Origin of the sequence: Streptacidiphilus jeojiensis, from assembly GCF_042510965.1 — a bacterium.
Classification (GTDB): Bacteria; Actinomycetota; Actinomycetes; order Streptomycetales; family Streptomycetaceae; genus Streptacidiphilus; species Streptacidiphilus jeojiensis.
In genome coordinates this window covers 110,133-166,904 of the sequence record NZ_JBEUKS010000004.1, presented here as the reverse complement: position 1 = coordinate 166,904, position 56,772 = coordinate 110,133, and the positions used below count along the sequence as shown (strand labels likewise).

50 protein-coding genes (2 of these 50 running past the window's edge) are annotated in these 56,772 nt (G+C 70.2%); 22 read left to right on the top strand and 28 right to left on the bottom strand.

Translation table 11 applies throughout. The features are described from left to right. The 3 genes from ABUW04_RS13090 to ABUW04_RS13080 all read left to right on the top strand — a co-directional run. Positions 1-1,157, top strand: the 3' portion of a protein-coding gene (locus ABUW04_RS13090) for a GmrSD restriction endonuclease domain-containing protein (protein WP_380564668.1). The gene continues 409 nt to the left of window position 1, outside the view; only the last 1,157 of its 1,566 coding nucleotides appear in the window; the start codon falls outside the window, past its left edge; its stop codon occupies positions 1,155-1,157. Positions 1,158-1,692: 535 nt separating this feature from the next. Next, on the top strand, positions 1,693-2,013 hold the full coding sequence (locus ABUW04_RS13085) for a hypothetical protein (protein WP_380564667.1): 321 nt from the start codon (positions 1,693-1,695) through the stop codon (positions 2,011-2,013). Further along, the gene (locus tag ABUW04_RS13080) at positions 2,013-2,678 is read left to right on the top strand and encodes a nucleotidyl transferase AbiEii/AbiGii toxin family protein (RefSeq protein ID WP_380564666.1); all 666 of its coding nucleotides are present in this window, start codon (positions 2,013-2,015) and stop codon (positions 2,676-2,678) included. The genes ABUW04_RS13085 and ABUW04_RS13080 overlap by 1 nt, the downstream gene beginning before the upstream one ends. Before the next feature lie 97 nt (positions 2,679-2,775). Here the strand turns inward: ABUW04_RS13080 and ABUW04_RS13075 are convergent, their stop codons facing one another. The 4 genes from ABUW04_RS13075 to ABUW04_RS13060 form a co-directional block, all read right to left on the bottom strand. Then, on the bottom strand, positions 2,776-3,717 hold the full coding sequence (locus tag ABUW04_RS13075) for an ADP-ribosylglycohydrolase family protein (protein ID WP_380564665.1): 942 nt from the start codon (positions 3,715-3,717) through the stop codon (positions 2,776-2,778). A 61-nt stretch (positions 3,718-3,778) separates the two neighbouring features. Continuing rightward, positions 3,779-4,309 carry a hypothetical protein gene (locus ABUW04_RS13070; protein ID WP_380564664.1) on the bottom strand — a complete coding sequence of 177 codons (531 nt, stop codon included), beginning with the start codon at positions 4,307-4,309 and terminating at the stop codon, positions 3,779-3,781. A gap of 25 nt (positions 4,310-4,334) precedes the next feature. Continuing rightward, positions 4,335-5,090: a DUF6928 family protein gene (locus ABUW04_RS13065; protein WP_380564663.1), complete on the bottom strand. Its 756-nt coding sequence runs from the start codon at positions 5,088-5,090 to the stop codon at positions 4,335-4,337. 351 nt (positions 5,091-5,441) lie between these two features. After that, a complete protein-coding gene (locus tag ABUW04_RS13060) occupies positions 5,442-5,879 on the bottom strand; it encodes a hypothetical protein (RefSeq protein WP_380564662.1) in 438 nt (145 codons plus the stop codon). A gap of 122 nt (positions 5,880-6,001) precedes the next feature. On the opposite strand from ABUW04_RS13060, the gene ABUW04_RS13055 reads away from it, so the two are divergent. Further along, positions 6,002-6,271: a DUF6966 domain-containing protein gene (locus ABUW04_RS13055; protein WP_157624183.1), complete on the top strand. Its 270-nt coding sequence runs from the start codon at positions 6,002-6,004 to the stop codon at positions 6,269-6,271. A 1,009-nt stretch (positions 6,272-7,280) separates the two neighbouring features. Next, positions 7,281-7,793, top strand: coding sequence for an AAA family ATPase (locus ABUW04_RS13050; RefSeq protein WP_380565025.1), 513 nt, complete (start codon positions 7,281-7,283; stop codon positions 7,791-7,793). A gap of 42 nt (positions 7,794-7,835) precedes the next feature. On the opposite strand, the gene ABUW04_RS13045 is transcribed toward ABUW04_RS13050, so the two are convergent. After that, entirely contained in the window at positions 7,836-8,228 is a 393-nt protein-coding gene (locus ABUW04_RS13045) for a nuclear transport factor 2 family protein (RefSeq protein ID WP_380564661.1), read from the bottom strand. 88 nt (positions 8,229-8,316) lie between these two features. On the opposite strand from ABUW04_RS13045, the gene ABUW04_RS13040 reads away from it, so the two are divergent. Further along, the gene (locus ABUW04_RS13040) at positions 8,317-8,760 is read left to right on the top strand and encodes a MarR family winged helix-turn-helix transcriptional regulator (RefSeq protein ID WP_380564660.1); all 444 of its coding nucleotides are present in this window, start codon (positions 8,317-8,319) and stop codon (positions 8,758-8,760) included. 60 nt (positions 8,761-8,820) lie between these two features. Here ABUW04_RS13040 and ABUW04_RS13035 read toward each other — a convergent pair whose 3' ends face one another. Next, complete coding sequence (locus ABUW04_RS13035; RefSeq protein WP_380564659.1) at positions 8,821-9,669, bottom strand: SAM-dependent methyltransferase; 849 nt, start codon at positions 9,667-9,669, stop codon at positions 8,821-8,823. A gap of 225 nt (positions 9,670-9,894) precedes the next feature. Here ABUW04_RS13035 and ABUW04_RS13030 point away from each other — a divergent pair, with 225 nt between their 5' ends. Beyond that, positions 9,895-10,380 (top strand): pyridoxamine 5'-phosphate oxidase family protein, encoded by a 486-nt coding sequence (locus ABUW04_RS13030; protein WP_030267079.1) that lies wholly within the window; start codon positions 9,895-9,897, stop codon positions 10,378-10,380. Between the two features lie 56 nt (positions 10,381-10,436). Here the strand turns inward: ABUW04_RS13030 and ABUW04_RS13025 are convergent, their stop codons facing one another. The 3 genes from ABUW04_RS13025 to ABUW04_RS13015 all read right to left on the bottom strand — a co-directional run bounded on the left by ABUW04_RS13025 (position 10,437) and on the right by ABUW04_RS13015 (position 14,489). Then, complete coding sequence (locus ABUW04_RS13025) at positions 10,437-11,996, bottom strand: MFS transporter (protein WP_380564658.1); 1,560 nt, start codon at positions 11,994-11,996, stop codon at positions 10,437-10,439. Beyond that, positions 11,993-12,712, bottom strand: a complete 720-nt coding sequence (locus tag ABUW04_RS13020) for an LppX_LprAFG lipoprotein (protein ID WP_084715534.1) — start codon at positions 12,710-12,712, stop codon at positions 11,993-11,995. Before ABUW04_RS13020 ends, ABUW04_RS13025 begins: the two co-directional genes overlap by 4 nt. A gap of 145 nt (positions 12,713-12,857) precedes the next feature. After that, the gene (locus tag ABUW04_RS13015; RefSeq protein WP_380564657.1) at positions 12,858-14,489 is read right to left on the bottom strand and encodes a hypothetical protein; all 1,632 of its coding nucleotides are present in this window, start codon (positions 14,487-14,489) and stop codon (positions 12,858-12,860) included. Positions 14,490-14,901: 412 nt separating this feature from the next. Here ABUW04_RS13015 and ABUW04_RS13010 point away from each other — a divergent pair, with 412 nt between their 5' ends. Together ABUW04_RS13010 and ABUW04_RS13005 are read left to right on the top strand one after the other, a co-directional pair. Then, positions 14,902-16,335 (top strand): hypothetical protein, encoded by a 1,434-nt coding sequence (locus tag ABUW04_RS13010; protein ID WP_380564656.1) that lies wholly within the window; start codon positions 14,902-14,904, stop codon positions 16,333-16,335. Positions 16,336-16,481: 146 nt separating this feature from the next. Continuing rightward, positions 16,482-19,280 carry a right-handed parallel beta-helix repeat-containing protein gene (locus ABUW04_RS13005; RefSeq protein ID WP_380564655.1) on the top strand — a complete coding sequence of 933 codons (2,799 nt, stop codon included), beginning with the start codon at positions 16,482-16,484 and terminating at the stop codon, positions 19,278-19,280. Between the two features lie 76 nt (positions 19,281-19,356). On the opposite strand, the gene ABUW04_RS13000 is transcribed toward ABUW04_RS13005, so the two are convergent. From ABUW04_RS13000 to ABUW04_RS12975, 6 genes are all read right to left on the bottom strand, one after another. Further along, positions 19,357-20,637, bottom strand: a complete 1,281-nt coding sequence (locus ABUW04_RS13000; RefSeq protein ID WP_380564654.1) for a hypothetical protein — start codon at positions 20,635-20,637, stop codon at positions 19,357-19,359. Positions 20,638-20,822: 185 nt separating this feature from the next. Beyond that, entirely contained in the window at positions 20,823-21,614 is a 792-nt protein-coding gene (locus ABUW04_RS12995) for an ABC transporter permease (protein WP_380564653.1), read from the bottom strand. After that, complete coding sequence (locus tag ABUW04_RS12990; protein WP_380564652.1) at positions 21,611-22,561, bottom strand: ATP-binding cassette domain-containing protein; 951 nt, start codon at positions 22,559-22,561, stop codon at positions 21,611-21,613. Before ABUW04_RS12990 ends, ABUW04_RS12995 begins: the two co-directional genes overlap by 4 nt. A 12-nt stretch (positions 22,562-22,573) precedes the next feature. Next, the gene (locus tag ABUW04_RS12985; protein ID WP_380565023.1) at positions 22,574-23,236 is read right to left on the bottom strand and encodes a DUF4097 family beta strand repeat-containing protein; all 663 of its coding nucleotides are present in this window, start codon (positions 23,234-23,236) and stop codon (positions 22,574-22,576) included. 277 nt (positions 23,237-23,513) lie between these two features. Next, the gene (locus tag ABUW04_RS12980; protein ID WP_380564651.1) at positions 23,514-24,659 is read right to left on the bottom strand and encodes an esterase-like activity of phytase family protein; all 1,146 of its coding nucleotides are present in this window, start codon (positions 24,657-24,659) and stop codon (positions 23,514-23,516) included. Between the two features lie 174 nt (positions 24,660-24,833). After that, a complete protein-coding gene (locus tag ABUW04_RS12975) occupies positions 24,834-25,361 on the bottom strand; it encodes an NUDIX hydrolase family protein (RefSeq protein ID WP_030257928.1) in 528 nt (175 codons plus the stop codon). 112 nt (positions 25,362-25,473) lie between these two features. Between ABUW04_RS12975 and ABUW04_RS12970 the strand changes: the two genes are divergently transcribed. Then, complete coding sequence (locus ABUW04_RS12970) at positions 25,474-25,971, top strand: methylated-DNA--[protein]-cysteine S-methyltransferase (RefSeq protein WP_030257930.1); 498 nt, start codon at positions 25,474-25,476, stop codon at positions 25,969-25,971. Between the two features lie 55 nt (positions 25,972-26,026). Here the strand turns inward: ABUW04_RS12970 and ABUW04_RS12965 are convergent, their stop codons facing one another. Both ABUW04_RS12965 and ABUW04_RS12960 read right to left on the bottom strand, forming a co-directional pair. Further along, complete coding sequence (locus ABUW04_RS12965) at positions 26,027-27,346, bottom strand: hypothetical protein (protein WP_380564650.1); 1,320 nt, start codon at positions 27,344-27,346, stop codon at positions 26,027-26,029. 265 nt (positions 27,347-27,611) lie between these two features. Beyond that, positions 27,612-27,737, bottom strand: a complete 126-nt coding sequence (locus tag ABUW04_RS12960) for a hypothetical protein (protein ID WP_269665019.1) — start codon at positions 27,735-27,737, stop codon at positions 27,612-27,614. A gap of 509 nt (positions 27,738-28,246) precedes the next feature. Between ABUW04_RS12960 and ABUW04_RS12955 the strand changes: the two genes are divergently transcribed. The 3 genes from ABUW04_RS12955 (at position 28,247) to ABUW04_RS12945 (ending at position 31,615) form a co-directional block, all read left to right on the top strand. Further along, entirely contained in the window at positions 28,247-30,061 is a 1,815-nt protein-coding gene (locus ABUW04_RS12955; RefSeq protein ID WP_380564649.1) for an ABC transporter ATP-binding protein, read from the top strand. Then, positions 30,058-31,032, top strand: coding sequence for a helix-turn-helix domain-containing protein (locus tag ABUW04_RS12950; RefSeq protein WP_380564648.1), 975 nt, complete (start codon positions 30,058-30,060; stop codon positions 31,030-31,032). Before ABUW04_RS12955 ends, ABUW04_RS12950 begins: the two co-directional genes overlap by 4 nt. Before the next feature lie 85 nt (positions 31,033-31,117). Then, a complete protein-coding gene (locus tag ABUW04_RS12945; RefSeq protein WP_030257937.1) occupies positions 31,118-31,615 on the top strand; it encodes a GNAT family N-acetyltransferase in 498 nt (165 codons plus the stop codon). Between the two features lie 370 nt (positions 31,616-31,985). Here ABUW04_RS12945 and ABUW04_RS12940 read toward each other — a convergent pair whose 3' ends face one another. The 3 genes from ABUW04_RS12940 to ABUW04_RS12930 form a co-directional block, all read right to left on the bottom strand. Then, positions 31,986-32,648, bottom strand: coding sequence for a response regulator transcription factor (locus ABUW04_RS12940; RefSeq protein ID WP_380564647.1), 663 nt, complete (start codon positions 32,646-32,648; stop codon positions 31,986-31,988). A 387-nt stretch (positions 32,649-33,035) separates the two neighbouring features. Next, positions 33,036-35,225: a transglycosylase domain-containing protein gene (locus ABUW04_RS12935; RefSeq protein WP_380564646.1), complete on the bottom strand. Its 2,190-nt coding sequence runs from the start codon at positions 35,223-35,225 to the stop codon at positions 33,036-33,038. Between the two features lie 74 nt (positions 35,226-35,299). Next, the gene (locus tag ABUW04_RS12930) at positions 35,300-36,289 is read right to left on the bottom strand and encodes a LysR family transcriptional regulator ArgP (RefSeq protein WP_380564645.1); all 990 of its coding nucleotides are present in this window, start codon (positions 36,287-36,289) and stop codon (positions 35,300-35,302) included. Positions 36,290-36,368: 79 nt separating this feature from the next. Here ABUW04_RS12930 and ABUW04_RS12925 point away from each other — a divergent pair, with 79 nt between their 5' ends. From ABUW04_RS12925 to ABUW04_RS12900, 6 genes are all read left to right on the top strand, one after another. Continuing rightward, positions 36,369-36,995, top strand: coding sequence for a LysE/ArgO family amino acid transporter (locus ABUW04_RS12925; protein WP_030257944.1), 627 nt, complete (start codon positions 36,369-36,371; stop codon positions 36,993-36,995). A 77-nt stretch (positions 36,996-37,072) separates the two neighbouring features. Beyond that, positions 37,073-37,426, top strand: coding sequence for an ArsR/SmtB family transcription factor (locus ABUW04_RS12920; protein WP_030257945.1), 354 nt, complete (start codon positions 37,073-37,075; stop codon positions 37,424-37,426). Positions 37,427-37,460: 34 nt separating this feature from the next. After that, entirely contained in the window at positions 37,461-38,087 is a 627-nt protein-coding gene (locus tag ABUW04_RS12915) for an alpha-ketoglutarate-dependent dioxygenase AlkB (RefSeq protein ID WP_380564644.1), read from the top strand. Between the two features lie 444 nt (positions 38,088-38,531). Beyond that, on the top strand, positions 38,532-38,978 hold the full coding sequence (locus tag ABUW04_RS12910; RefSeq protein ID WP_380564643.1) for a hypothetical protein: 447 nt from the start codon (positions 38,532-38,534) through the stop codon (positions 38,976-38,978). A gap of 58 nt (positions 38,979-39,036) precedes the next feature. Then, positions 39,037-41,070 (top strand): SPFH domain-containing protein, encoded by a 2,034-nt coding sequence (locus ABUW04_RS12905; RefSeq protein ID WP_157623873.1) that lies wholly within the window; start codon positions 39,037-39,039, stop codon positions 41,068-41,070. A 32-nt stretch (positions 41,071-41,102) separates the two neighbouring features. Continuing rightward, complete coding sequence (locus ABUW04_RS12900; protein WP_380564642.1) at positions 41,103-45,830, top strand: DNA repair ATPase; 4,728 nt, start codon at positions 41,103-41,105, stop codon at positions 45,828-45,830. Here the strand turns inward: ABUW04_RS12900 and ABUW04_RS12895 are convergent. From ABUW04_RS12895 to ABUW04_RS12875, 5 genes are all read right to left on the bottom strand, one after another. Beyond that, positions 45,764-46,813: a PucR family transcriptional regulator gene (locus ABUW04_RS12895; RefSeq protein ID WP_380564641.1), complete on the bottom strand. Its 1,050-nt coding sequence runs from the start codon at positions 46,811-46,813 to the stop codon at positions 45,764-45,766. The two genes, ABUW04_RS12900 and ABUW04_RS12895, sit on opposite strands and share 67 nt — an antisense overlap. An 85-nt stretch (positions 46,814-46,898) precedes the next feature. Further along, entirely contained in the window at positions 46,899-47,546 is a 648-nt protein-coding gene (locus tag ABUW04_RS12890; protein WP_380564640.1) for a vitamin K epoxide reductase family protein, read from the bottom strand. Next, positions 47,546-48,382: a thioredoxin domain-containing protein gene (locus ABUW04_RS12885; protein ID WP_380564639.1), complete on the bottom strand. Its 837-nt coding sequence runs from the start codon at positions 48,380-48,382 to the stop codon at positions 47,546-47,548. The genes ABUW04_RS12890 and ABUW04_RS12885 overlap by 1 nt, the downstream gene beginning before the upstream one ends. Positions 48,383-48,504: 122 nt before the next feature. Beyond that, positions 48,505-49,200 (bottom strand): hypothetical protein, encoded by a 696-nt coding sequence (locus ABUW04_RS12880; RefSeq protein ID WP_157623874.1) that lies wholly within the window; start codon positions 49,198-49,200, stop codon positions 48,505-48,507. Positions 49,201-49,283: 83 nt separating this feature from the next. Further along, positions 49,284-49,508, bottom strand: coding sequence for a hypothetical protein (locus ABUW04_RS12875; RefSeq protein ID WP_030257961.1), 225 nt, complete (start codon positions 49,506-49,508; stop codon positions 49,284-49,286). Between the two features lie 208 nt (positions 49,509-49,716). Between ABUW04_RS12875 and ABUW04_RS12870 the strand changes: the two genes are divergently transcribed. Then, positions 49,717-50,538: an integrase gene (locus ABUW04_RS12870; RefSeq protein ID WP_380564638.1), complete on the top strand. Its 822-nt coding sequence runs from the start codon at positions 49,717-49,719 to the stop codon at positions 50,536-50,538. 89 nt (positions 50,539-50,627) lie between these two features. Here ABUW04_RS12870 and ABUW04_RS12865 read toward each other — a convergent pair whose 3' ends face one another. Both ABUW04_RS12865 and ABUW04_RS12860 read right to left on the bottom strand, forming a co-directional pair. Further along, positions 50,628-51,587 (bottom strand): pirin family protein, encoded by a 960-nt coding sequence (locus ABUW04_RS12865; RefSeq protein WP_030257965.1) that lies wholly within the window; start codon positions 51,585-51,587, stop codon positions 50,628-50,630. 134 nt (positions 51,588-51,721) lie between these two features. Continuing rightward, a complete protein-coding gene (locus tag ABUW04_RS12860; RefSeq protein ID WP_030257968.1) occupies positions 51,722-52,255 on the bottom strand; it encodes an SseB family protein in 534 nt (177 codons plus the stop codon). Positions 52,256-52,419: 164 nt separating this feature from the next. Here ABUW04_RS12860 and ABUW04_RS12855 point away from each other — a divergent pair, with 164 nt between their 5' ends. Together ABUW04_RS12855 and ABUW04_RS12850 are read left to right on the top strand one after the other, a co-directional pair. Beyond that, a complete protein-coding gene (locus ABUW04_RS12855) occupies positions 52,420-54,252 on the top strand; it encodes an acyl-CoA dehydrogenase (protein WP_380564637.1) in 1,833 nt (610 codons plus the stop codon). Positions 54,253-54,513: 261 nt separating this feature from the next. Continuing rightward, positions 54,514-55,827, top strand: a complete 1,314-nt coding sequence (locus ABUW04_RS12850; protein ID WP_030257971.1) for a M18 family aminopeptidase — start codon at positions 54,514-54,516, stop codon at positions 55,825-55,827. A gap of 177 nt (positions 55,828-56,004) precedes the next feature. Here the strand turns inward: ABUW04_RS12850 and ABUW04_RS12845 are convergent, their stop codons facing one another. Further along, positions 56,005-56,772, bottom strand: partial view of an NHL domain-containing thioredoxin family protein gene (locus ABUW04_RS12845; RefSeq protein WP_380564636.1) — the 3' portion only. Its footprint extends 1,059 nt past the window's final position; only the last 768 of its 1,827 coding nucleotides appear in the window; its start codon lies off the right edge, out of view — the gene reads right to left on this strand; its stop codon occupies positions 56,005-56,007.

Below are 56,772 nucleotides of genomic sequence, written 5' to 3'. Positions count from 1 at the left end.
ATCGCCATTTTCCATTGAATGTCTTGTTTGATGCCCCCGCCTATAGAGCGCAGACTCGGAATCTCGAAGAGAGTACGGCACTTCGTCTTGATGAGATGCAGAAGAAGTTTTTGCAAGTGTCGCTACCGGTGCAGACGTTCGAAACCGAGGAGCCTAGCCAGGTCGCCATTGTTTTTGAGCGTGTGAACAGACTTGGTACTCCCTTGGACGCTTTGCAGCTGCTGGCTGCGTGGTCGTGGAGTGAGGAGTTTGATCTGCGCGAGCAGTTCGAGCTTCTATCGAGTGAGCTGCGCCCCTTTGGCTTCGACTCAGTGTCCGAAGATCCGAATCTTCTGCTGCGGTGCTGCGCGGCGGTGATTGCTCACGATGCTAGTCCAGCTGCCTTGATGAGCCTTCGAGGCGCAACGGTTCGGAGTCGATTCCAAGAAATTCGAAACGGGATCGAGGGTGCAATTGACTTTGTAAAGGGAAACTTTCATGCTGCCAGCCTGAAGAGCATCCCATTTAGCACGATCCTCGTTCCACTGTCAGTATTCTTCGCAGTCGAGGGGTCAAAGTCAGTCAAGTGCACAGGTCATCAGCGCAAGATGCTCGAAAGATGGTTCTGGCGGACGTGTTTCGCGCGGCGATACAGCAGTGGCGTGCTCCGAAATCTGAAGATCGACATCGAAGAGATGGGCGTGCTACGCGCGTCAGAAAATGATTCACGGCTCGGCGAATTTGCCTGCTCGGTGACTCCAGAATTCTTTTTGGATAACTCCCTGAATGTTGGAACCGTGAACACCAAGACTTTTATTCTACTACTAGCGCGCGAGAACCCCCTCAGTTTTGTTGGAGGACAGCCGGTCGCATTGGATGAAGTTCTTCGAGACTACAATCGCAGCGAATATCACCACATTTACCCGCGTGAATTCTTGAAAGATTCTCCGGAGATCAATGAAAATGCCTTGGCAAATTTCGCCTTCATCTCGGCGATCGACAATAAGATCATCGGGGGTGCGCCTCCGAGTGTCTATAAGGCGCGGATGGATGACGGGCGATTCGAGGAAATCTGCGACCGGGCAATCCTTCCTGAGAATACTTGGAACGACAATGCAGAAGATTTCTTGAAGGAACGTGCCGGGCTTCTAGTGGGCAAGGCCCAGGAGGTGATCTGAGGCAGCTGGTTCCATGTTGGGAGTGCACAAGCGGGGCGGGCCCAGCCGCGGGAGCTTGGCGCCCATCGACTCCTCGGTCGTACTCTGTGGCTTTCGTGCCCGCCCGGGTAGCCACCTCATGGATCTGCTGGCGGTTCGACCCGATCAGAAGCTTCGTGCCCCACGTGTGCCCCAACGGACGGACCCAGGCGGTAAGCCACGGTGAAACCGAGGGTTGTCCGACCACCGGGGCAGACGGCCACAAAGGGCTGAATGAGCAGGTCAGGGTTGGTATTCCATGGTCACCCGGACAATGCTTCCCAAGCTCAGAGCGCGAGTTCGATTCTCGTCACCCGCTCCACGCAAACCCCCAGGCCAGTGGCCTGGGGTTCTTTGCTGTCTAGACCAATTTCAACCGACGCACCACTGCTATACCAGTAGTAGCGGGCAGCCGGGGTCATCAGCGGGTACCTGCGAAGCTCCGGAGCTTCAACGGGCACCAAGCATTCGAGGGTGTGCGCTGCCGTCGCCGGCTGGGATGCGTCATGCTGGAGGTATGAGCAGGTACGCGGAGGCGAAGCCCTATGCGTTGCCGACGTCTCTCGCTGAGCTGAGCGGGCCGACGGTCGGCACGGTCGTCCTGCCTCGGCACATCGACTGGGGCCCACACTACGAGTACGACCTCACGGACGTGGCAGACGTCTTGCTGATGTACGAGCGCGTCATCCGCGAGGCGCAGACAGTGGCAGATCTCGATACCTACCTGAATGCGAGCGTCCTGCGGTGGGTGTGGCGCGATCTGTTCCTGCCAGTGCAGGTCCGGAACCTTTGGCAGTCTGCGTTTCCTGATCTCTCCACGTCGCGGGCAGCGGCGTAGTGGATCTTCATCATCGGCTCATCCGCGTCGGGCTGGATGCCCTCGCTCAGGACTACGGATATGCGCTCGCAGGCGGTTACGCCGTTCAGGTCCACCAGATCGTCAATCGGATGAGTGACGATGTCGATCTCTTCGCTCCGATCGAACGGGCGGAACGCGAGATGCCAGCGGCTGTCGAGCGGGTCACTGCCGCGTACCAGGCTGCTGGATTCCTGGTCGAGATTGCGCAACAGGTGGCGACCTACACCCGGTTGAACGTGATTGATCCGGCCTCGGGCGCTCAGAGCAAGGTCGAACTCGTCGCGGAGTTTTTGCATCACCCGCCCGTGCAGTCCGACTTGGGCCCGGTACTCCACATGGACGACGTGGCCGCTGGGAAGACCAGTGCGCTCTTCGGCAGGGCCGAGGTCCGTGATGCGATCGACGTCAATGGCCTGCTGGACAGCGGATACACCACCGAGCGCCTGATGGAACTCGCCGCCGCGAACGATGCTGGGTTCGATCAGCCCATGTTCGCTGACGCGCTGGCCCGTGTCCGGCGCTACACCGACCGGCAGTTCGCCGCCTACGGTGTCGACGACCATCAAGCGGAAGCCATCCGCCAGCGATTTGCAGACTGGAAGGGTCAGATCGAACAGTCGGAGAGCAGCACGGATGCCGAGTAGCGGCTCAACACCGTTGCGGCACGCCGTCGTTCCTCCCGTTTGTGAACCGCCCGTTGATCAGTCGCCTGGGCTGCTTCTACGAGTAGGCCGTCTTGGCCTACTCGAAGGCATGCTGGTCCAGGCGTGTGGCGAGAGTTGTCAGGTCGGCGAAGTCCAGTTCCCGGCCGCCGGATCCCGGTAGCAGGAGATGGAGCGGACGGGTCCAGGGCATGGGTATCGCGTGGAGTCCATAGACGGCTCCGGCGAGGCCGCCGGTGACAGCGGCGACGGTGTCGGTGTCACCGCCGAGGTCCACGGCGGTGCGGAGGGCGGCGTCGAAGGTGGTGGTGGTGCGTAGGGCCCAGACGGCGGAGCCGAGGCAGGGCCAGACGGCGCCGTTGAACTCGGTGGCCTGGTCGGGGTGCCAGTCGGGGGCGAGGACGGCGGCGTAGCGCTCACGCTGGTCGGAGTCGACCAGGGGCAGGAGGCTGGGCAGGGCGGCGAGGGGGTCGCCACCGTCCAGGGCGATCCTGACGAGTTCGTGGAAGATCGCGGTGCCTTCCCAGGCGGCGGGGTCGCCGTGGGTGAGGGCGGCGATGCGGCGGGCCGCGTCCATGGTGGCCTGCTGTCCGGCGCGGGCGAAGTAGACGGCGGAGGTGGTGGCCCGCATCAGGGACCCGTTGCCGGCGGCGAGGTGGTTGGTCTGGAAGTGGATGGCGGCGGCTAGGTTCCAGGGGTCACCGCTGGTGAGGACGGTCTCCGTCTGGAGGCCGATGTCCATGGGGTCGTCGGTGGCCCAGCGCTGGAAGCGGTCGAAGATGTCCGGCAGGTCCAGGCCGCCGCGTTCGAGCAGGGACTCAGCGAGGTGGACGGCCATCTGGGTGTCGTCGGTGGCCTCGCCAGGCTCCCAGCTGCCGCCTCCGCACATCTCGTTGTCGGGGTCCGGTTGCGGGAAGCGGGTGGAGAAGGTGCGCTGCCTGCTGAACTCAAAAGGCGCGCCGAGCGCGTCACCGACCGCCGAGCCGACGACGGCACCTGTCACCCGCTGGTTGCGATCCATGGCGGCAGCCTAGATGCGGTGGGCAGGGGACGGCATGGGGGTTTCTGACACGGGCCGGTGATCAGTGTGGGCCGAGCGTGGCGGCCCATGCGGCGAGCGTGGTGAAGTCGTCCGGCAGCAGGCCGCAGCTGGGGTCGATGCGTCGCAGCAGGCTGGGGCCGGGGTGCCGGGCGGCTGCCCAGGCACGGTCCGCGTCGGTAATCTCGTCGTCCACCCAGGCGAACGGGCGGCCAGCTGCATAGGCCAGCAGCGGGCGCGTCTTCCAGTGCAGTGCGCCAAACTCGTCGTCGTACGAGGGGTCTGGCCAGTCCACCACCGGAAGCTGCGGCAGTCCGAGCCGGGGCGCGACGCACTCGTTGGCGTCGGCCATCCAGGTCGTTGCCCACACCAGCTCATACGGCAGAGCCGCCAGGAGCGGGCCGAGCGCCGGGTCGATTCTGGCCAGGAGTGGGTTCGCGCTGAGGCCCCGTAGTTCGGGCGGGGTCTGGTAAATCGGATACCCGTCCGGGAGTTGCTCCGGTGTCGCCCCGAAGGGGATGAGCGGTCCGTCGACGTCGAGGAAGAGCAGTGGGGGCTGCGTTGGGCTGGTCACGGCTGCACGGTAGCCGTTCAGCGGTCTACGTGCCGTCGGACGTGATGATTGAGCCGTCGGGATTGAAGCGGAGGATCCGAGGTGGGCCCATGGATTTCACGGCCCGTTCGAGAGCGGCTCGCGTCATTGCTGGATCGGGGGCGTGGGGGTCGGTCACCCGGTAGCCGTTCAGTGGGACGATGTGCGGGTCCACGTCGTTTGGGTGCGGCCAGCCCTCCAGGATGAATCCGGCCAAGGCGCGCAAGGCATCTTCGCCGAGTTCGAGGGGATGGAACGGCAACGGATACGGCTCCTCATCCTCCCAATCGGGATCGAGTTCCACCGGGTGCTTACCGGCCCAGTACGGCGCTTCGAACGCGTAAGGCGTACCGATGTTCTCCACGATTCCGCTGTCGGGGGACAGGCTGAGCGAACGGACGAGCCGGCCGTCCTCCCAGGCCGCGAAGGTGAGTGCGTCCACCACGCTGTGCATGGCGTGCAGGACGAGTCTCCGACCGGCGCTCGCCTTGACAAGGTGAGTGGGCAACTCGGACGGGAGGTAGTCCATCCACTGGCGATCGCAGATGACCTCCACGTCCTCAAAGGCGGCCAGGTAGGAGACTCCATCGGGTGGGTAGGTCCCGTCGCCGAGGGTGCTGCTGTCTGCGGACTGAATTTCCCAGCCAGGGTAGACGCGGGTAAGAAGTTCGGCCGTGCGGCGGTCGTCCACCGTTGTCGCTCGCCGCAGGGCGTCGGCCGCCGCACCGTGCGAATAGATCAGCAACCCCGTTTTCGCGCCCATGAACTACACCTTCCCCCAGGAGACTCACGCGCAGCCGCACGTGTTAGCCACAAGCTATCGAGTAGGGCTGACAGCCAGGGGCGCCCCTTCCGTATTGACCCTCCCTGAAGCTCGGCCCACCACCTGCGCACCGGTAGGAGCGATACGCAGGAGGCAACAGTAGCCATGGCCGACCCCTGCTCGGGGGGATGTGGTGGAGGCTATATCGCCCTGACTTGGGGAAATACGGTCAAGGATCTTGGGATTCACAAGCTCGGAGCGCGAGTTCGATTCTCGTCACCCGCTCCAGCGCCAGGGCCCCTGCGGCCTCATCGTCAGTCAGTGGAGTGAGTGTAGCCAAGGCTGGGATTTCTAGGCGCCGTAATTCAGCCATGGGATCGGGGCATCTTTCATTCGCGCTGGAAAGCCTGACCAGTCATCGAGGGCGCCCTGCATCAAACTTTCCAATTGGGACTTCCCTTTCTCCTTGAGGACGTCTTGCAGGCACGCACAATCAGTAAGCTTTCGCTTGTTGACGAAGCAGACGTAGATTCCAGCTACCTGCAGCCCTCGTGCTGCCGCAGAGAGCTTTGCGTCGATGGGCAAGGGGATTCTGCGTGCCAGCTCGTAAGCGAAGACTCGTTCGATTGGCGATTGCCCCAAGAGGCCGAATATCCCACCGGCCGTTTGCCCAATTGCGCGGTGCAGCCTTTCCTTTTTGTCGAGAATATTGCGGGCGAGTTCGGCGATATCATCGCAATTTCTTCTCCGATGATGCTTGGCCAGAGCCTCTGCAGCGAAGTACCGCAACCGTGGCGATCGTCGCTGACCTCAGTCAACTCCAGTGGGCTGCTTGACCAGGACGAGAGACCTCAGCGACCGAACTGCCGGTAGTTCGCATCGAGGGGTACCGCGCGATGGATACTGGCTCGGTGGCGAACTCTGCATCAGGTCTGATGATCAAGCTGGACGAATTCATGCAGGCCCTCACGGAATGCGGGTTCCAGGGTTGGGCTGACTGGATGGAGCTCGCCAAGGGTGAGATCGCAGCAGGGGACCTCCACGGGATCGAGAGAGTGCTCGGAGCGTACGGAGGCATGGGAAGCATCAGCGATCTTCCCCTCGCCTACGATCATCGCGTCATGGTGCTGAGCGCCGAGGTGCACAGTCTTGCTTCGTGGATGAACTCGGGCCGCCGTTGAGCGGCGGATCTCGTGCCCTACGCGTGCCCTAACGGGCGGAGGCGGGCGGTGAATCACGGTGAAACCGGCGTCTGTCCGACCATTGGGGTGAACCCTCAGGGGCGGGGCGAACGAGCAGGTCAGGGCTGGTCTGGCATGGTTATCGGGGCGATGCTTCCCAAGCTCAGAGCGCGAGTTCGATTCTCGTCACCCGCTCCACACAAACCCCCTGGCCAGCGGCCCGGGGGTTTTGATTTCTAGACCAACTTCAGGAAACGCACCACTTGCGCAGCAGTAGGAGCGGTCGGTCGGGGTCAGCAACGGGCGCCTTCGGGGTTCGGAGCCCCGGCTGGCGTCCTGGAATGCGTCGTGCTGGAGGTATGAGCGCAGGTACGCGGGGGCGAAGCCCTATCCGTTGTCGACATCACTCGCTGAGTTGCACAGGCCAGCGGGTGGAGAACGTGCGCTCCGTGCTGAAATCGAAGGGCGCACCTCCGAAGCCCGCATCGCCCTCACCCCAGGTGCCCAGGACGACGTCTATCCAGGCATCGTGGTCACGGTCCTGGTGGTGGTAGCAGTTGGCGTAGTAGACGGCTCGGGGCTCCCCGTCTGCGTAGAGTTGACACCAAGCGCGCTCTATGGGCTCTTTGCAGCAGGCGCATTCAAAGGTTCGAGTGTGCCGCTCGGGGCCAAAGGTCAGTTGCATGGCGCACATCTTGGCGCATTGGGGGCCGTCGGGGCTGTCGGATACAGTCGGGGCATGTGCTGCTGTGCCGTGAACATCCGAACCGCCGCCCCGCGGCGGTACTGAGGCTGCCGTAGCTGCGGCCTCCTTCACCTGCCCCTTCTTCCAAGGAGGGGGTACCGCCGGATCGGTGTCCCGCCGACAGTCGTGCGCGCATTGCCCCGTGCTGTCGGGCCGTCCTGCCTGACCAGGGAAGTCATGTCACAGTCACAGCAACTGAGTTCAGCCTGCCGAGCACCGTTCCCGGCCCCGTCCACCGCGGGAACCGTCGCCACCCTGTTCCTGATGGTCGGGCTGCCCGGAGCCGGGAAGACCACCCGGGCCGCAGAACTCGCCGCCGCACACCCCGCGCTGCGGCTGACCCCCGACCACTGGATGGTGCCGCTGTTCGAGGACTCGATGGCCGACGGCAAGCGCTGGGTGCTCGAAGGCCGCCTCATCTCGCTCGCGCTACAAGCGCTACGGCTGGGAACCAGCGTCGTGCTCGACTACGGGCTCTGGGGCCGGGACGAACGCTCGGCACTGCGCTGGCTGGCCCGGTCGGCCGGTGCGGCGTGCCGGACGGTGTACCTGCCCGTGGACAAGGACGTCCAACTCGCCCGTATCGCAGACCGTCAGGCGACGACGCCCGATCGGACCTTCCCGATGAGCGAGGCCGACGTGGACGCGTGGCGCGAGCAGTTCCAGGCCCCCGATGCTGCCGAACTCAACAGCGGCGAGATTCCCCCTCCGCCGCCGGGTTGGCCCGGCTGGCCGGAGTGGGCTGCGGACCACTGGCCCTCGTGCACCGAGAGTTGATCTCTCCATCTCCCCTTTGCGGCTCGGCTCCCGGCCGGGTGGTCAGCGTGCGCTGCCGAGGCCGCGGTCGGCTGCGGTGCCCTGAAGCATGAGCGTGGTCTCCTCGATCCGGTTGAAGCGGCCGTCGGGGGCCATCTCGGCGAAGACGTAGACCTCCATGCGCACGGTCGAGCCGTCCTGCTTGGTGACCTCGACCGTGTGGCGGTCGGCGTAGGTCGCGCCGTCGCACAGCTCGTCGTGGACCTGGACGGAGCCTGCGGCCACGACGGTCCGCAGGTGTTCGATGTGGTCGACGAAACCGGCGCGGTCGGCCCACTCGCCATCGGTGCGCTGGCGGAAGTCCGGGGTGAAGTGGCGCTCGGTGGCCTGCTCCACGGTCAGGGCCGGGTTGAACAGCAGGTCGGTCAGAGCGGTGTGGATGTCGGTGCGGTGCATGGCGATCTCTCCTAAATGCGTGCGCTGCGCACGCTTCACTCTGACTGTAGCACCGGATGCGTGCGTCACGCACGCTATTGTTGGGGGCATGGAGAACCCCGTAGGACACGAGATCGCAGATGCCCTGGGCGTCCTGCTCCGGCGCAACACGCGCGCCCGACTGCAGCGGGCGCTCACAGTGGGCATGGGCGAAGCCGTGGACGAGCTGACCTACCCGATCCTCAGCGCACTGGCCAGGACCGGCCCCCGCAGCGCCGCGGACCTGGCCCCGGACACCGGGCTGGACCGCTCCGTGGTCACCCGCCGCGCATCGCACCTGGAACACGCCGGGCTGCTGCGGCGTGAACCCGACCCCAACGACCGGCGCGCCACCCTGCTGGTGCTGACCGATGAGGGCCACAGCACGGTGGGAGAACTGCGCCGACGCCTGGCCGCCGCCATCACCGAGAGCCTCACCGCTTGGCCGCCCGGCGAGGCCGAGACCTTCGCCCGCCACCTGCACCGCTTCGTCACCGAAGGCCCCTTCAGCTGACTGGCGCCGGCCGATCCCAGCGGGCCGCCCAGCGCACGGGGTGCGCGAGGTGCGCGGTGGTCAGTGCTTGGTGGCGACGGCTCCGTACCAGGTGATGTCCTGGGGGCGGGCCCGGCGGTCGAGGTCGTTGTCCGGGCGCCAGCGGTTGACCAGTTGCAGCCCGGGCTCGGCGAGCTCCAGGCCGTCGAAGAAGCGGAGCACCTGCGCTGCGGTGCGCAGGTGCAGGTTCACACCGGAGGCCCGGTAGGCGCGGAGCGCTTCGGCGCCGGCCTCGTCGGAGAAGTCCTCGGTGCCGTGGGTGAGGATAAGCCTGCTGCCGCTGGGGCAGGCGGCCAGGAGTTCGGACACCAGGCCGTAGGGGTCCTCCTCGTCGCCGACGAAGTGCAGGACGGCGACGAGCATCAGGCACACCGGCTGGTCCAGGTCCAGGACCTTCAGCAGGGAGGGGTGCCCGAGTATGGTGGCGGGCTCGCGGATGTCCGCGTCGATGTAGGCGGTTCGCCCCTGCGGCGCGCTGACCAGCAGGGCACGTGCGTGCGCCAGGACCATCGGGTCGTTGTCCACGTACACGACCCGTGACTGCGGGGCAGCGGCCTGGGCGACCTCGTGGGTGTTCGGCGACGTGGGGATGCCGGTGCCGAGGTCCAGGAACTGGCGGATGCCCTGGGAGACGACGAAGTCGACCGCCCGGCACATGAAGCGACGGTTGGCCTGGGCGGCCAGGGCCAGGCTCGGCCGCAGCGCGAGCACCTGCTCGGCGGCTTCACGGTCGGCGGGGAAGTTGTCCTTGCCGCCGATGAAGTAGTCGTAGATCCGAGCGCTGTGGGCGATGTCGGTGCGCATCGGCGACGGGGACTCCCAGTCCGCCCCCACCTGCATCCAACCGTCCGACCGCGAGCCCTCCGCCATGGCCTTCCCTCCCGGATGACACGACCTCAGCGGTCATGCTAGGTCACATGATTGACGGAGGGACGCACATTCGTTCACTTGTTCAGCGCGGGCCGTGCGCGGCGGACCGTGTGGTCGGGTGGGGCGGGACTACGGTGGGCCGGGGGACGGGGATTGGTGGTGTTGTCTCCGTTCCGGGGACAGATCGGGCAAGAGCGGCCGCGCGACAGTGGAGGACGACGAGTGATGGAACCCGAGCAGATCGCACAGGAGCTGGCCGACGCCCACGAGTTGTTGGGCCAGGCGTCGATGGCGCGGTTGGCGTACATCGGACTGGACGGGCGGCCTCGCGTCGTCCCGATCGGGATCTTCTGGACCGGTGACGAGATCGTCATGGCCACCGCGGCCACGGCGCCCAAGGTGGAGGCGCTGTCGGCGCGGCCCGAGGTCGCCCTGACCATCGACGCCGGCGACAGTCCCGGTTCGGCGAAGACGCTGTCGGTGCGCGGCGTCGTGCACCTCACCATCGTGGACGGGGTGGTGCCGGAGTACCTCGCGGCCGCGCGGAAGAACTTCGATGCCGAGTACGCGGCCGAGTTCGAGCGGAACTGCCGGGCCATGTACGACCGGATGGCGCGCATCGCGGTCGAGCCGCAGTGGGCACGCTTCTACGACTTCGGTGCCGGCCGAATGCCGCAGTTCCTCGCCGACCTCGCCAGGAAGCTGGGCTGACGGCGTCGCCACGGGGACTGTGAGCGCGTGAACCAGGCGGAGCCTGTGCTCTGCTTTCAGCCCGACGGCTCGACCGTCCCGCCCGGGCCGGATGGTATCGGCCTTCGGCCTTCGGTCGAACTGGACAGTCCCAGCGCGCATACGGCGCCCAGCGCGCAGACCACGGCCGTCACCCGGAAGATGTCGCTGTACTCGGTGTGCAGTGCCACGCGCAGCGCGTGCTGGTAGGCCGGCCAGGCCTTGGCGAAGGTGCTGGTGCCGGGGATCGGCATGTCGAGGTGGGCCGTCAGCGTCTGGAAGCGGTGCAGTCCCCAGGCCGAGAGTGCGGCCACGCCGACCAGCATGCCGATGGTCCGGGAGATCACCGCTGCGGCCGAGGCCGTCGTGTGCTGGCCGGGATCCGTCGAGTCCAGCACCGCCCCGGCCACCGGCGCGATCACCAGGCCCAGGCCAAGACCGGCGATCACGAGGTCGGTCTGTGCCAGCGGCAGCGGGCCGAGACGGGCGGTCAGGGCCGCCAGGGGCCAGGCCGCGATCAGGAAGTAGCCCCCGGCCGCCACGGCCATGCCGACCGCGGCCACCACCGAGTGGCCCAGCCGACGTCCGGCCAGGCCGCCGATGACGGCACCGACCGGCAGCGCCGTCAGGAACCACATCAGCAGCAGTGCGCCGCCCACCGAGCTCCTGCCCAGCAGCGACTGGGCCACCAACTCCCCGTCCACCAGTGTGACCAGCAGCGCCACGCCGGCGCAGAAGCTCGTCGCCATCGCTGCGGCGAAGGGGCGCCGCCGCATCCGCCGGGTGTCGATCAGGCGCGTCCGGCTGCGGCGCTCCCACAGCACGAAGGCCGCCAGCGCCACCGCGCTGCCGAGCAGCAGCGGCAGGCCCCAGCTCGGCAGCACCGACTTCTGCGGATCCTGGTTGTCCAGGGCCGCCACCAGCAGCGCCAGCGCCACCGCGAGCAGAGCGCCGCCGACCAGGTCGGTGCGCCGGCGCCCGGTCGGCCCGCCCTGCTCGGGCGACGCCGTGGTGGGCACGGTGAACTCCATCACCACCGCCGCGACCAGCACCAGCGGGACGTTGACCCAGAAAACCCCGCGCCAGCCCGCGAGCGCCGCGATGCCGGCCCCGTACAGCGGGCCCAGCACGCTCCCGAGTTCCTGCGCGGCTCCCACCGAGCCGAGCGCCACGGGTCTTGCCCGGCCCTGGAACAGACGCCCGGCCAGCGCGAGCGTGACAGGCAGCAGCGCACCCGCCGCGGCACCCTGCAACAGCCGTCCAGCGACCAGAAGTTGGAGGCTGTGCGCGCTCGCGGTGAGCGCCGAGCCGGCCGCGAAGACGACCAGGCAGGACTGGAGCACCCGCCGCGGCCCGAACCGGTCCGCGCTCTGCCCCAGCAGCGGCATGGCAGCGACATAGCCGAGCAGGTACGCGGTGACGATCGGCGTGGCCCGCTCCAGATGGTTCAGCGGGATGCCCAGGTCATTGGTGATCGAGTTCAGCAGGGTGACGATCACGTACATGTCCAGCGACCCGAGCAGCGTGACCACTCCGGTGACGCCGAGGACGGCGTGCCGCCCCGTGAGCGGCGCCGTCCCGGTGTCGACTGCGGTCACGACGATGGAGCGGTGATCGTGGCAGGCGCGTCGAAATCGGAGAACGAGGCGGTCACCGAGCCGCTGCCCCCCGATGTCGTCTCCACCGGGAACGCGACCTTCACGAGCCGCGACGAGGACACCGTCAGCCAGAGATCGCCCTCCTCGCTCTTCGAGTCCCCGGGAACCAGCGTGGCCAGCACCGGCTGCGCCAGCAGCGCCTTCACGTGGTAGACCGACTGCCCGTCCAGGGTCTCCCGGTCCAGCGTCCGGGCGCCCGTCGCCGTCTGCAGCAGCTTCACGACCCCCTTGTTCGGGTCCAGGATCGCCTCGGGGTCGTAGACCGCAGTGGCGACCTGGAGCGGGACCTTGCTGTAGCCGCCGGTCGCACCCTTGATGTAGGCGGTGGAGCCGACGATGACGAAGTTGATCTCCACCAGGGCACCGGCCTCCGACACGGACGCGCTGCCCTGTGCGTTCCCGGCCCGGGTCAGTTGGCCGGTGGCACTGCGCAGGGCGAGGCCGGCGATCTGGCCGCTCGCGTTGATCGAGAACCGCACCGACTGCACCGCGGTCATCGCCGTCGCACCACTGCTCAGCAACTGCGTGGCAGCCGGGAGGTTGCTGGTCTCCTTGCCGGCGCTACCGTTGCCGCTCCCGCTGCCGCCACTGGAGCAGGCGGAGAGCGGGAGCGCGATTACGGCCATGGCGGCCGCTAGGGCCCGGGGGTTTCGCATAGTCGGATGCTAGACGTCGGGCGAGGTCGGCGGCAGAGGTTCCAGGGCACAACAAGCGACTAACTGACGGTGTATCACTTGGCGGAGCCGCCGGCCCCGGCGAATTCCTTCGCCGGGGCCGGCAGCCGCTTCGGCCGGGAACGGATCAGTTGTTCTTGTAGACGCCGAAGATGTCGATGATCAGGTCGTTGCTCATCGGCGACTGGTTCCAGAAGTCCACGACGCCGGTGGTGCCGGTGCTCGCCTGCACCATGTTGGGCACGCTCTGGCCCTTCTGGAAGTTGAGCGTGGAGCTGCCGGGTGCCTTCTGGTGAGAGTTGAAGGTGTTGCTCTGGTACGAGGCCCAGGTGTTGATGTCCGGGGCCACGGCCAGGTACCCGGCAGCCTTCGCCGTCGGCACGGTCACATTGAGGACCACGGCGGCGGCGTTGGCGTCGACCCACTCCCAGAACGGGTAGAGGTCGTAGTAGTAGGGCTGCATCAGGTTCTCGACGTTCGGGTTGCTCAGGTCCCGGGTGTCCATCAGCCGGGTCGGCTGGAGCGGCTCGAAGGCGCCCGTGCCGCTGACGCTGTAGTAGCCGGTCACGTCCACGACCGCATCTGCCTTGGTGCTGCCGGCGATGCGGATCTTGCCGTCCGCGCCGACCGGTACCACGACCGCGTTGGCGATGTTCTGTCCGGGGCCGAAGTTGACGTTGGACGCGGTGGGCGCGGCCGCCCCGTCCGGGTAGGCGGTCAGGTAGCCGCCGGTGGCCTCGTTGGTGGCTGTGACGTTCAGAGCGACCGCGGTCACCCCGGAGGCGGGCATGCCGGCCTTGCCCGCGATCTGCACCGCGATCGACCCGCCCGCGGTGAGCTGCGCCTTCGGCGCGCCCAGACCCGAGCGGGTGTCCACCAGCCGCGCGGGCGCCACCGTGGTGTAGCCCGAGGCCGCGGTCTGGCTGAAGTAGCCGTCGATGTCGGCGATGAGGTCGACCGTGCCGCTGCTGTGGTTGTACAGGTCGACGTAGCCGCTGGTACCCACAGGCACCACGGACAGGTTGGGCACCGTCTGGCCCTTGACGAAGTTGACGTTCGAGCTGCTGGAGGACCCCCCGTCCGGATAGGCGGTGATGTATCCCGCGCTGGAGGGGTTGGTGACCGTCAGGTTCAGTACCGCAGCGCTGGCTGTGGCGGAGATCCCGCCATTGCTGTCGATCTTCACCCGGACCATGCTGTTGGGCTTGATCGGACCGATGGGCCCGCCGGTGCCGTGGCGGGTGTCCAGCAGTCGGGTGGGGCCGTAGGCCGTGTAGTCGTTGCCGGCCAGCAGCACGGTCTCGGTCTTCACCACGGTGGAGACACCGTCGGTCACGCTGAGGCTGAGCTTGTGCTCGCCCACCGTGCTGAAGGTCTGCCTGAGCACGATGGTGCCGTCGCCGGCCTCGGTGACCGCGCCCGAGGGCACGCCGTCCCAGGTCGGAGTGGCGCTGACGGCGCCGGCCGATCCGGACACGCTCACATTGAGTGCGGCGTCGTACAGACCCTTGTTGTCGCCGCCGGTGACGCTGACCGACAGCGTCGAGGCAGCGGCTGAACGGCCGGTGACGCCGGCCCGGGTGGTGCCCGGCACCAGGATCTGGTGCGTCAGCGGTTGCATCGTCGCGGGGGCGCCCGCGGCAACGGCAGCGGCCACCGGCGCGGCGTGCGCGCCGCCCGCCGCCTCGGCCGTGCCGGAGACCATGAGCAGGCCGGCCGCGCAGCACGCGGCCAGGGTTATCGGAGTTCGAGAGGACACGGTGCTCCCGGGGAGAAGAAGACTTCTGTGCCGTAGTGGCGGCCCAGGGTACCGACGGGCTCACAGGGTCTTCACACGACCCCCATGGTCGCGGAAAACGATCTCCTTGCCGGAGTGGCCGAGCCTCCCGGGTTCCGAAGACACCGGCGGATGGTGATCCTCCGTCAGGCTGGTGCCCATGGTGTTGCTGCATAACGCTTTGCAGGCGTAGAGCCACGTGTATCTTGACCACGCTCCGCATCACCCGTCGCACACGAATCCTGGGAGTACGGTGTCCCGTTCCCGCCTCATAGCCATCGCCGCCGTCTGCGCAGCCGGAGCCATCGCGGTTCCGGGTACGGCTCACGCCACAGGGGCGGCCCCCCGGCCTGCGTCTGCCACTCCGAGCCTCCGACTGCCGGCGCCGAAGAGCATGGTCACCGAGCAGATCGGTGCCTTCTCCCGCCCGGTGGTCACCCCGCGCACGGCCGGGGCCCAGGCAGCCGCCTCGGCGCTGGCGTTCACTGCCGCCGAGGACATCGACAACGGCGCCTACGACATACAGATGGATGTCCATGTCACCGGCAGTACGGGAGCGGTGACCGTGACGGCCAGCTGGGATGGGGTCGCAGCCGACCCGGTCCAGCCGGGCAGCGACGGCTCGGTGATCGTCGGGCACACCTTCGACAAGCTCGGTCCGCACACCCTGACCATCGTCGTGACCGATCAGACCGCGTCGGTCAGCAAGTCCACGACCGTGACGCCGGCCGGCCTGGACTACACCGCCTACGGCCCCACTCGGCTGCTGGACACCCGAAGCAGCAGGACGACGCTCAAGCCCGGCGCCGATGTCCGGGTGAAGATCGCGGGCAGCGGCGGCATCTCCGCCAAGGCGCTCTCCGCAGTGCTCAACATCACTGTCACCAACCCCACCGCCGGGGGCTACGTCTCGGCCTACCCGGACGGTGCTCCGACGGGCACCTCCAACGTGAACTTCACGGCCGGACAGACGGTACCCAATCTGGCGATCGCCTCGGTGGGCGATGACGGCTACGTGGCTCTGCACAACGGAAGCAAGGGCACCATCGACCTGATCGTCGACATCGACGGCTACTTCAGCCGGACGCCGGCCAGCGGCTACTCCTCGTCCGCCCCCTCGCGTCTGGTCGACACCCGGAAGGGCATCGGGGCGGCCAAGACGCCTGTGGCCGCCGGTGCCTCCATCGCGGTGCAGATCGCCGGGCAGGACGGCATCCCCGCCACCGGTGTGACAGCGGTGGCGCTGAACGTCACCGCGACCGGGGGGAAGTCCAACGGATACCTCGCGGCCTATCCGGACGGTGCCAAGCAGCCGACGGTCTCCAACGTCAACTACGGAGCTGGGCAGAGCATCGCCAACGCGGTGGTCGTCCCGGTCGGCGCCGACGGCAAGATCCGCCTCGCCAACGGCCCCGGGAGCGGCGTCGACGCCGTCATCGACGTGTCGGGCTACTACAGCGCGGGCAGCGCAGGCGCCTATATGCCGGTCTTCCCGACCCGAGTGGCCGACACCCGCACCGATGGAACCGGATCGGTGGCCCCTCACGACGCCCACGGATACGGGTTCCCCGGTACCGGGGTCGAGGCGCCAGCAGCCGCCGTCATCAATGTGACGGTCCCGGTCGCCACCAGCCCCGGCTACATCTCGGTGGTTCCCAACAACGGGACCACCCCCAACGTCTCCTCGCTGAACTTCCAGAAGAACCAGACCGTGGCCAACCTGGTTCAGGCCACGCTGGACGATCAGGCGAACATCGCGGTGTGGAACATGGCGACCACGCCCAACAATCTGGTCATCGACTACTTCGGCTACTACCTGAACCACTGAACCGAGCACGCAGCCGAGGGGGCCGCCCGGTACCGCCGCTCAGGTGTTCTATAGCATGCGCACAGCCTGTTGGGCTCCTGAGCTGCAACTACCCCGTGACCTGGTGTGCGGGGCGTACTGGGGGAATCATGCATTCAGTCCGGCGTGTGGCGGCTCTTGCCGCGACGGCGGTCACGGCGGCCCTGCTGGTCGCCCCGGCCGCCCGTGCCAGTTCGGTGGACGACAGCAGCACGCTGTACGTGGGCATGGCCCACTGCAGTGACACCGACCCGGCCGCGGGCAGCCAGGCAGTGCCGTTCTGCGGTGTCCAGGCGGCCGCCGACGTCGTGGATCCGGGCCAGACGATCCTGCTGGAGGGGCCGCCCAGCGGGACCACCTATGCGCCGTACTACGGCTCGGTCACGCTCAGCCGGTCGGGGACGTCAGCGGCCCCGATCACGGTCACCGCGCAGCCCGGTGCCGCCATCCATGGGACCCTCACGCTGTCCGGTGCGCACTACGTCGATGTCACCGGGATCGACCTCTTCAACCGTGATGCCGGGGACGGCATCACGGTGAGCGGCAGCAGCAACGTCGTGCTCGACCGGGACACCGTGGAGATGGAGAAGCTTCTCAAGGACGAGGGCAGCGGCCCCCTCGGCCAGACGGCGGTCAGCATCGACGGTGGCTCCTCGACGGTGACCGTGTCCCGGAGCGAGATCGACGCCTCCTTCGGCTACGGGATCCAGGTCGGTGCGGGGGCGAGCGGCGTCACCCTGACGACGAATGCGCTCTACGGTGCGGACGCGGGCGGTGTCGAGGCCGAAGGCGTCCCGGACCTGAAGGTCACCAGCAACACCGTCTACCAGAGCTGCGGCGCGGCCATCGCCCTCCTGGACGGGACCTCGGCGTCCGTCGAGAACAACGTCGGGGGCTGGTTCTCCTGCACCGCGGACCCCGGCTACACCCACCCTCCGACCGGGCCGTCCCTGCTGGTCGACGCCGCTTCGGCGGCGGGCGTGACCAGCGACTACAACGCGTTCACCAACAGCTCCGCCGGCATCGCCCCATACTCCTGGGCAGGTGTCCAGTACTCCACGGTGAGCGGCCTGGTGGCCGGTACGGGGCAGGGCGCGCACGACATCTACGGGGCGCTCGGGGACACCGGCCTCGGTCTCACCGCGTCGTCGCCCCTGATCGATTCGGCCGACTCCGGCGCCGCAGGTGAGCTCGCCGGCGACAGCAGGGGCAATCCACGGGTGGACGATCCCAAGGTCGGCAACACGGGCACCGGTGCCAACGCCTACTACGACCGCGGCGCCTTCGAGCTCGAGGACAGCTTCCGTTACGTACCCAACGGTGACTACCCCGCACTGACCGGGGTGGCGACCGTACCGCTGGACGTCGAGCCGGGCACCGCGCCGAACTCACTGTGGGGCGAGAAGCTCACGACGACTGCGGACTTCGGCGACGGCAGCGCCACACAGACCGTGCCCGCCGGCACCAGCATCATGCACACGTACCAGCAGCCCGGGACGTATGCGGGCCGGATCACCATCACCAACGCGGACGGCTACTCGGAGACCCGCGCGGAATCGGTGACCGTACTTCCGGTCACCGCGCCGGTGACCATCACCGCAGTGCCGCAGCTGAACTCGGCCAGTGGTTCCGGGACGGTGCTCTTCTCCGTCGGCGGGCTCACCGGGGCGCCACTGTCGAACAACTGGGTCATCGAGACCGGTGACGGCGGGTCGGTCCAGTCGAACCAGGTCGGCGGCGCCTACTACACCTACACCCGGCCGGGCAGCTACACCGCCACAATCTCGGGCACCGACGCGCACGGCCGCTCCATCACCGGCAGCGGCAAGGTCGTCGTGGGTGACGAGTACCAGCCTCTCGCGGGCGGTCCGAAGCGCGACTACGACAGCCGCACGCACGGCCGTGACTCGGTCCCCGCGCACGGTTGGATCAGCGTCGCGGTGTCCTCCCTGCACGTTCCGCTGTACACCCAGGACGCGGTGCTCCTCAACGTCACGGTGACCGACCCCGAGGCGGCCGGATATGTGACCGTCTACCAGGACCACACCGCCATGCCCGGTACGTCCAATGTGAACTTCGCCGCGGGCGAGACCGTGGCGAACCAGGTCACGGTCACTGACGGACAGTTGTACGTGGACTTCTACAACGGCAGCAGCAAGCCGATCGACCTGGTGGTGGACACGGTCGGGACGTTCTCCAACAATGCCCGCGGTCTCCTCTACCACCCGGTCGGACCGGTGCGGGTGCTGGACACCCGGACCGGCAGGCAGGTCGCCGGCCGCGGGACGACCAGCGTCAAGCTGGCAGGCACCCACGGGATTCCCTCGAACGCGTCGGCCGTGGTCCTCAATGTGACGGCCGCCGACGCCCGCAGCGCCGGCTTCCTGACGGCCTTCGGCACCGGGCAGCCGCTGCCGGGGGTGTCGAACTCCAACTGGTCGACCGGGCAGGTCGTTCCGGCACTGGTCACGGTGCCGTTGACGAACGGTGCGGTGTCGCTGCACAACGGCGGAGCCGGCGCCGTCGACTTCATCGCCGACCTGGTCGGCTACTACGACAGCAGCAGCACCGGTGCGGTGTTCATCCACAACGCGCCGGTCCGCCTGCTCGACACCCGCAGCGGTACCGGTGCGCCGAAGCAGCAGCTGGGCGCGGGGCAGACGCTGCGGCTGCGGATCGGCACGGCCGTCGCTGCCGCGCTCAACCTGACCGTGACCGGGAGCAGGGGCGGCGGCTACCTCACCGCGTTCCCCGACGGCACGTCGCTGCCCACATCGTCCGACCTCAACTACACCGCAGGCCAGACGGTGGCGAACATGACGGTCACGCCGGTCGGACCGGACGGCTATGTCGACATCCACAACGGCGGCGGAACGCCGGTCTCCGTGATGGCGGACCTGTCGGGGACGTACTACAGCTACGGCTGAACCTGCATGGCGAGGACCTGAACGGTCAGCCCGCCTGCCGCCACGATCATGGCCGCAGGCGGGCCCGGTCTCGTTGTCAGTTGGTGAAGTAGCCGCTCAGGTCGCCGACGACGTTCACCTTTCCGGCGTAGTTGTAGATGGCGACGGTGCCGTCGGCGCCGATCGGGATCAGTGCCAGGTTGGGAACTGTGGTGCCTGCGCGGAAGTTGAGCGTCGACGCCAGCGGGCGGCTTGTCCCGCCGGGATAGGCGGTCAGATAGCCGCCCGCGGTGGCGCCCGTCTCGGTCAGGGCCATCAGAACAGCGGTGGCGTTCGACGGGACCCCGTGCACACCGGCGACCTTCAACCGGAGGACGGACCCCGCACCGAGGGGTGCCTTGGTCGCACCGACGCCCGCACGGGTGTCCAGAAGGCGGGTGGGCGCGCTGCCGGTGAAGAGCCCGTAGGTACCCCGGTTGAATCCGTTGGAGAAGTAGCCCACGACGTCGACGACCACATCCGTGGTCCCCGTCTCGTTGGAGATGGTCACCGTTCCGTCTGCGCCGGCCTGGGCGATGACCATGTTGGACCGGGTTTCGTGGGCGGCGAAACTGAGTTGGGAGACGGTCGGCTTCGGCACACCGTCGTTGTAGACGGTCAGGTAGCCGCCCTTGGTGGGATTGACCGCGGTCACGTTGAGGATGAGCTCATGGGTGTCCGTGGCGTCGGGAAGTCCCGCGATACCACTGGCCTTGAACGTCAGACTTCCGTTGGCGCCGAGAGCACCGTGTGTGGTGCCGAGCTGTGACCGGGTGTCCACCAGGCGCGTGGGCGTCATCGGTGTCAGCACGTCCGTGTAGTCCGTCCCTGCCGGGACGAAGAGCCCTTCTTCGTCGACGATGACGTCGACGCTGCCGGTGGCGTTGTACAGGTTCAGGGTGTCATCGGTGCCGAGCGGTACGGTGATCAGGCTGGACACCGTCTGCCCGGATGCGAAGTTGAGGACCGAGGTCGTGGGCCTGGCACTGCCTGCGGCGTAGGCGGTGAGGTAGCTCGAGGTCGTCGCGTTGGTGACGGTGACATTGAGCACGGCAGCCTTGGCGTGGGCGTAACCCGGGATATTGCTGATCCACTGGGGCAATTGGAGGGTCAGCACCCCCTTGGGGCCGACCTTTCCGAAGTTTCCGTACGTCTGGGTGCGCGTGTCTGCGATCCGGCTCGGCGGCTCGTCCGCGAAGGCGTTGCCGGTCGCCGCCGAAGCGAGCGACTGGTATGCGGCCGGAGCGGTGCGGCCGGCTGCATAGGTTGGCGAGGCGGTCGAAATGCCGGCGGAGCCGGCCGTCAACGCCAGGAGAAGAGCGACTATTCGACGCAGCATGAAGGGCTGTTCCCGTTTCGGTGGTGGTTGGTGGGCCGCAGGAGGCACAGCGGAGTCTAAGGACTGCGGGCTTCCGCGTCACTCTTGGCGGAACCGAAACGGGGCGGTGTACGCCGACGTGGTGTCGGGGTGCACCGCCCCGGGGTGGGACGAGTAGCGGGTGGTTGCCCGCGTTGTCATGGCGGTTACTTCGGGTCGCGGTTGAACGACTTGGCCGACCAGCGGTAGCCGAGGACGGTCAGGGCTGCGCACCAGATCAGCGCGATCCACCAGTTGTCGCCGATGCCGGTGCCGAGCAGTAGGCCGCGCAGGGTTTCGATGGTGGGGGTGAAGGGCTGGTACTCGGCGATGGGCCGGAACCAGCCCGGCATGGTGTGGGTGGGGATGAAGGCGCTGGAGATCAGCGGCAGCAGGATCAGCGGCTGTGCGCTGTTGCTGGCGGCCTCGGCGTTGGGGCTGGCCATGCCCATTCCGACCGCGATCCAGGTCATCGCCAGGGAGAACAGGGCCAGCAGTCCGAGGGCTGCCAGCCACTCCAGGGCGGTGGCGTCGTGGGAGCGGAAGCCGATGGCCAGGGCGACGGCGCCGACCAGGACCACGCTGGCGATGCACTGCAGCACGCTGCCGACGACGTGCCCGATGAGCACCGATCCGCGGTGGATGGCCATGGTGCGGAAGCGGGCGATGATGCCCTCGCTCATGTCGGTGGCCACGGACACCGCGGTTCCGATCACGGTGCCGCCGATGGTCATCATCAGGATGCCGGGGACGATGTAGGCGATGTAGTCGGAGCGGTCGGCGTGGCCGCCGGCGATGCCCGCGCTCATCACGTCGCCGAAGATGTAGACGAACAGCAGCAGCAGCATGATCGGGGTGAGCAGCAGGTTCAGGGTCAGTGAGGGGTAGCGGCGGGCGTGCAGCAGGTTGCGGCGCAGCATGGTGCCGGAGTCGCGGGCGGCCAGGGTCAGGGTGCTCATCGCACGGTCTCCTTGGAGGTGTCGGTGCTGGTGAGGGCGAAGAAGACGTCGTCGAGGTCGGGGGTGTGCACGGTCAGTTCGTCGGCGTGGATGCCGGCGGTGTCCAACTGGTCCAGCAGGGTGCGCAGTTGGTGCTGGCTGCCGTCGTTGGGGATCTGCAGGGTCAGGGCCTGGTCGTCGGTGGTGGCGTGGGGCAGGGTGTCGGTGGCGCGCTGGTAGGCGGCGGGGTCGGTGAAGCGCAGGCGGACGTGGCCGCCGGGGACGATGCGCTTCAGCTGCTCGGCGGTGCCCTGGGCGGCGATGGTGCCGTTGTGCAGGACGGCGATGTGGTCGGCCAGTTGGTCGGCCTCGTCCAGGTACTGGGTGGTGAGGAAGACGGTGACGCCGCCGGCGACCAGTCCGCGGATGATGCCCCACATGGTGTGGCGGCTGCGCGGGTCCAGGCCGGTGGTCGGCTCGTCCAGGAAGATGATCCGGGGGCTGCCGACCAGGGTCATGGCGATGTCCAGGCGGCGCTTCATACCGCCGGAGTAGGTGGACGCGGGCTTCTTCGCGGCCTCCACCAGGTCGAAGCGCTCCAGGAGTTCGGCGGCGGTGCGGCGGCCCTCGGAGCGGGAGAGATGGTGCAGGTCCGCCATCAGCAGCATGTTCTCCTCGCCGGTGATCAGGCCGTCGACGGCGGAGAACTGGCCGGTGACCCCGATCGTGGCGCGCACCGCCTGGGGGTCGGCGGCCAGATTGTGGCCGCCGATGTGGATGTCGCCGCTGCCCGGGTCGGCGGTGATGAGGGTGGAGAGGATCTTCACGGCGGTGGTCTTGCCGGCACCGTTCGGGCCGAGCAGGGCGAAGACCGTTCCTTCGGGGACGGCCAGGTCGATGCCGTCGAGGACGACCTTGTCGTCGTACGACTTGCGCAGCCCGTTCGCCGCGATGGCCAGGTTGGTCATGATCGGTGCTCCTCAGAGGCTGCGGGCGGTGATGTCGCCGTGGGAGGTGGTGGCCTGGATGGACAGTGCGGTGGTGCCGTCGTTCTTCAGGGAGTTGTGGACCCGGCCGTGGCCGGTGCCGGCGTCCAGGGCGGCGGAGACGCCGGGGGCCGCGGCGACGGAGATGTTGCCGGACTGGGTGAGCAGTTCGACGGTGCCGGCCGCGGCTTCGGCGATCCGGATGTCGCCGCGGGCGGTGCTGATCGTGGCGGAGCCGCCGAGACGGCCGACCTCGACGTCGCCGTCGACCGCGGTCAGCCGCAGGCTGGCAGCCTCATCGATCTTGATGGTGCGGTAGGCGCCATCGAAGACGACGTCACCCAGGCGTCCGACGCCGCGCAGCTCGGTGCTGGCGGCCTTGGCCTGGACGTGGGAGCCGGCGGGCAGTTGGACGGTGACCTCCACCGCCCCGGAGCCGAGGAGCCGGCTGTCCGGGGCTCCGGCGGTGATCCGCAGGACGCCGTCGGCGTACTCGACGGTGGTCTGCTCGGCGGTCCTGCTGTCGCGGCCCTTGGCCGGGTCGGCGGGCCGGACCTCGACGGTGGTGTCCGCGCGGTCCGCGGCGATGAACTGGACCCGACCGGCGGGGATCTCCAGGACGGCGGAGACCGGGGCGGGGGTGTCGAACTTCTGCATCATGCTCTCCCGTAGTCGTTCGTTCTTTCTGACACGGGAAACGCTACGTTGCGTTCAAGGAACTGGCAACGACTCTGTTGCTTGAAATCCCCATAGGCAAAGGTCAAGGCCAGGATTTCATTGCAATGGTTTTGAATCTAATGCAACAGGCTTCACCTTGAACGTTGCAATGGATTGAGAATGAACGCTATGACCGGTGGCTTCACGGTCGGGCGCCTCAGGTCTCCTTCCGGCCCGCCCGAACCGGACGGGCCGGGGCGGGCCGGAAGGACCTCGGTCAGGAGGGCAGACGTACCGTCAGCCGCAGCAGACGGGTGTTCTGGGCGGCGGAGAAGTTGTCGTCGCTGATCAGCAGGAGTTCGCTGAGGCCCGAGCAGGGGGATCCCGGGGCCAGGGTCATGCCCTCGTAGTTGTCCAGGATCGGGTTGGGCTGCGGTTCCGGTGCGGTCGCGCCGAGGGACGGGCACTGGCTGACATCGGCGATCAGGGTCTTCTTCGTCAGCTCGCCGCTGCCGGCGTTGCCGAGGTCGGTGACGGCGGTGACGTCGGCGGAGCGCTGGACGTTCGGGGCGGCGTAGACCTTGATGGTGTTGCCGAAGCCCGCGGTGAAGGCGGCCTCCAGGACCAACAGGCCGTGCTGGCCGTAGGCGGCGACCTCGGAGATCCGGTTGCCCGGGTCCACCTGGTAGCCGATCTCCTTGACCAGGTCGTAGCCGTGCCGGTGGTTGGCCCGGTAGACCAGGATGCGGCGGTCCGTCGCCGCGCCGGTGCTGCTGACGTCGCCGCTGAGGACACCCTCCATGGCGGCGTAGACCGTGCTGCCGTCCGGGGAGACGCTCAGGCCCTCCAGGGTGGCGTTGGACGTCGCCTGGCCGGCCGGGGCGACCAGGAAGCGGGCCGGGACGGCGAGTTCGGACTGCTGGACACCCTGGCGGTCGAACTCGCGGACCGAGGGCTCGGTCTCGGAGCTGACCAGGTAGTCGCCGTTGGGCAGGACGGCGAGACCCTCGCCGTCGAAGTCGGTCTCGTCGTAGGGGGTGCCGTCCGGCTTGCGCAGCACCAGGCTGCCGACCACCTTCGGGCTGGCCGGATCGGCGAAGAACCAGATCTTGGCGAGCTCGCCGGTGCTGTGGTCGACGACGGCGCCGTAGGCGTGGCGGCGGGCGTCGTAGCTCAGCGCGGACAGGCCGCCGACGGTGTCGCCGTCGACCACGAGCTTGTTCAGGGCGTCGCTGTAGCCCTCCGCCCAGGCGTCGGCCCCGCAGGCGAGCGACGGCGACGGGAGGTGCCCGCCGGTCGGTGCTTCGGCCCGCGCGCTCGCGGCGGGGATCGCCAGCGGCGAGGCCAGCATCAGGGCGGCGACCGCGGCGGCTCTGACGCGGCGGCTGGATCGGGTCGGGTGCGGCGTCTTGGACGGAGGCACAGGTACTCCTTCGGCGGGAGCGCTCCTGGGGAGATGTCGGAGCGGAGGCGCCCCCAGACTGGCATCTGACGTTTTGTTGAAAAAGGGGTTCCAGGGGAACATTCGGCTTCGGCTGCGCAACGCCGCCCGGAAGGTCCGGCAGGTCTGGGCGGCCGGGCAGCGCGGACGGCCCGGTCAGCTCAGGCAGCCGGCATGGGCCAGGGCCTGCTTGAGCAGGACTCCCTGCCCACCCGGCATCTCCTGCTGGACCAGCGCGGACGAGGCCTCCTGCGGGCTGAACCAGACCAGGTCGAGCGCGTCCTGACGGGGCCGGCAGTCACCGCTCACCGGGACGATGTAGGCCAGCGACACCGCGTGCTGGCGCGGATCGTGGAACGGGGTGATCCCCTGCGTCGGGAAGTACTCGGCGACGGTGAACGGCTGCAGTGAGGCCGGGACCCTGGGCAGCGCCACCGGACCGAGGTCCTTCTCCAGATGCCGCAGCAGCGCGTCGCGGACCCGTTCGTGGTGCAGCACCCGGCCGGAGACGAGGGTGCGGCTGACCGTCCCGTCCGAGCCGATCCGCAGCAGCAGTCCGATGTGGGTGACCTCGCCGCTGTCGTCGACCCGTACCGGTACGGCTTCGACGTAGAGGATCGGCATCCGGGCGCGCGCCAGTTCCAGTTCGTCGGAGGCGAGCCAGCCGGGCGTGGTTTCCGTCATGTCTGACATTGGCTGATCGTACGTGCATACCCGGGGACTTCGCGTGCGGCTCCGGGTAGATGTCCGGGTACCGGGACATGGCCTGTCGGTGCCGGCGGCTACGGTGGGGAGCATGAGGACGTACACCGTGATCGACTCGCCGGTCGGCGAGCTGACGGCGGTGGCCGAGGACGGTGCGCTGGCGGGCCTGTACTTCGAGGGCCATCTCCGCCGCCCGCCGGTGGAGACCTTCGGGGAGCGCGAGGACCAGGGCTTCGCGGCGGTGCGGCAGCAGCTGGAGCAGTACTTCGCCGGTGCCCGCCGGGAGTTCGAGCTGCCGCTGGCACCGGTGGGGAACGACTTCCAGCGCCGGGTCTGGGACCTGCTGCTGACCCTCCCCTACGGCGGGACCACCTCCTACGGCGAGCTCGCCCGCCGGCTCGGCGACCCTGCGCTGGCCCAGGCCGTCGGCGCCGCCAATGCGCTCAACCCGGTGTCGGTGGTGGTCCCCTGCCACCGGGTCCTGGCCGCGGACGGCAGCCTGCGCGGCTATGCGGGCGGGCTGGAGCGCAAGCGGTTCCTGCTGGAGTTGGAGGAGTCCGCGGAGGAGAAGGCGGCCCGGCTCTTCTGACGCGGGAGCGGGGAGCGGGGAGCAGGGAGCAGGGCCGAGGGAGCGCGGCGGGCGGCTACGGCGCGGGCTGCGGGGCCGGCCCGTCCGGGCGGGGGCCGGTCCGTGCTGCCGGCTCCACCGGTTCCGGCGGCGCCACCGGTTCGGCCAGGAACTCGACCAGGGCGAGGGCCAGCACCAGGCCCAGCACCAGGGCGACGATCACCCCGGCGGTCGCACGGCTCCAGAACGCCAGGATCAGCGCGGCCGCGGCCAACAGCGCCCAGTTGACCCAGAGCTGATGGCGGCGCAGCCAGGGGGCGACCGGGCCCAGGCGCATCCCCGCCTGCGCGGCGGCGTGATGGGCCGCGCCCAGGCCGGAGCTCCACACCGACCTGACCCGCCGCGCGTACCCGCCGGGGCCGCTGAGCCAGCTGCCCAGCGCCACGGCGACGCCCAGTACGGCCACCGTGCGCACCGAGACCCGGATGAAGTGGACCAGCGCGTCGAAGACCGCGGCGGCGGCGTCCGAGGACACCCCGGTGGGCAGCGAGTCCAGATAGACCGCCCGTGCGGCGACCAGGGCCACGCCGAGGACGACCGCACCCGCGGCGACCGCCAGCGCCGCCGTCACCAGGGCTCGGCGGCGGCGGACCGCCAGCAGCACCCCGGCCGCCGCGATCAGCACCACGATCACCGGCAGCCAGACACCGGCCAGCTGCAGCAGCCGGAATCCGGTCTTCAGCCTCCCGATCCGGTCGTCCGTCGCCACGGTGAACTGGGTGTGCACCTCCGGGATCCTGGCCGCGGCGGTGACCCCTTGATCCACCAGCAGCTGTTTGACCTGGTCGATGACGGGAGCGAGATCGATGGTGACGGCGTTGCCGGTGAGCTGCACGGCGCCGCCGCCGGCACCGGTGAGGGCCTTGTCCAGGGAGGCGTGGATCCGCCGGTTGGCCTCGGTCCAGACGGTGGCGAAGGCGCTGCTCTGCACGGCCCGGTCGGCCAGTGAGCGGATCAGACTGGTGAGGGCGCTGGTCAGCGAGGTGTCCAGAGCCGACCCGACCCTGGGCAGGCTGCTGGTGGGCAGACCGCTCAGCAGCGCGTCGACCGGGATCTGCTGCACCAGGGCGGTGGTCACCCGGTTGGCCACGGCGTCCTGCACGGCCGGATCCGAAGCCAGCGGGGCCACTGTGGCGACATAGCGGTCGGTGTCGCCGATCTCCTGGCTGGCCCACACCGCGACCACGCTCAGCGGGGTGAGCACTGCGGCGACCAGGATCAGTGCCACCGCTGCGAAGGAGCGCAGCCGGTGCCGCTCGCGCCGCGGCCCGGCCTCCAGCGCGGCGACCCGCTCGCGCAGCGCGGAGAGCTCCGCCTGCTGCGGATCGTCCGACATCCGTGCCTCCCGGCCGTGGGTCCCAGGGTGTCCCACTGTGCGGCGTGCCGGGTCGCGACGCTTCCGGGGTGGGCCGAACGGGGGCTGACCGCCACTCAGCCGGCAGGTGACGGCAGATCAGGTACGGAAGGCGCCGGCCCCGGGCACGCCGCAGGGCGGGCACGCCGCAGGGCGGGCACGCCGCAGGGCGGGGACCCCGCCTGAAGCGAGGTCCCCGCCCTGCGGCGTGGGGGCGCCGGGCCGGCGAGCGGCCCGGCGCCCGGGATCAGCCCTTCGGCGCACCGAACGGCTTGGGTCCCTTGGGGGGCAGCGGCTTCTTGCCGTGAGCCGGCTTCGGCGGCGGGGGCAGCTGCTTCTTGGGCTTGGGCAGCGGCAGCGGGGGGAGGGCCATGGTGATTCCTTTCCTATTCCTCTCCGGGTTCGGAGGGGAGCCAATTTCTTTCCGCTCGGGGCCGGATTTTCCGGTCGGCCCCTTGCGGTGGAACTGACCATACAGACCTCCCCGGGCCCGGTTCGGTTCCGTCATTTCCGGCGCCCGCCGCACTCCGTCGCAATTCACAGGAACCGCCTCTTACCGGATGCATTCCCGTCTGCCTCTATGTGACTGGGCTGTGCCTCCGAGGCGCGATCCTGTGAAACCCCGAAGTCGGCCCGCGGGGGCGTAATTCTCAGGCCGCCACAGTTTCGCCACGTTTCCGCCCCAGGGTCACCATGCACCGTCCACCAGGTGTTATGTCCTCCGAGTTTCAGTCGATGCTGTCAATCCTGTGGTGTTGATATCGGCAGCCTGTGAGTATTCCCTTCCGGCCGGAACGTGCCCATTCGACGGAACCACGGGACCCGTTCCCCGGTCTGTAGGTTCGGAATTCGCCGGTGCGGTACACAAGGAAAGCGGGGGCCATGAACGACAACACCCTCATGATCAGACTGGGGGATCTGGTGGAACAGGCGCCGAAACGGCGCCGCGCCAGGATCTCCGCGCGGGAGGCATTCCGGAACCTCTGGCCATTGGCCCGGGTCTGGCGGCTGCGGCTCGCTCTGGCCGCCTTCTGCCTGCTGGTCTCCTCCGCCTGCGACGTCGCCGTCGTCGCCGTGTTCTCGTACGTCACCGACCATGTGCTGACCAAGGGCGACCTCGGGCTGGTCTGGATGCCGGCGGTGCTCTGGCTGGGGCTGGCCGCCGTCGAGGGCCTGGCCACCTTCGCCGGCAACTACACGCTGAGCTGGGTCGGCGAGAACTTCCTCCGGCGGCTGCGCGACCGCACCTTCCACCACCTGCAGCAGCTCTCCCCGGACTTCTTCGAATCCCGCCCCACCGGCGACCTGGTGGAGCGGCTCACCTCCGACGTGGACGCCATCGAGGGACTGGTGGTGACCACCCCGGTCACCCTGTTCACCTGCGCCGCGAACGCGGTCTTCTTCGCCTGCGCCGCGCTGTACGTGCGCTGGGACCTGGCCCTGCTGACCTTCGCCGCCGCCCCGCTGTTCTGGCTGGCCGCCCGGGTGTTCAGCAAGCGCATCCGCAGCGCCTCCCGCGAGGAGCGGGACGGCAACGGCGCGCTCACCGCCGCCATCGAGGAGAGCCTGGCCAATATGACGCTGGTCCAGGCGTACAACCGGCAGGACACCCAGGGCGCCAAGGTGCACCGGGAGAGCGTCGCCTGGATGGGCGCGGTCATCCGGCAGTACCGGCTCTCCTACGCCTACGGTCCGCTGGCCACCCTGGTGGAGACGGTCTGCCTGCTGAGCGTGATCGTGGCCGGCGCCTGGGAGATCGCGTCCGGACGGCTGACCCTGGGCGGGCTGCTGGCCTTCTCCGCCTACCTGGGCTACCTCTATCCGCAGATCCAGTCGCTGGGATCGGTGCAGCTGAGCCTCGCCTCGTCCACGGCGGCGGCGGAGCGGGTGCTGGAGATCCTGGAGACCCGGCCCTCCGTGCGCGACCCCCAGGCCCCGTCGGGCTCCGGGCGGGCGACGTCAGCGGCGGCAGCGCCGCATTCGGCAGCGGCACCGGGCCCCAGGGCCCGCGGGGTGCTCTCCTTCGACCGGGTCGGCTTCACCTACCCGGGCACCCGGCGGCCGATCCTGGACGACGTCAGCTTCACCGCCTGGCCCGGCCAGCTGGTGCTGATCGCCGGGCCGAGCGGGGCCGGCAAGTCCACCGTCGCCAAGCTGCTGCTGCGGCTGTACGACCCGACCACGGGCACGGTCCTGCTGGACGGCCGGGACATCGCCGGGCTGCCGCTGAGCCGGCTGCGCGACACGGTCACCCTGGTTCCCCAGGAGACCATGGTGTTCGACGCGAGCATCGGCGAGAACATCGCCTACGGGCGGCCCGGGGCGAGCGTCGAGCAGATCCGCCGGGCCGCGGCCGGCGCCGACCTGGAGGCCTTCGTGGACTCGCTGCCGGACGGCTACGACACTCCGGTCGGCCCGCGCGGACGGCTGCTCTCCGGCGGCCAGCGGCAGCGGCTGGCGATCGCCCGCGCACTGGTGCGGGACACGCCGGTACTGGTCCTGGACGAGCCGACCACCGGGCTCGACGAGGCGTCGGCGGCGCGGGTGATGGAGCCGCTGCAACGGCTGATGGCCGACCGCACCACCTTCCTGATCACCCATGACACCCGGCTCGCCGAGCAGGCCGACGCCTTCCTCTCGGTCGAGCACGGCGGGCTGGTCGTCCCGGCCGCGCTCGGACTGAGGGGGCGGGTATGAACGGCACCGGGACGCTGCCGGACCCGCTTCCCGAGCCGCTGCCGGGCCGGCAGTCGGACCAGCAATCGGGCCGGCAACCCGAGCTGCTGCCGGCGCCGCGGGCGGCCGCGCTGTGCCGGCGCAGGCTCCGCACCGAGCTGCGGCTGCTGCGCGAGGACGCCGGACTGACCGGGCGTCAGGTCGCCGAGGCGATGGGCTGGTCGGTGGCCAAGGTGTCCCGGCTGGAGCGGGCCGAGGGCAGACTGCGGGACGCCGAGGTGAGTGCCGTGTGCGCGCTGTACCACGTCCCCGGGGACCGGGCCGCGGTGCTGGCCGAGTGCGCGGCGCGGACCAGGACGCCGCAGTGGTGGCAGGCCCGCGAGTACCACCGGCTGCTGCCGCCCGGCGCGGACGACCAGCTCGGCCTGGAGGCCGCCGCCTCCGAGATCGCCCTCTACGACCCGGAGGCGGTGCCGGAACTGCTGCGCACCGAGGAGTACAGCGCCGCCGTCGCCGCGCTCCCCGGCTGGAGCGGGTGGCCGCCCGGCGAGCCGTCGGCCGCGCGGGTGCGGACCCTGGTCGCCGCAGGGCACCGGCGACGCGCGGTCGTCGACCGGCCGGACGACCCGCCGCGGCTGCGGGTGGTGCTCACCGAGGCGGTGCTGCACCAGGCGTTCGGCGACCGGGAGGTGCTGCGGGGGCAGCTGCGCAGACTCGTGGAGCTGGCCCGGCGGCCCGGCGTCGAGCTGCGGGTGCTGCCCTTCAGCCGGGCGGCGGTGCCCGGTCTCGGCGGCCCGTTCGCCGTCTTCGGCTTCGCCGACGGATCGTCGCCGGTGGTGGTCCGGGAGCAGCTGACCGGGGTGCAACTGCTGGACGACCAGCCGTCGGTGGGCCGCTACCGGACCGCGGTCGGCATGCTGCTGGCCAGGGCGGCCGGCCCGACCGCCTCGCTGGCGCTGATCAGCAGCGTCGCCGGGGTCAGGTCCTGGTAGCGGATCGCCCTCGCGCGCCGGTGTCGGACACCTGATCGGGTAAACCGCTGGGGCGGGAGGCCGGGTCTCGGTAGCGTCCAGGACCATGACCTGGCTTCCCGAGGATTTCGTGCACCCCGTCCGTACCGCCGTGCTCGACGGCTACCACCTGCGCCCGATCAGGGCGACCGACACTGAGCTCGACTACCCCGCCGTGATGGGCTCGCGGGAGCGGCTGTGGTCGTTCTACGGCGAGCCCTGGGGATGGCCGGCCGCCGACATGACGGTCGAGGAGGACCGCAAGGACCTGGCCCGGCACGAGCGTGAGATCGAGGCCCACCAGTCCTTCAACTACGCGTTGTTCGACGACGCCGAGACGGTGCTGCTGGGCTGCGTCTACATCGACCCGCCGGAGAAGCCGGGCGCGGACGCCGAGTTGGCCTGGTGGGTGGTGGACGAGCTGGTCGGCACCGAGGTCGAGGCGGCGCTGGACGCGCTGGTCCCCGCCTGGATGGCGGCGGAGTGGCCGTTCCGGAAGCCCCGCTACCTGGGACGTGACATCTCCTGGCAGGACTGGCTGGCCCTGCCCGCCGCCGGGGCCTGACGCCCCGTCGGTTCCGCGGCGCCCGATCGGGGCTGCCGCTGCGTACGGCAGGCCGGCCCGGAGTCCGCCCTGGTTCGGCGGGCTTCGGGCCGACCTGCCGGTGCGCCGACCGTTCGGCCTCACCCGGTCGGCGCGGCTGACCGCATTTTCGGAACCCACCTCCGTACTCACGGTCCGACGGTGTCCGCACGCACCGCCGTTCCCGCTCCTTCCCGGTACCGGTGCGCCGTCCTCGGCCTTCCGCGGCACCGGGAATTCATGAGCGGGCCACACCACATTAGGCCCGTGCCGTTCCCCCGGCGTCGGCCGCGAGCGGGAATCCACAGGTCCGTCGAAAGGATGAGATCCGTCGTATTGTTCGGCCGTTCCGCTACACCGTGAGGCCGTTCCGGTGCGCGAAGGCGGCGAGTTGGACCCGATTACGCAGATCGAGTTTGGTGAGGATCCGGGACACATGGGTCTTCACGGTGGCTTCGCCGAGGACCAGTTCCTGGGCGATCTCGGCATTGGACCAGCCGTGGGCGACCAGCCCCAGCACGCTCAACTCCCGGCTGCTGAGCCGGTCGACCTCCTCCGAGGGCGGCTTGGCCGGCACGGCCAGGGTGTCCCGCCAGTGGTCCAGCAACTGCCGTGCGACCTGCGGCGACAGCCAGGCGTAGCCGGACGAGAGGGCCCGTACCGCGGCGATCAGATCGGCGGTCTCCTCGTCCTTGAACACCCACCCGTCCACCCCGGCCGCGGCGGCCCGCATCAGCTGGTTGTCGTCGACCTTGACGATCAGCAGCAGCACCCGCGGCGCCTGCCCGTCGGGGTGTCCGTGCAGATCCGGAATTCGGGCCAGCCACCCGGTTCCCACCGATTCAGTGTCGATCACCAGCACGTCCGGATGGCAGCGGCCGACCGCGTGCAGAGCCTCGGTCATGTCCTGTGCTTCGCCGACGATGCTGAATCCGTCGACGGCGTCGAGAACCGCGCGGAGGCCGTCCTGGAAAATCGATGAAGCACCCACGAGTGCAAGTCGTCTGTTCACCATGGCGGACCCAATTCGCCGAGCACTCGGCTTCCGCAGGATTTCGACTTCCTGACCCTGTTCACATGAACCACCTCCGGCTTTCGGGCATGTGCCTATTCGCACATCAACCTGTAGGCCACCAGCCCTGCCCCCTGGCGCAGGGGCCGTCGACCGGGCCCGTGCCACCGCTGCCGGACCTGGCCAGCGGCATATGCACGAGTCATACGTCAGTATGGTGGCCACCCGCCCGCCCCGGCAGGTCTCTTGACGCTTTCGTACCGACTCAGGTCACAACTGCCCGGATAGTACAGGGAAGTTCGGACCCAGGACGGGGCAACAGCACGAGTGCCGCACCACGGGGAGCGGTGCGGCACTCGTCAGGTGCGGGGCGGCCTGGGCCGGAGGGGCTCAGTGGCCGCCGTTGTTGTTCCCGCCGTTATTACCGTTGTTGTTGTTGCCGTTATTGCTGTTGTTCCCGTTGTTCTTGGTGGTGGTGGTCGCCTTCACCGCGTCGGCCGGCTTGGCCGCGACGGTCAGACTGAGGTGCGGCAGCCCGCTCATCGACGCCACCATCGCCTGGTGCCAGACCGCGCCCGAGGTCAGGTAGCCCCACGCCTTCGCGTAGTACGTCCCACCGATGGTCTTGCCGGAGAGCGAGTACTTGCTCGGAGCGGACGGGTTGGTCATCATCGTCGCGTCGGAGATCTGCTTGGTGTAGCCGGCGAACCAGGCCTGGTCCTCGTTGTTGGTGGTACCGGTCTTGCCGGCGTCGTCGTAGCCGCCGATGTCGCCGATCGAGGCACCGGTGCCGCCCGGGTCCGAGACCACCGAGTGCAGCAGGGTGTTCACCGAGGCGGCGACGCTGGGGGTGAGCGCCTGGGTGCAGTTCGAACCCGGGACCTTGATGTCCTTGCCCGAGCTGTTGGTGATCCGGCTGATCGCGGTGGGGCTGCAGTAGGTCCCGTTGGCGGAGAAGGTCGCGTAGAGGTTGGCGATCTGCAGCGTGGTGAGGCTGTTGACGCCCAGGGTCAGCGTCTGCACCTGGTCCAGCGGGGTCAGCCCGCTGGGGGACTTGGAGTCCGCGCTGCCCTGGTAGGTGAGGCCCAGCCGCTGCGCCATCTTGACCACGTTGCAGAGGCCGACCTTGGCCTCCAGCGGCACGAAGTAGGTGTTCACCGAGGCGGCCATGGCCTGCACCATGTTGATGTTGCCGTACGGCGTCGTGGTGTCGTTCTCGTCACCGGGCGTCGCCAGCAGCCGGTCGCCGTTGCAGTTCGTCATCTCCGGGAAGTCGCCGCTGGCCACCGAGTTGATGGTGTAGCTCAGCGGGATCCCCTGCTCCAGCGCGGCCGCCGCGGTGACCGCCTTGAAGATGGATCCGGTGGGGAAGCCGCCGCCGCCGCTGTGCTGCGAGTCGGCGTTGTAGTTGATCTCGGTCTGGTTGGTGCCGGTGCCGTAGGGGCGGCTCTGCGCCATCGCCAGGATCTTGCCGGTGCCGGGCTCGACCATGGTCGAGGCGGCGATGGCCTTGTCACTCGCGTAGGCGTGGTCCTCGACCGCCTTGACGTCGGCGGCCTGGTCCTTGGGGTTCAGCGTGGTGTAGATCTTCAGGCCGCCGGTGTACCAGACCGCGGACCGCTCCTCGGCGGTCTTGCCGAAGGTGGGGTCCTTCAGAATGATCGACTTCACGTAGTCGCAGAAGAACTCCTCACCCTTCTTGGCGGTGATGCAGCCCTCGGACGCGTGCTTGATCTTCAGCTTGACCGGGGTGGCCTCGGCCGCCTTGGCCGCGGCCGGGGTGATGGTCCCGTACGAGGCCATCGAGTTGAGCACCTCGTTGCGGCGGGTGAGCGCGGCCTCCGGGTTGGCGATCGGGTCGTACTGCGAGGGAGCCTGCACCAGGCCGGCCAGCAGCGCGGCCTGCGGCAGCGTCAGCTCGCTGGCGTGGACGCTGAAGTACTGCTCCGCCGCCGCCTCGACGCCGTAGGCCTTGCCGCCGAAGTAGGTGATGTTGAGGTAGTCGTCGAGGATCTGCTGCTTGGTGAGCGTCTTCTCGAAGTTGATCGCGTACCGCAGTTCCTTGATCTTGCGGTCCGTGGTCTGCGCGGTGGCCTGGGCGACGAGGGTCGCGTCGTCGCCGGCCTCCTCGATGAAGATGTTCTTGACCAGCTGCTGGGTCAGCGTGGAACCACCCTGGGTGGAGCCGCTGGAGGCGTTGCGGGTCAGCGCGCGCAGCGTGCCGGTCAGGTCGATCGCGCCGTGCTGGTAGAACCGGTGGTCCTCGATGTCGATCAGCGCGTTCTGCATCACCGGAGCGATCTTGCTCAACGGCTCGACCTGGCGGTCCCGGGAGTAGACCGTGGCGATCACGCCGCCGTCGGCGTCGTAGATCGTCGACGACTGCGACAGGGTGGGGATCGCCAGGGAGTCGGAGATGCTGTTGAAGTCGTCGGCCGTGGACTTCGCCCCCAGACCGACCGCGCCCACCGCCGGGATCGCGAGCCCGGCGACGATCGCACCCGCCAGCACACTCGCGCCGACAAGGCCGAGGCCGTTGCCGACCTTCTGGAGGGGAGTGCTGATCTGCTTCGCTGCCATGGCCCCACGATAGGCGGCGACCTTAAGAGGATCCGACGTAGGGGCCGTCAGGACTGTCACGGAGTTGCCACAAATTACTGAGTGCCCGCGGAGTGTCCGCCCTTCGGCGCGGTCAGCGTCCCCGCGGCCGCCCGGGCGACCGCGGCGGCCAGGGCCGCCAGTGGCGGGGAGTCCAGTTTCCACTGCTGCCAGTACAGGGCGACCTCGACGGTCCGTCCCGGGGCCAGGTCGACCACGGTGCCGGCGGGCAGCTGCGCCGCCTGCTCGTCGGGCAGCATGCCCCAGCCGAGGCCGGCCGCGACCGCGCGGACGTAGGCGTCCGAGGCCGGGATGGAGTGCCGGACCCGGCCGGGACCGGGGACCGCCTGCGGGGCGAGGTCGCGGAGGAAGGCGTCCTGGAGGTCGTCGTCGCGGTTGAAGACGATCACCGGGGCCGACGGCAGGGTCTGCGCCACCGGGCCGCCGGCGAGCCAGCGTTCGACGAACCCGGGGGTGGCCCGGGCGCGGTAGGCCATGCTGCCGAGCGGACGCACGGTGCAGCCCGCCACCGGATGCGGTGAGGCGGTGATGGCGGCCGAGACCAGGCCCTGCCGCAGCAGGTCGGCGGTGCGGGCCTGGTCCTCCTTGTGGAGTTCGAAGCAGACCCGCAGCTCGGCGGGGACCCGGGAGAGGGCGGGCAGGAACCAGGTCGCCAGCGAGTCGGCGTTGACCGCGACGGCGAGCGTGGTGGCGGGTCCGGCCCCCGCGCCGCCGCCACTGCCGGCGTCGCGGCCGCTGCCGTCGCCGTTGCCGCCGCCCGGGGCCGGGAGGCCGAGCTCGGCCGCGGCGTCGTCCTCCAGCCGGACCAGCTGCCGGGCCAGCCGCACCAGCACCTCGCCGGAGCCGGTCGGCCTGGCCGGCTTGGTGCGCAGCACCAGGACCCGGCCGACCCGCCGCTCCAGCGCCTTGATCCGCTGGCTGACCGCCGAGGGCGTCAGCCGCAGCTCCTGCGCGGCCGCGTCGAAACTGCCCCGGTCCACGACGGAGAGCAGGGTACGGACCTGGTCGAGCGGGAGTTCCGACATCGTCGACATCACAGCTGCTAATGATACGTAAGAAACTTTAGCTGGCGTGATGTGTCCGGCCGCTTCTACGGTCGGACGCATGGACGCAGACATCGTCGCCGCCGCGGCCGGGCTCGGCACCGGCCTCTCGCTGATCGTCGCCATCGGCGCCCAGAACGCCTTCGTGCTGCGCCAGGGCATCCGGCGGCAGCACGTCCCGGCGATCGTCGGGATCTGCGCCCTCTCCGACGCGGTGCTGATCGCGCTGGGGGTGGCCGGCCTCGGCGCCCTGGTCCGCGGCTTCCCCGGGGTGATCACCGCGGTGGCCTGGATCGGCGGGGCGTTCCTGGTGGGGTACGGGCTGCTGGCCGCCCGGCGGGCGCTGCGGCCGGGACGGCTGGTCGAGGGACCGGCGGGCGCAGCGGCCGGCGGCGGGGGGTCGCTGGCGTCCTCGGTGCTCAGCTGCCTCGGCTTCACCTGGCTCAATCCGCATGTCTACCTGGACACCGTGCTGCTGCTGGGCAGCGTCGCCGCCGGGTACGGGCCGGCCCGCTGGATGTTCGCGCTGGGAGCGGCGACCGGCAGTGTGCTGTGGTTCAGCGGTCTGGGCTTCGGCGCCCGGCTGCTCGGTCCGGTGTTCGCCCGGCCGGGTGCCTGGCGGACCCTGGACCTGCTGATCGCGGCGACCATGCTGGCGATGGGTGTCGCGCTGGTGCTGCGTACCTGAAGACGCGCGCCTGAGGCGGCAGGGGTGCGTCCCGACTAAACTGTTCGATCAACTACGAACAGAACCGAGGGGTCGTCATGGGGACCGCCGAAACCGCAGCGGGCCGGGGCGCGCCGGAGCACCGGCATCCGCGCGAGGTGCCGCTGCAGGGCGCGCTCGCGGCGCTGGCCGATCCGGTGCGGCTGATCCTGGTCCGGGAACTGGCGGCCAGCCGGGACTGGGAGCGGTCCTGCGGCAGCTTCGACGTGCCGGTGCGCAAGGCGGCGCTGAGCCACCACTTCGCGGTGCTGCGCGAGGCCGGGCTGATCGAGCAGCGTGACAGCGGGGCCCGGCGGGTGAACCGGCTGCGCCGGGCCGAGTTCGACGCGCGCTTCCCCGGCCTGCTGGACCTGGTGCTGAGCGAGAAGCCGGACCGGTCGATCGCTGAGTAGTACATATGTTCGAAGAAGGCGTAGTCTGGATCCCATGACCGTCGCACTCCAGGGATCCCTGTTCGGCGAGGCGGAGGCCCCCGCCCTGCTGGGGTTGGACGGCGTGCGCCGGACCGCACTCGGGTACGGCGCCTGGGTGGACCTGCTCCCCGGCTGGCTCACCGGTGCGGACCTGCTGTTCGAGCACTTGGCCGGGACCGTGCCCTGGCGCGCCGAGCGGCGCGAGATGTACGAGCGCGTGGTCGGCGTCCCGCGGCTGCTGGCCTACTACGCCGACCGCGCCGAACTCCCGCATCCGGTGCTGGAACGGGCCCGTGCGGCGCTGAGCGCCCACTACGCGGCCGAGCTGGGGGAGCCGTTCCGCACCGCCGGGCTCTGCTACTACCGCGACGGCCGGGACAGCGTTGCCTGGCACGGCGACCGGATCGGCCGGGGACGGTCCGAGGACACCATGGTCGCGATCCTCTCGGTCGGCGAGCCGCGCGCCTTGCTGCTCCGGCCCAGGGACGGCGGGGACACCGTGCGGCTGATGCCCGGCCACGGCGATCTGCTGGTCATGGGCGGCTCCTGCCAGCGCACCCACGACCACGCGGTGCCCAAGACGGCCCGGCGGGTCGGCCCCCGGATCAGCATCCAGTTCCGCCCGCGCGGAGTGGCCTGAATGATCAGATCCCGGACGTCAAAGGACCGTTAAGACTGCCGGGATCACGCAGTGCGCGGGCTGCTCCGCCGCTGTCACTCTGGCCCAGGTGGCACGGAGTGCCACTACGGAGGATCTGCAGAGGCGGCGACAGCAGTGGGTGGCTTCACGGGGGTGGTCACGGGGTTCCCGACCGTGGTCTTCAGCTTCGCACTGGTCGTCGTCGTGGCGTACTGGGTGCTGGTTCTGCTCGGGGGAGCACACCTGCACGCGGGACACCACGGGGGTGGTGGCCACGGGGGCGGTCACGGGGGTGGCCACGGTGGCCACGGCGGCGGCCACGGCGGTCACGGGGGCAGCCACGGTGGCGGTCACGGAGGTCCGGCTGGGCACCACCACGGTGGTGTCCGCGGCGGACTGCGCCACCTCAACGGGGGTCTGCAGAGAACGTTCGGGCTGGGCGGGATGCCGGTCACCGTCGCGATTTCGCTGGTGGTCGCCTTCGCCTGGTTCGGCGCGCTGACCGGTCAGTCCCTGCTGGACGGCAGGCACGGGGGTGCCGTGCTGGCAGGGGCCCTGGTGGTCGGCTGGGCGGGGGCCCGGGTGCTGGCCTGGCCGCTGCGGCGGCTCATGCCGGCGCCCGCCCCGCCGCCCTCCCGCCGGGACTTCGTCGGACGTCCCTGCGTCATCCGCACCGGGCGGGTCGGCCCGGACTTCGGCCAGGCGGAGGTGCGCGCGGAGGACGGATCCGCGGCCCTGGTGCAGGTACGGCAGAGCCTCGACGAAGCGGCCGGGCCGGGGAGCGCGCTGTCCAAGGGCGCCTCAGCACTGATCTACGACTACGACGCCGAGGGCGAGTTCTTCCGGGTGATGCCGGGAGTCCCGGGCGCCAGCACCCGTCAGCTCAGCTGACGTAACTTCAGCAATCAATCACTCCAAGGCCGTTCAAGCGGCCGCCAAAGGGTCGGTCATGTCTGTTGTCACGATCGGAATCGGCGTGCTCGTCGCCGTCCTCCTGCTCATCGGCCTGGGCACGCTGCTGCTCTTCGGCCGGCTGTTCCGCAAGGTGGTGCAGGGCGAGGCCCTGATCATCAACAAGCCCAAGAACGTCGACGTCACCTTCACCGGCGCGCTGGTGCTGCCGATGGTGCACCGCGCCGAGGTGATGGACATCTCGGTGAAGACCATCGAGATCGTCCGCTCCGGCCGGGAGGGGATGATCTGCCAGGACAACATCCGCGCCGACATCAAGATCACCTTCTTCGTCCGGGTCAACAAGACCAAGGAGGACGTGGTCAAGGTGGCCCAGGCGATCGGCACCGACCGGGCCAGCCACCAGGAGACCCTGCAGACGCTGTTCGCCGCCAAGTTCGCCGAGGCGCTGCGCACCGTCGGCAAGCAACTGGACTTCATCGACCTCTACACCAAGCGCGAGGAGTTCCGGGACCGGATCATCGCCGCCATCGGCACCGACCTCAACGGCTACCACCTCGAGGACGCGGCCATCGACCACCTCGAACAGACCCCGATGGTGCAGCTGGACCCGGCCAACATCCTGGACGCCCAGGGCATCCGCAAGATCACCGAACTGACCGCGCTGGAGCACATCCGCACCAACGACTTCCAGCGCAACGAGCAGATGGAGATCACCCGCCAGGACGTCGACGCCCGCGAGGCCGTGCTGGAGCTGGAGCGGCGCCGGTCCGAGGCCGAGATCCGGCAGCGCAAGGGCATCGAGACACTGCGTGCCCAGGAGGAGGCGGCCACCCTGCAGGTGCAGGAGGAGGAGCGGCTGAAGTCGCACAGCGCCCTGCTGCGCACCGAGGAACTGCTCGGCGTCCAGCGGGAGAACCAGCAGCGGGAGATCGCCGTCGCCGAGAAGAACCGCGAGCGGGTGATCGCGGTGGAGACCGAGCGGATCGAGAAGGACCGGCTGCTGGAGGTCGTCAACCGGGAGCGCGAGGTCGAGCTGTCCCGCGCCGAGATGGAGCGCCAGGTCGAGGTGGAGCGCCGGGGCGTCGCCGAGGTGGTGCGCGAGCGCATCGCGGTGGACCGCACCGTCGCCGAGCAGGAGGAGGAGATCAAGCGGGTCCGGGTGGTGCAGGAGGCCGAGCGCACCCGCCAGGCCGTGATCATCACCGCTGAGGGCGAGGCCCAGGAGCAGCTGGTCAAGGACATCAAGGCGGCCGAGGCCGCCGAGCAGACCGCGCAGTTCTCCGCCCGGGAGCAGCTGGTGCTGGCCGAGGCCCGGCAGCAGACCGCGGAGCTGGACGCCACCGCCGCGGTGCGGCTGGCCGAGGGCGAGCGGGCCAGGGTCGGCGCGGCCGGGCTGGCCCAGGCCGAGGTGTCGGAGCGTCAGGCGATGGCGGACGCGGCCGGCATCAGGGCGAAGATGGAGGCCGAGGCCGAGGGCCTGCAGCAGAAGGCGGTCGGCATCGAGAAGGCCGGCCTGGCCGAGGCCGCGGTCGCCGAGAGCAAGGCGATGGCGGACGCGGCCGGGATCAGGGAGCGGCTGCTGGGCGAGGCGGCCGGCCTCAAGGAGAAGGCGGCGGCGATGGCCGCGCTGGACGAGGTGTCCCGGGCGCACGAGGAGTTCCGGCTGCGGCTGGCCGCGGACAAGGAGGTCAGGCTGGCCGCGCTGGAGGTGCAGCGCAAGGTCGCCGAGGCCCAGGCGTCGGTCCTGGCCGCCGGTCTCACCAGCGCGGACATCGACATCGTCGGCGGCGACAGCATGTTCTTCGAGAAGCTGGTCGGCGCGGTCTCCTTCGGCAAGGGCATCGACGCGGCGGTGGACAACTCCGACGTCATCAAGGCACTGGGTGCCGAGTGGCTGAGCGGCGAGAAGAGCTTCAGCAAGGACGCCACCGAGGTGCTCAGCTCGCTGGCGGCCGGCGGCCCCTGGAACCTGGCCATGCTGCTGAAGCTGCTGGGCACCGGAGCCGACGGGACGGCACCCGCCGTACCGCCCGTCCCGGCCCAGATCGTCAACGGCACCACCAAGTAATCCACCGCATCACAGAGGAGCAGGGAACAGCCATGGGCGTCGAGGACGGCACCTTCCAGATCCTGCGGACCCGGCTCGCGGACCGCGCGGCCGAGCTCGGCCGCCGGGCGGCGGAGCTGAACACCCGCCGGCAGGAGGTCTTCGGCGCCCCCGTGCTGGAGCTGGCGGCCTCGGCCCGGCTGCGCACCGCGGCCGAGGCCACCGCCTGCGGCATCATCGCCATCCGGCCCGGAGTCCTGCTGCTGGGGACCTCGGCGCCGGGCCTGGCCGAGGGCATGCTCTCGCTGCACGACGAGGACGGGGGACCGCTGGACCCCGGCACCGTCCCCGGCCTGCTGGACGACGAGCGGTTCCACCGGGACCTGGCCGAGCTGCTGCGCTACTACCGCGACGCCCGCCTGGTCGAGCTGGTCCGCACCACCTCCGCCCGGCTGCTCGCGGTGTTCCGCACCGGCGAGCAGGACGGCGACATCCGGGTGCTGCAGTGGAAACTGGCCGAACGTCAGGCCGAGTACCTGGACAACCACGGCGAGCGCGAGCTGCCCAGCCCGCCGGTCTTCGAACTGCCGTGGACCACCACCGGACGCGAGCAGCACGACAGCGGCCGGGTGCTGATCGAGGGCCGGGTCTCGGTGGCCGCCACCGGCGGCAGCCTGACCGTACGCTCCGCGGTCGACGGGCGGGAGCTGTACCGGGAGGCGGTCGACGACCCGCTGCAGAGCCTGGCCGACGCCGCCATCGCCTACACCGTCGCGGAACCGCTGCTGGTGCTCTGCGTCCGCCCCTACAACGAGGCCGCCGACCGCTACCTGGTCGTCAACACCCGTACCGGCTCGGTCCGCAGGCAGGACTCGCTGGCCCAGGGGGCCCGGCTGCTGCCGGCCGAGCAGGGCCTGATCTTCCCCGGCGGCTACGAACTGGCCGACGGCACCAACCGCGCCTTCCGCACCGACGGCACCGACGGGCTGCGCTTCGACGCGGTGCTGCCCTCGCTGGGCGGCGAGGACCTGCTCTACGTGCTGCGCCGGCCGGGCACGGCCCAGGTGCTGCTGCTGTCCTGGAACACCGTGCGCCGCGAGGCCGCGGCACCGCTGCACGGCGCCGGCTACACCCTGCTGCCCGACGGCACCCTCGCCCTGCTCAAGCCGGACCGCGAACCGGTGCGCGGCCATGAGATGCAGCTGTGGCACACCCCCTTCGCCTCCGCCGAGTTCGCGGCCTCGCAGCAGGTCGGCGAGGACCCGTTGGAGCGGATCGGCAACGCCGACCTGGTCCGCGGCATCGCCGACTGCCTGGATGTGGTCCGCAGCGCCTCCGGCGCCGACCTGGTGGACGCCGCGCTGATCCTGGACGCCTGCGCCAAGGCCGCCGACCGGCACTACTGGCTGGGCAGCACCGGGCTGCTGGAGCCGCTGGCCGAACTGCGCGACGCCGCCGAACAGGTCGGCGCCGAGCAGGCCAGGATCGGCGCACTGGCCGCCCGGGCCGCCGAGGCCGTCTCCGCGGCCCGGGAGGAGGCGGCCGCCCTGGTCCGCCGCTCCCACGGCGAACCCCCCACCGACGCCGACGGCTGGACCGCGCTGCTCGGCGAGCTGCGCCGGTCCCAGGGCCGGACCCGTTCGCTGCGCGAGCTGCCGCAGCTGGACCTGCCCGAACTGGAGGCCGTCGAGGCCTCGCTGGCAACGGAGTTGGAGTCGGCGACCGAACGCGCCTTCGGCTACTTCGCCGGCCCCGACGCCTTCGCCGCCCCGCTCGCCGCCGCCCGAGAGGCCGCGGACGGAGCAGCGGAGCTGGCCACCGCCGCCGAGGCGGGACGGGTCGCGGACCGGCTCGCCGAACAGGCCGAGTCGCTGACCACCGTCACCGACCTGGTCACCGGCGCGGTCACGGCCGACCCCGGCGCCGGCACCACGGTGCTGCTCGCCATCGGCGAGGTGCTGGCCGCCGTCAACCGGGCCCGGGCGATCCTGGACAGCCGCCGCCGCTCGCTGCTGGAGACCGAGCACCGCTCCGCCCACGCCGCCGAGTCCGCGCTGCTGGCCCAGGCCACCACCGCGGCCCTGGCCGCCGCCGACTCGCCCGCGGCCGCCGCCGACCAACTGGCCAGGCTGCTGTTGCGGCTGGACGGCCTGGAGGCCCGCTTCGCCGAGGCCGAGGACCTGGCGGCCGAGCTAGCCGAACGCCGCGAGTCGATCCAGCAGGCCTTCGCCGCCCGCCGGCAGACCCTGCTGGACGAGGCCGCCGCCCGCGCCGACCGGCTCGCGGACTCGGCCGGCCGCGCACTGGAGGCACTGCGCCGCCGGCTGGCCGGGCTGCACACGGCCGAGGACGTGCACGCCGCGCTGGCCGCCGACCCGATGGCGCTCCGGGTCCGTTCCGCGGCCGCCGAACTGCGCGCGCTCGACGACCGGGTCCGCGCCCAGGAGCTGGAGGACGGCCTCACCGGTGCCGGACAGACCGCGGTCCGCACCCTGCGGGACCGGGCCGACCTGTCCGCCGACGGCGGCGCCACGGTCCGGCTGGGCCGGCACCGCTTCGCGGTCCGCCGCGAGCCCGTCGAGCTGACCCTGCTCCCGGACGGGGACGGGCTGGCCTTCTCGGTCACCGGCACCGGCTACCGGCGCCCGGCGCACGACCCGGCGCTGCTGGCCGGACGCGAGTTCTGGACCCAGCCGCTGGTCAGCGAGTCGCCGCTGCTCTACCGCTCCGAGTACCTGGCAACAGGCCTGCTGGGCGCCACCACTGACGAACCGTTGGAGCAGCAGGTGCGCCGCGCCGCCGAGGCGGCGTACGACGAGGGCTACGAGCGGGGCGTGCACGACCAGGACGCGGTGCTGATCCTCGGCGCCCTGCTGCGGCTGCGCGCCGGGGCCGGCCTGCTGCAGCACCCCGCCGAGGTCCGCGCCGCCGCCCAGCTGTTCTGGGCCCACGGTGCGGACGAGGGCCGGCGCCGCAGCTGGCAGCGCCGGGCCCGCTCACTGGCCCTGGCCCGCAGCACCTTCGGCCCGGCCGCGGCGCTGACCGACCTGGCCGCCGAACTCTCCGACGCCGTCGCCCGGTTCGGCTCGGCGGCCGGGCTCCCGCAGACCCCGCCGGCCGGAGACTACCTGCTGGAGGAACTCGCCGACCCGACCGAGGGCTTCGCCGCCAGTGCCGACGCGCGCACCCTGCTGGACGCCTTCGAGCAGACCCCCGGCGGCCCGCTGCTCGCAGCCGACCTGCGGGAACTCGCCGACGACCTCCCGGCCCGGCACCAGCTCGCCACCGCCTGGCTCAGCGCCTTCGCCCCGGACGCCGCGACCGCGCTGCCCGAGGCGGTGTCCCAGCTCTGCGCCCCGGAGCTGCCCCGCTACCCGGTCGACGCCCCGCTGAGCGAGACCGTCGACGGCCTGCTCGGCAGCCACCCCCGGATCCAGGACGGCCGGCTCACCGTCCGCATCGACCAACTCCCCTACCAGGCCGCCCGGTTCCGGGCCGAGCGGGTCAGTGCGTTCCGCGCCTTCCAGCGACAGCGCGCGGACGCACTGGCCACCGAACGGGCCCGGCTGCGGCTGGACGACCACCGCCCGCGCCCGCTGGCCGGCTTCGTCCGCAACCAGCTGATCGACGAGGTCTACCTGCCGCTGATCGGCGACAACCTGGCCAAGCAGCTGGGTTCGGCCGACTCCACCTCGGCCGACCGCAGCGGCCTGCTGCTGCTGCTCTCCCCGCCCGGCTACGGCAAGTCCACGCTGCTGGAGTACGTCGCCGACCGGCTGGGGCTGCTGATGGTGCGCGTGGACGGCCCGGCCCTCGGCGCCGGTACCACCTCGCTCGACCCGGACCGCGCCCCGGACGCCGCCGCCCGCCGCGAGGTCGAGAAGATCGTCTTCGCGCTGGAGGCCGGCAGCAATGTGCTGCTGCACCTGGACGACATCCAGCACGTCTCGTCCGAGCTGCTGCAGAAGTTCATCCCGCTGTGCGACGCCCAGCGCCGGATCGAGGCCGTCAGCGACGGCCGGGCCCGCAGCTTCGACCTGCGCGGCCGCCGCTTCGCGGTCTCGCTGGCCGGCAACCCCTACACCACGTCGGGACAGCGGTTCCGGATCCCCGACATGCTCGCCAACCGCGCCGACGTCTGGAACCTCGGCGAGGTGCTGACGGGTCGTGAGGACCTGTTCGCACAGAGCTTCCTGGAGAACGCGCTGGCCGCCAACCCGGTGCTGGCGCCGCTCGCCGGGAGCCCCGCGGAGGAGCTGCGACTGCTGGTCAGGATGGCCGCCGGCGACCCCTCGGCGCAGGCGGACCAGCTGGCCCGTCCGGTCCAGGACCTGGACCGGGTGCTCGCGGTGCTGGCCAGGATGCGCCGGGTGCAGCAGACCGTGCTGGAGGTCAACCGCGCCTACATCGCCTCGGCCGCGCAGCAGGACGCCACCCGCACCGAGCCGCCGTTCCTGCTGCAGGGCTCCTACCGGACCATGGCGGCGCTGGCCGCCCGGATCGACCCGGTGCTCAACGACGCCGAGCTGGAGGCCCTGGTCGACGACCACTACCTGGCCGAGGCGCAGACCCTGGGCGCCGCCGCCGAGGCCAACCTGATCAAGCTGGCGCTGCTGCGCGGCCGCGCGACCGCCGAACAGACCGCCCGCTGGCGCCGGCTGTGCGCCGACCACGCCGCCGCAGACCACGAACCCGCGGACCACGCCCCCGGCGGCTACGAACCGGCCTGGTCCGGCCACCCCAACAACCGGGCCCCGAAGGCCGCCGTCTCCAGGGTGTAGCGCTGCAGCGCGTCGTCCGGGTCCAGCCCGGTGAGCCGGGCGATGCGCTCCAGCCGGTAGGACAGCGCCCGCACGCTCAGCCCCAGCCGCCGTGCGGCCTCGGCCGCGACATAGCGGGAGTCGGCGTACGCGGCCAGCGTCTCCAGCAGCGGGCCCGGGCCGCCGCGCGCGCCGACCAGCGGCTCCAGCACTCCGTGGATCAGCTCCTCCAGCGCGTCCCGGTCGCGCAGCAGCACCGGCAGGATCAGCAGGTCGGCGGCGCGCAGCAGCTGCCCGGGCAGCCGCAGCCGGTTGGCCTGCTCCAGCGCGTTGCGGGCCTCCTCGTAGGAGCGCACCACCCCGCCGGGGCCGCTGTGCGGCCGTCCCACCACCACCCGCCGGCCCTCGGTGAGCGCGGCGAACGCCTGCACCGCCGGGGCCTCGGCCGGACCGCCCGGCACGATGCAGACCAGCCGTCCGTGCTTCACCGCCAGCAGCACGTCCTGCTCGCCGAAGCGGCCCAGCAGCTGCCGCTCGACGCCCCGTACCAGCGGGTCCTCCAGGTCGTAGCCGTCGCCGTCGGCCACCGCGACCACATGGGCGCAGGCCAGGTTGAGGCCGAAGCGCTCGGCGTGCTCGGCCAGCCGGCCGAGGTCGCTGCGGCTGCTCAGCAGGTCGGCGACGAACTCGCGCCGGCCCGACTCGTCGCGCTGCAGCCGCTCCCGGTAGGCCCGGCCGTGCCCGGTGGCCAGCGCTGCCACCGCGGCCCGCAGCGCCGCCATCGAGGCGCCGTCCACGGTCCGCCCGGTCCACACCGCGCCGGTCTGCACCAGCCGCTCGTCCACCAGTTCGGCGAGCCCCCGGCCCTCCTGGGCGGCGCGGTCGCCGTAGGAGCGCAGTTGCTCCAGCTCCTCCCGGCGCAACCGCCGCCCCGTCTTCGCGACGTCCTCCAGCAGTCCGGCCCACTCGGCCGGATCGTGCCCTGCTGTGACAGCAGTGGCCATCTGCGGTTCCCTCCCCCGTACGGACTGCGACGCGCAAGCGTAACGGCCGTAGCGGCAAACGCAGATGGCCACCCGGAGTTCCGGATCAGAGCAGGGTCCGCCAGTAGAACCAGAAGCGGTTCAGCACCATCAGCAGCACCACCAGGTAGCAGAGGGCGGGCAGCACCCACGGGTACCGGGCGACCGCCGCGACCCCGCCGCGCCGGCGCTCCGGCACCGGGAGGACCCCGTGCCGGAGGTTGTGCACGGTGGTGCACCAGAACAGCGGGATCATCGCCGTCCACACCACCATGCAGTACGGGCAGAGCGCGCCGATGACGTAGAGGCTCTGGCTGATCAGCCAGCCCACGAAGACGATCCCGGCCAGCACACCGACCTGGAGCCCCAGCCAGAACCAGCGCCGGTAGCGGGCCCCGGCCAGGATGCCGACGCCGAGGGTGACCACCACCGCGAAACCGGCGATGCCCAGCAGCGAGTTGGCGAAGCCGAACACCGAGGCCTGGGGGGTGCGCATGACCGAGCCGCAGCTGATGATCGGGTTGATGTTGCAGTCGGGGACGTAGTTCGGGTTCTCCAGCAGTCGGATCTTGTCCAGGGTGAGCATCACCGAGGCGGCCAGACCCGCCGCCCCGGCGATCACCAGCAGCAGCGCGAACGCCCTGCCCGTCGGCACCGTCGCGGCGGTGCGGCGCTCCTCCGGCACGGCCGGGGCCGTGGTCGCGGTGGCGCTCACTACTTGGCCGCCGCGATGGTCTGCTGCACCAGCGCCTGGTAGGCGGCGGCGCTGATCGGCTTGCCGGTGCTGCTGTCGAAGACGGTCAGCGTCTTGCCGTTGAGCTTGAGCGTCGGGGTGCCGGTGACGCCGCTGCTGTTGAAGGCCTTGGCGACCTGCTGCGCCCAGGGCTTGTAGGTGCCGTTCTTCACGGCCTGCTCGAAGGCCGGGGTGACCAGCCCCGGCACCTTGCGGGCCAGGTCGAGCAGGTGGTCGGTGTCGGCGAAGGCGTCGTTGGTCTCCTCCGGCTGGTTGGCGTAGAGCACGGTGTGCAGCTGGACGAACTTGGCCACGCTCTCGTTGACCGCGGCCCCGGCCATGGCCAGCGCGTTCTCCGAGCCCGAGCCGCCCAGGTTGCTGTCCAGGAAGGTGGCCATGTGGTACTGGATCTTGTAGGTGCCGTTGTCGGCGAGCGCGGTGATGGTGGAGCCGTCCGCCTTCTCCAACTCGTCGCAGATCGGGCAGCGGAAGTCCTCGTAGACGTCCAGGGTGTTGGCCGCGTCGGCCTTGCCGTAGGTGATCACGGTGCCGCCGCTGCCGGTGGTGTTGGCGGGGACGGCGACCGAAGCGCTGCCGCCCCCGGACGAGCCCGAGTCGGCGGCGGCCACCGCGACCCCGGCCCCGACCGCGACGACGACCACGGCCGAGATGCCTATCAGCATCTTCTTCCGCAGCGCGGCCACCCGCTGCTCGCGCTCGCGCTCGGCGCTCAGCCGGTCCCGGGCCTCGGTCCTGGCGTAGGACCGCTTGCCGTTGCTGTTGCTGCTGTTCCTGCTGTTCTTGCTGTCGGTGCTCATGGTGATGGGTGCTCCTGCTCCGTGAGGGATGCTCCGAACCGGTACGCGGATGTGCGCGAACAGCGGCAGCGCCCCCACGGGCCGGCGGCCCGTACGGCTGGTGAAGGGGGGTGGCTAACTGCTCAGCACACGGCGGAGCAGAGCGGTGGACCGCGCCTGCGCGCGGTCCTGAGCAGGACCTGCTGGGGTCCGGGCTGGCTGCGCCTCGGCGCGGCCGGGACAGCGACACCGGCCGGAGCCGGCGGGACCAGCACCGCGAACAGCACCCGCAGCGGCGCGGTCATGGACACCGCGACGGCGAGCAGGGTGCGGAACACCGCCGCCTCCCCGCGCCGCAGCCAGGCCGCGGCGAGCAGCGCCGCCGCCAGGTGCACGGTCAGCAGCAGGGCGAACTGCCAGACCGTCGGATCGGCCGGCAGGGTCAGCCGGAACAGCCCGCCGAGCGGGCCCGAGCCGGCCGCCGCGGTGTGCACCGGCACGCTGCCCCGACCGCAGAGCAGCAGCGTGGGCAGCCCGCTCACCAGGCCGGTCGAGGGGGTGGTCGGCACAGCCGGGCCACAGCTCTGCTGGCCTAGGTTGAACATGGCGTTGAGCGACAGCTCCAGTGGCACCAGGACGGCGGCTATCCGCGCGAAACCGCGCTCCGCACCGGTCAGCAGCAGGGCCAGGACGAAGACCGCCAGCCAGGCCCACAGCACGGTGGCGAAGGGCAGCGGGGCGTGGGTGACCAGGACCTGTCCGCCCGCGGACAGCGCCAGCGAGACGCCGGCGAAGACCGCCGCGCGCATCACCCTCACTGCCAGGAGTCCGCTGCCCACACCGGCGAGTATGCCAGCCGCCGCCCACCCGGCACAGGACCCGGTGAACGGCGGAGGGAGCTCTCAGGAAAGCCTCGGCGGCCTCAGAGCTTGCTGAGCTTGGAGAAAGGAGTGGTGACTCGGACCTGCCGGGCGCCGAAGTCGACCATAACCGCGGTCTCCCCCTCGACTCCGGTGATCCGTCCGAGCCCGTACTGGTCGTCCGTCACCATGTCTCCGACGACGAACGTCTCCGGAGTCGGCGGTGCGGCAGGTGCCTTGAAGGGACTGGTGGGCATGTGGCGCCGGGTCGCGGCGGTTCTGGTCATTACCTGAAGTATGCGCCAGGTGAAGCGTGAGGGGCAGATCCGCTGCCGAGTCGAGACGCATTCGTGCCTGACTCCGGCCTCCTGTGGGCCTGCTGTGGGCCTCTCGGGGGCCCTCGGCCGCCGTACAGCCGTGCTGCCGTCCACCTCTGCGGGGGAACGGCTGACGAAGCCCTGTCCCACAACGCACAGGTCGCGCACACTGTCAGCTATGCGCGTGGAGATGGCGGGGGAGGCGCAACGCCCTGATCGGGTGAGCGAGGACTACACGGTGATGACGCCGGAGGCGCTGGTCCTGCTGGACGGGTCGAGTTCGCCGGCCGCGATGGAGTCCGGCTGCGAGCACGGCACCGCCTGGTACGCGCGCCGGCTGGGCGCGCATCTGCTGGCCAGGCTGGTGGACCGGCCCGACCGCACGATGGCCCAGTGCCTCGGCGACGCCATCGCCGAGACCGCCTCGCTGCACGGCGCCCGCTGTGACCTGGCGCACCCCAACACCCCTGCCGCGATGGTGGTCGCGGTGCGGCACCACGGTCCGGTGCTGCAGTACCTGGTGCTCGGCGACTCGCTGCTGGTGCTGGACCGGTTCGGGACGGTCGAGGTGATCGGCGACAACCAGCCCTTCCCGGCCGGGGAGGCGCTGCGGCGCGAGGTGCACGCGATGCCGCCCGGCACCCCGGAACGCGCCGCGCTGCACATGCGCTACGCGCTGGCGGTCCGGGCGGCCCGCAACACCGGGCGCGGCCCGTGGATCGCCGCCGCGCTGCCGAAGGCGGCCGAGCATGCGCAGACCGGTTCGGTCGCGCTGGCCGAACTGCGCTCGTTCGCCGCGCTCACCGACGGCTCCTCGCGCTATGTGGAGCGGTTCGACCTGGGCAGCTGGCCGGACGCGATGACGCTGCTGGAACGTCAGGGACCGGCGGAGCTGCTCCGCCGGGTCCGCGAGGCGGAGGCGGGCGACGCCTCCTGCACCCGCTGGCCGCGCGGCAAGGCCCGGGACGACGCCACGGTGGTCTACGCCCGGCTCCGCTGAGCCGCCCGGGCCCCGGCTCGTGCCGGAGGCCCGGCGCAGTGCTGCGCCGGGCCTCCGCGGGCGGGTGGTCAACCCGCTTGCGGGGTGTCTCAGTTGTGCTCGGCCGGGATGGTGCCGAAGCGTCCGGACTGGAAGTCCTCCACGGCCTGCTGCAGCTCGCGGTGACTGTTCATCACGAACGGCCCGTAGTGCGCCACCGGCTCGCGGATCGGCTGTCCGCCGAGGATCACCAGGTCCAGGTTGGGGGAGCGGGACTCCTGGGTGGCGTCCGCCTGGACGGTGATGCTGTCGCCGTCGCCGAACAGCACCGCCTGGCCCATCTGCAGCGGACGGTTCTCCTCGCCGACCGTGCCGCGCCCGTTCAGCGCGTACACCAGGGCGTTGAAGTCGCTGCGCCAGGGCAGGGTGATCCGGGCGCCGGGGCTGACCGTGGCGTGGATCATCGTGATCGGGGTGTGCGTGGCACCGGGGCCCTGCACCCCGCCGATCTCGCCGGCGATCAGCCGCAGCACCGCGCCGCCGTCCGGGGTGGTCAGCAGCTTGACGTTGGCGCCGGAGATGTCCTGGTACTTGGGCTGGATCATCTTGTCGGAGGCCGGCAGGTTGACCCACAGCTGCAGCCCGTGGAACAGGCCGCCGGAGACCACCAGGTCCTCGGGCGGGGTCTCGATGTGCAGGATGCCCGCGCCGGCGGTCATCCACTGGGTGTCGCCGTCGCCGAGGAAGCCGCCGCCGCCGGTCGAGTCCTTGTGGATGAACTTGCCGTCGATCAGGTAGGTCACCGTCTCGAAGCCGCGGTGCGGGTGCCAGGGGGTGCCCTTGGGCTCGCCGGCCGCGTACTCCACCTCGCCCATCTGGTCCATCATGATGAACGGGTCCAGGTACTTGGTGTTGATCTTCGCGAACGCCCGGCGGACCGGGAAGCCCTCGCCCTCGTAGCCCTCGGGCGCGGTCACCACCTGGAGCACCGGACGGGCCGTCGACGTGGTCGGGTCCGGAGCCTCCACCCGCGGCAGGACCAGCGGGTTCTCGACTGTCACTGCGGGCATGGCGTCCTCCTCTGATGAAGCATGGGCGGCAATTCCTGCCGACACCCATGAGGTTAGTTGATGCATCAACCGAAAGCAAGTTGAAACTTCAACCATTGCGTCATGCAGCGGCCCGGCCGTTCCTGGGGCGGGTCTCAGCCGTACATGCGGCGCATGGTGAAGTCGACCATCTGCTCCACGGCCTTGGCGTCGAACACCATCCGGTGCTCGCCCTCCATGTCCATCGCGAAGCCGTAGCCGGTCGGCAGCAGGTCCAGCACCTCGGCGCCGGTGACGGTGAAGTACTTGGACTCCTTGCCGGCGTAGCGGCGCAGCTCCTTCAGCGAGCTGAACATCGGGATCACCGGCTGCGGGGTGTTGTGCAGCGCCAGGAATCCGGGGCGCTCCCCGCGCGGGCAGTAGACCTTGGAGGTGATGAAGATCGACTGGAAGTCCTCCACCGGCAGGCCGCCGGTGGTGAAGGCGCGCACGGCGTCGCTCAGTGACGGCGGCGACGGCTCCGGGTAGAGCGGCTGCTGGGGCTGCTGCGGCTGCCCGTACCCGCCCATGCCGCCGCCGGCCATCCCGGCGCCCAGGTCGGGGCCCATTCCGGAGGGGTTCTGCTGCTGGTAGGGGCCGCCCTGGTAGCCGGGTCCGGCGCCGCTCGTCGTTTGCTCGTAGCCGTACACAGGGCCAAGGTTATCGAGTTCGACGCCACCCGGACGGCCCGGTGGGGTTGAAATAAGTTACCTGCGGGTAGCATCATAGTGATTACCGCTGGGTAGGGGACGCTGTCTCCACTGCGTCCGCGCACATCCCGGCACCTACCGACGCGATGACCGGAGAAGGTTCCATGGGTCACTACAAGTCCAACCTCCGCGACCTGGAGTTCAACCTCTTCGAGGTGCTCGGCCGCGACGAGGTCTACGGGAGCGGTCCTTTCGCCGACATGGACGTGGAGACGGCGAAGAGCATCCTCGCCGAGATAGCCCGTCTCGCCGAGAACGAGCTGGCTGCCTCCTTCGCCGACGCGGACCGCAACCCGCCGGTCTTCGACCCGGCGACCAGCACCGCCCCGGTGCCGGAGACCTTCAAGAAGAGCTACCAGGCCTACATGGACGCCGAGTGGTGGCGCCTCGGCATCCCCGAGTCCATCGGCGGCACCCCCACCCCCTCCAGCCTGATCTGGGCCTACGCCGAGATGGTGCTGGGCTCCAACCCGGCGGTGTGGATGTACTCCTCCGGCCCGGCCTTCGCCGGCGTCATCGCCGAGGAGGGCACCGAGGAGCAGCTCAAGGTCGCCCAGCTGATGGCCGACAAGCAGTGGGGCTCCACCATGGTGCTCACCGAGCCCGACGCCGGCTCGGACGTCGGCGCGGGCCGCACCAAGGCGGTCCAGCAGGCCGACGGCTCCTGGCACATCGAGGGCGTCAAGCGCTTCATCACCTCGGGCGAGCACGACATGTCCGACAACATCATCCACATGGTGCTGGCCCGCCCCGAGGGCCACGGCCCCGGCACCAAGGGCCTCTCGCTGTTCATCGTGCCGAAGTACGACTTCGACTGGGAGACCGGCGAGCTGGGCGAGCGCAACGGCGTCTACGCCACCAACGTCGAGCACAAGATGGGCCTGAAGGCCTCCAACACCTGCGAGATGACCTTCGGCGCCAAGCACCCGGCCCGCGGCTGGCTGCTGGGTGAGAAGCACGACGGCATCCGGCAGATGTTCCGGATCATCGAGTTCGCCCGGATGATGGTCGGCACCAAGGCCATCGCCACGCTCTCCACCGGCTACCTCAACGCCCTGGAGTACGCCAAGGAGCGGGTGCAGGGTCCGGACCTCGCCGAGTTCCTGGACAAGGCCGCCCCCCGGGTCACCATCACCCACCACCCCGACGTCCGCCGCTCGCTGCTGACGCAGAAGGCCTACGTCGAGGGCATGCGCGCGCTGGTGCTCTACACCGCAAGCGTCCAGGACGAGATCCAGCTGCTCAAGGCCCGCGGCGAGTCCGCCGACGCGGCCGAGCGGCTCAACGACCTGCTGCTGCCGATCGTCAAGGGCTACGGCTCGGAGAAGTCCTACGAGCAGCTGGCCCAGTCGCTGCAGACCTTCGGCGGCTCCGGCTACCTCCAGGAGTACCCGGTCGAGCAGTACATCCGGGACGCCAAGATCGACACCCTCTACGAGGGCACCACCGCCATCCAGGGCCAGGACTTCTTCTTCCGGAAGATCGTCAAGGACCAGGGCCAGGCCCTGACCGCGCTCTCGGAGCAGATCCAGAAGGCCATCGCCTCCGGTCTCGGCGGCGACGAGCTGGCCGCCGAGCGGGAGCAGCTGGCCGCCTCGGCCGGCGACCTGGAGGCCATCGTCGGCGCCATGCTCAACCAGCTGGGCTCGGTCGAGCAGGACGTCCGAAACATGTACAAGGTCGGCCAGAACACCACCCGACTGCTGCTGGTCTCCGGCGACGTGGTGATCGGCTGGCTGCTGCTGCGCCAGGCCGCGGTCGCCCAGGCGAAGCTGGCCGAGGGCGGGACCTCCGAGAAGGACACCGCCTTCTACCAGGGCAAGGTCGCCGCGGCCCGCTTCTTCAGCCGCACGGTGCTGCCGACGGTGCACGCCCAGCGGCTGATCGCCGAGGGCATCGACAATTCGATCATGGACCTGCCGGAGGCAGGGTTCTGATCCATGAGCGCAGTATGGACCTGCCGGAGGCGGCATTCTGATCCCGGTCGGGCCGCCGTGTCAGGTCCCTTGACCAGATCTTGACGAGAAGATGTCGGACAAGTACACGTCAAGTGGCACTTCTCCGACACCGGTCCGTGGTCGTAGCGACGAAGCGATGAACAGCCGGGCGTAGGCTCGGACGGCAGGAAACGTGGGCGGGGCCCTTCCCAGGAGGGGCCCCGCCCACGTACCAGCCCTCCCCTCACCCCTGGAGCAGCATTGACCAGCGCAGCCGGCGCGGGCGGCGTCGCCTTCGACCGCAGCCACACCGACGACCTCATCGCGTTCCTGCAGGCCAGTCCATCGCCGTACCACGCGGTGGCCAGTGCCGCGGAGCGGCTGGAGAAGGCGGGCTTCCGGCAGGTCGAGGAGACCGCGTCCTGGGAGGGCACGGCAGGGGGGCGCTATGTCATCCGCGGTGGTGCGCTCATCGCCTGGTACGTCCCCGCGGGAGTGACCGCGGCGACCCCGTTCCGCATCGTCGGCACCCACACCGACTCGCCCAACCTCCGGGTCAAGCCGGTCCCGGACACCGGCTCGGTGGGCTGGCGCCAGGTCGCCGTGGAGATCTACGGCGGCGTCCCGCTGAACACCTGGCTGGACCGCGACCTCGGGCTGTCCGGACGGCTCGCGCTGCGCGACGGCACCGCCCGGCTGGTCCAGCTCGACGAGGCGCTGCTCCGGGTGCCGCAGCTGGCGATCCACCTGGACCGCCAGGTCAACGACGGCATGACGCTCGACAAGCAGCGGCACCTCACCCCGGTCTGGGGCCTGGGCCGGCCCACCGAGGGCTCACTGATCGACTACGTCTCCCGCGCCGCCGGACTGGACCCGGACGAGGTGGTCGGCTGGGACCTGATGACCCATGACGTCCAGCCGCCGTCCTACCTGGGCCGGGACCGCGAGCTGCTGGCGGCGCCGCGGCTGGACAACCTGCTCTCGGTGCACGCCGCCACCGCGGCGCTGGCGGCGGTCGCCTCCGCGCCGGGCGCCGACGAGCTGCCCTACCTCCCGGTGGTCGCCGCCTTCGACCACGAGGAGAACGGCAGCGAGTCCGACACCGGCGCCCAGGGCCCGCTGCTCGGCAACGTCCTGGAGCGTTCGGTCTTCTCCCGCGGCGGCAACCTGGAGGACCGGGCCCGGGCGCTGGCCGGGACGATCTGCCTGTCCTCGGACATGGGCCACGCGGTGCACCCCAACTACAGCGAGCGGCACGAGCCGGGGCACCACCCGCTGCCCAACGGCGGCCCGATCCTCAAGGTCAACGTCAACAACCGCTATGCCACCAACGGCATCGGCCGGGCCGTCTTCGCCGCGGCCTGCGAGCGGGCCGGGGTGCCCTGGCAGAGTTTCGTCTCCAACAACTCGATGCCCTGCGGCACCACCATCGGCCCGATCACCGCCGCCAGGCTGGGCATCTCCACCGTGGACTGCGGCATCGCGGCGCTGTCGATGCACTCGGCCCGCGAACTGTGCGGCGCCGACGACCCGTTCCTGCTGGCGGCAGCGCTCAAGGCCTTCCTGGAGGGGTGAGACCGCCGCCGACGGTTGTTGCATTGGCTGCGGCGTGTGCAGGGTTGGCCGCGCGCGCTTTTCATCGAGCAGAGCCTCGCGCCCCTGAGCATGTGCAACAGAGCCAGTTGCACGTGCTGGGGGCGCGAGGAACTGCGCGACAAGCCAAGCACACGCCGCAGCCCGTGCAGCACCGCCCTACCCGTCCATGCCCGCAAGAACCAGCGGCAGCCGCGAGGCCGCCCCCTCCACCAGCCGGACCGGGACGCCCCAGTCCTGCTGGTGGACATGGCAGGTCGGGTACTCGATCGCCGGGTCGTCGTCGCAGGAGGCGGCCATCGCGCTGATGTGCAGCACTCCCTCGGTGACCGCCGGGTTCAGCCGCAGCTCGCGGTCGAGCGCGGTGTCCGAGCCCTCGCCGGCGAGCAGCAGTTCGGGCGGGGTGGAGCTGACCAGCAGCCGGGTGGCGGGCCCGAAGCTGGTGTCCAGCTTCTGCCCGGCCGGCGGCGTGAAGATCACGTCGAGCCGCAGTGCGCCCGGGGCGACCTCGGTGGCCGGACGCTGGGTCCGGTGCGCCGCGGCCTCGACCTGGACCGCCTCCTCGGGCAGCCGCAGCCGGGTGAGCCGGTGCCGGGCCGACTCGACCACGACGATGTCACCGTCCACCACCACCGCGCCGGAGGGCTCGCGCAGGTCGGTGGCCAGGGTGGTGACCTCGCCGCTGGACGGGTCGTAGCGGCGCAGCGCGTGGTTGTAGGTGTCCGCGATCGCGACCGAGCCGTCGGGCAGCACGGTCACCCCGAGCGGGTGCTGCAGCAGCGCCTGCTCGGCCGCGCCGTCCCGGTGCCCGAAGTCGAACAGCCCGGTGCCCACGGCGGTGCTGACCAGGTGCGTGCCCGCGGCGACGGAGCGGACCGCGGAGGTCTCCGAGTCGGCCACCCAGAGCCGCTGCCCGTCCGGGCTGAC

Excerpts from the sequence above, each read along its gene's own strand:
- ABUW04_RS13085 (WP_380564667.1), top strand. The coding sequence starts at position 1,693 with ATGAGCAGGTACGCGGAGGCGAAGCCCTATGCGTTGCCGACGTCTCTC.
- ABUW04_RS13075 (WP_380564665.1), bottom strand. The coding sequence starts at position 3,717 with ATGGATCGCAACCAGCGGGTGACAGGTGCCGTCGTCGGCTCGGCGGTC.
- ABUW04_RS13065 (WP_380564663.1), bottom strand. The coding sequence starts at position 5,090 with ATGGGCGCGAAAACGGGGTTGCTGATCTATTCGCACGGTGCGGCGGCC.
- ABUW04_RS13050 (WP_380565025.1), top strand. The coding sequence starts at position 7,281 with ATGGTCGGGCTGCCCGGAGCCGGGAAGACCACCCGGGCCGCAGAACTC.
- ABUW04_RS13045 (WP_380564661.1), bottom strand. The coding sequence starts at position 8,228 with ATGCACCGCACCGACATCCACACCGCTCTGACCGACCTGCTGTTCAAC.
- ABUW04_RS13040 (WP_380564660.1), top strand. The coding sequence starts at position 8,317 with ATGGAGAACCCCGTAGGACACGAGATCGCAGATGCCCTGGGCGTCCTG.
- ABUW04_RS13035 (WP_380564659.1), bottom strand. The coding sequence starts at position 9,669 with ATGGCGGAGGGCTCGCGGTCGGACGGTTGGATGCAGGTGGGGGCGGAC.
- ABUW04_RS13030 (WP_030267079.1), top strand. The coding sequence starts at position 9,895 with ATGGAACCCGAGCAGATCGCACAGGAGCTGGCCGACGCCCACGAGTTG.
- ABUW04_RS13020 (WP_084715534.1), bottom strand. The coding sequence starts at position 12,712 with ATGCGAAACCCCCGGGCCCTAGCGGCCGCCATGGCCGTAATCGCGCTC.
- ABUW04_RS13010 (WP_380564656.1), top strand. The coding sequence starts at position 14,902 with ATGGTCACCGAGCAGATCGGTGCCTTCTCCCGCCCGGTGGTCACCCCG.
- ABUW04_RS13000 (WP_380564654.1), bottom strand. The coding sequence starts at position 20,637 with ATGCTGCGTCGAATAGTCGCTCTTCTCCTGGCGTTGACGGCCGGCTCC.
- ABUW04_RS12995 (WP_380564653.1), bottom strand. The coding sequence starts at position 21,614 with ATGAGCACCCTGACCCTGGCCGCCCGCGACTCCGGCACCATGCTGCGC.
- ABUW04_RS12990 (WP_380564652.1), bottom strand. The coding sequence starts at position 22,561 with ATGACCAACCTGGCCATCGCGGCGAACGGGCTGCGCAAGTCGTACGAC.
- ABUW04_RS12985 (WP_380565023.1), bottom strand. The coding sequence starts at position 23,236 with ATGCAGAAGTTCGACACCCCCGCCCCGGTCTCCGCCGTCCTGGAGATC.
- ABUW04_RS12975 (WP_030257928.1), bottom strand. The coding sequence starts at position 25,361 with ATGACGGAAACCACGCCCGGCTGGCTCGCCTCCGACGAACTGGAACTG.
- ABUW04_RS12970 (WP_030257930.1), top strand. The coding sequence starts at position 25,474 with ATGAGGACGTACACCGTGATCGACTCGCCGGTCGGCGAGCTGACGGCG.
- ABUW04_RS12965 (WP_380564650.1), bottom strand. The coding sequence starts at position 27,346 with ATGTCGGACGATCCGCAGCAGGCGGAGCTCTCCGCGCTGCGCGAGCGG.
- ABUW04_RS12960 (WP_269665019.1), bottom strand. The coding sequence starts at position 27,737 with ATGGCCCTCCCCCCGCTGCCGCTGCCCAAGCCCAAGAAGCAGCTGCCC.
- ABUW04_RS12955 (WP_380564649.1), top strand. The coding sequence starts at position 28,247 with ATGAACGACAACACCCTCATGATCAGACTGGGGGATCTGGTGGAACAG.
- ABUW04_RS12950 (WP_380564648.1), top strand. The coding sequence starts at position 30,058 with ATGAACGGCACCGGGACGCTGCCGGACCCGCTTCCCGAGCCGCTGCCG.
- ABUW04_RS12945 (WP_030257937.1), top strand. The coding sequence starts at position 31,118 with ATGACCTGGCTTCCCGAGGATTTCGTGCACCCCGTCCGTACCGCCGTG.
- ABUW04_RS12940 (WP_380564647.1), bottom strand. The coding sequence starts at position 32,648 with ATGGTGAACAGACGACTTGCACTCGTGGGTGCTTCATCGATTTTCCAG.
- ABUW04_RS12935 (WP_380564646.1), bottom strand. The coding sequence starts at position 35,225 with ATGGCAGCGAAGCAGATCAGCACTCCCCTCCAGAAGGTCGGCAACGGC.
- ABUW04_RS12930 (WP_380564645.1), bottom strand. The coding sequence starts at position 36,289 with ATGTCGGAACTCCCGCTCGACCAGGTCCGTACCCTGCTCTCCGTCGTG.
- ABUW04_RS12925 (WP_030257944.1), top strand. The coding sequence starts at position 36,369 with ATGGACGCAGACATCGTCGCCGCCGCGGCCGGGCTCGGCACCGGCCTC.
- ABUW04_RS12920 (WP_030257945.1), top strand. The coding sequence starts at position 37,073 with ATGGGGACCGCCGAAACCGCAGCGGGCCGGGGCGCGCCGGAGCACCGG.
- ABUW04_RS12915 (WP_380564644.1), top strand. The coding sequence starts at position 37,461 with ATGACCGTCGCACTCCAGGGATCCCTGTTCGGCGAGGCGGAGGCCCCC.
- ABUW04_RS12910 (WP_380564643.1), top strand. The coding sequence starts at position 38,532 with ATGCCGGTCACCGTCGCGATTTCGCTGGTGGTCGCCTTCGCCTGGTTC.
- ABUW04_RS12905 (WP_157623873.1), top strand. The coding sequence starts at position 39,037 with ATGTCTGTTGTCACGATCGGAATCGGCGTGCTCGTCGCCGTCCTCCTG.
- ABUW04_RS12900 (WP_380564642.1), top strand. The coding sequence starts at position 41,103 with ATGGGCGTCGAGGACGGCACCTTCCAGATCCTGCGGACCCGGCTCGCG.
- ABUW04_RS12895 (WP_380564641.1), bottom strand. The coding sequence starts at position 46,813 with ATGGCCACTGCTGTCACAGCAGGGCACGATCCGGCCGAGTGGGCCGGA.
- ABUW04_RS12885 (WP_380564639.1), bottom strand. The coding sequence starts at position 48,382 with ATGAGCACCGACAGCAAGAACAGCAGGAACAGCAGCAACAGCAACGGC.
- ABUW04_RS12875 (WP_030257961.1), bottom strand. The coding sequence starts at position 49,508 with ATGACCAGAACCGCCGCGACCCGGCGCCACATGCCCACCAGTCCCTTC.
- ABUW04_RS12870 (WP_380564638.1), top strand. The coding sequence starts at position 49,717 with ATGCGCGTGGAGATGGCGGGGGAGGCGCAACGCCCTGATCGGGTGAGC.
- ABUW04_RS12865 (WP_030257965.1), bottom strand. The coding sequence starts at position 51,587 with ATGCCCGCAGTGACAGTCGAGAACCCGCTGGTCCTGCCGCGGGTGGAG.
- ABUW04_RS12855 (WP_380564637.1), top strand. The coding sequence starts at position 52,420 with ATGGGTCACTACAAGTCCAACCTCCGCGACCTGGAGTTCAACCTCTTC.